Here is a 55,812-nt window from a genome sequence, read left to right on the forward strand (position 1 = left end):
TGGGTATTCGCCTCGCCCACCGTCTTCTGATAGGACTGTGCGTACATTTGGTTGACCTCATCGGAGGACAACATGCTGAACATGTACTGTTTACGCTCAACGCCCACCGCGCCGGCGCTGGTGGTGTTGACCGACTGACAACCGGCGAGTAGCAAGCCTGCGCTGATTACTCCCACAACCAATGTCTTGTTCATCAAAAAAGCTCCCTGAAAACATGTCGCGTATCGTAGGGGCTCAATTGTATCGGCGCCAGAGGGTTGATCAATCCGCCCCGGGGTTGATCAAGAGGCCTGCTCGCGAAAGTCTCGGCAAAAGGCGCCCGGTCAACCCGGCGTCAAGCACTCCGGCCCATTGAGCTTCGGATCATTCACCAGATTCGCCAGCACCCGCTCGCGCAACGCCGCCGGCTCACTGGCCAACAACCCCTGCAATACATGCAACGGCGTCTCAGGATCAAGCCAAGCCGCTTGTCCTACAGCATCGAGAATCAATGGCCGGCGCTGACTCGCCGCAGGCTGCGTAATCACCGCCGTACTCAGCCACACCTGTTCCTGCACGGGATACGCTTCCCAGATCGCCGCAAAGAACAGAGCCGAGCCCTCACCCGGCGTCAGCCAGTACGGGCGCTTGCGCGTGGTGCCGCGCCATTCGTAGAAGCCGTTGGCCGGCAGCAGGCAGCGGCGCTCGCGCAAGGCCTGGCGAAACATCGGCTGCTCGGCCACGGTTTCCGCCCTGGCGTGGGCCGGCGTGCGGGACAGATCGGTCAGCCACGGCGGCGTCAACCCCCAGCGGGCACGGGCCAACGCACGCTGGCCGTCCGGGCCGGCACGCAGCATCAACACCGAATCATTGGGGGAAATATTCCACTGCGCCTGCTGATCGGCGGGAAAACCTGGCAGGGCCGCGAAGGCGGGGTTCCAGCGAAACAGGGCATAACGTCCACACATGGGGCAACACGACTCTGGATAAAACGAACGCCAGCCTAACAGACCAGCGTGCCGGGAAAACTTTCCGGTTCATCCTCCGGCATCGGCAACGCGGCATTGTAGGCCGTGATCAACTCCCGGGCGTATTGGGCCTGATCGTTGTCCACCGACAAGCCAAGTAGTCCAAAAATTGGCAGTTCGCCCGTGCCGCCGAGCAAATCACGCCCCACCAGATGGGCTTCGATACCCTCGCTGGCGAGCATGCTTTGCAGCAACTCGCCTTCCATCAGGTTTTCCGGTTCGTAGATTCGCTGCATCGGGCGCCCCCTTCATTCGTTTTCACTGAAGACTTCGAAATGCCATTCATCTCCGTGAACCTGCAACACAAACTTGATCGGTCGACAGCACACCTGGCAGTCCTCGATATACGTCTGGTCGCCACCGGACAGATCCAGAGAAGTCTCAACCTCCTCACCACAATACGGGCATTCATAAGCTGCGGTTTCCAGCATCGCGGTCTCCCAAGTGACTTGTGCGTATAATCGCCGGTCTATTTGCAGGGCTATTTTTGTCTGGGTGATTTTTCAGACCGTGCCCCGTTGGTTTTCGAACAAAACCTTTACTTACCCTAGCCGTTTCTAACAAGAGAGCATGATGGGCGAATTCGATGCCATCCGACCTTACGACGACAGCGAAGTCCCAGCGGTGCTGGCACGATTGCTCGGCGACAAGGCGTTTCTAGATATCCTCACCCACTTCCGCTTCCCGCGTTTTGCCGGTGCCTTCGGCTGGATGCTCAAACCTCTTATAGCTCATCGGCTGCGCCGTGAGTTCGCCGGCGTGACGTCGGTGGCCACATTGCAGGATAAAGTCGAGCTTTACGTCGACCACACCATCGAACGCGCCACAGACGGTGTGACCTACACCGGCGTCGAACAATTCAAGTCGGGCAGCGCTTACCTGTTCATCGCCAACCACCGTGACATCGTGATGGACCCGGCGTTCGTCAACTATGCGGTGTACCACGCTGGCCTGCCGACGCCGCGCATCGCCATTGGCGATAACCTGCTGCAAAAGCCTTTTGTCAGCGACCTGATGCGCCTGAACAAGAGCTTCATCGTCCACCGTTCGATTTCCGGTCGCCGCGAGAAAATGGCCGCTTATCAACTGCTGTCGGCGTACATCAACCACTCGATCCGCAACGATTGCGCCTCGATCTGGATCGCTCAGGCCGAAGGCCGGGCCAAGGACGGCGACGACCGCACCGAGTCGGCGATCCTCAAGATGTTCCACATGAGCCGTAAAGACGAGCCGTTCGGCGAGGTGATCCGCTCCCTGAACCTCACCCCAGTGTCGATCAGCTATGAATACGACCCCTGCGACCAGGCCAAGGCGCGAGAATTGTTCATTCGTGCAACTACCGGCACTTACACCAAAGTACCGGGCGAGGACGATGCGAGCATCGCCAAGGGCATCACCGGGTACAAGGGCCGAGTCCACGTGAACTTTGCCGCCCCCATCACCGAGCTGTTCGAAGACACCAAACTGTTGGCAATCGAAATGGACCGGCAGATACTCGGCGGCTATCGGCTGTTCCCAGTGCATTACCTGGCGTATGCCCAGTGGGCTGACGCCGACCCGCAGTTGCAGGTGCCGAACGCCGCTGACGTGTTCCCGGCGGACGAACTGGCCAAGGCGCAGCAAGAATGGCAACGCCGCTTGGACGCCTGCCCCACGGAGCATCGTCCGTTCATGGTGTTGCAGTATGCGACGCCGGTGCGTAACCAGTACCGGGTGAAGGCCGGGTTAGCGCTGTAAGCAACAAGGCCTGATACAACAACGGCGCCTTCGGGCGCCGTTTGTGTTTCGCGCGAGCACATCGGCCGATCAGAACCGAGTGCTGACCCACGACACCAGCAAGGCCACGCCCAGGCAGGCGAAACCAAAACGGTAGAAAAAACGGTTCATGCGCAGCGTTGCACCATCGAGCATCAACATCGGTTCATCGATACGTTGGTTCTGACTTCGGGCTTCGATGATGGCCAGCGCGCGCTGTTCTCGGCGACGGGTGGCATGCAGCAACCAACTGCCCGGAAAGGCCACGAGCAAGGCCAGCAGGTTGATCAACTTGGCGGGATGTTGGGTAAACAGCGAAATCAAATGCAACGACATCACGGACCTCGGGCAAAACTGCTGGCAGGCGCCGGATCGACGACCACGGCGCGAATTCTACCGAAAGCCACCTTCCCCGCCCGACTTTCCGACAAATAACGGCCCTCAACCCGATGAAATTAATTTCACGCGTCACCGGATCGTCATCTAAACCCGCCAGTCTGTTGCCCCTCGCCACCCAGACAGAGCTGACTATGCTGCACGCCGAAAACCAAGACCGCCTCTACCTCATCGCCCCTAGCGACGAACAACAAACGTTGGTCGGCAGCCTGGCGTTCAACGTTCAGGACCGTCACTGGTTGGTGTATTGCGCACTGGGAGGGCACCAACATGCGGACTTGCCCGAGACAGACTTGCTGACGGGCGTGAGCGTGCTGGACTTTTACTCGCAAGCCGCCTGACGCCGCGCTCTGCGTGAGCGAGCCTGCTCGTGATGGCGCAGTATCAGCCGAGATCCATGCTGAATGTGCCGGCCTCATCGCACGCAAGTACGGCGCCCGCAGGGTTCAGAGCTGATCGGCGTACACCCGCATAATTTCCAGGATTCGAGTAGGAGGCGGCTTCACAGCCGCCGTCCTCTCACACCACCGTACATACGGTTCCGTATACGGCGGTTCAGGTTATACGGCTAAGCCGGTTTATCGTATCCAGTATCGAGACCAGCCCGAGTCCATCCCACAGTTTCTTCGGCAGCGCCTGATTCATATGTGGCGCTCCCGAGCTCCACCATGGACCTCGACCGTTGAACGCTGATTTGCAGGCACGCGCTTCGCTGAGTCCTAAGCGCATCAAGTTGCGCGCCCTCGTAGAGGGCTGCTTCCATTGACGCCAGATGATGCAGCGAAGTTTATGCCGCACCCAGCCGTCCAGTTCCTCAAGGGGCCGCTTGCTCTGACTCAGCTTGAAGTAGCCAGCCCAACCGCGTAGTACGGGGTTTATCCGCTCGATGACGTTCGCCATCTTGTGGCCCCGCGCTCCGCGCAGCAGGTCTCTGAGTCGGTCGCGTAAACGACCCAGACTCATCGTCGCCACTCTTAGCCTCGGCTGTTGATGCCAGCTCATCCCATAACCCAGATAGTCACAGGCCCAAGGCCGTACCACACGGCTCTTTTCCCGATTCAGCGTCAGTTTCAGACGCAGGTTCAGGAAACGCTCAACACTGGCCATCACTCGCGCCCCAGCACGACGACTGCGCACATAAATGTTCGCATCATCGGCGTAGCGCACGAAGCAATGACCCCGCCGTTCCAGCTCGCGATCGAGTTCGTTGAGCAGGATGTTCGACAGCAACGGCGAGAGCGGGCCGCCTTGCGGCGTCCCTTCCTGCCGTCGACTGGCGATACCGCCTGACATCACGCCGGCCTCGAGGTAACGGCGAATGAGCCTGAGCACACGCTTGTCTTCGATTTGACGCTCTACATAAGCCATCAATACATCGTGGTTGACCCGATCAAAGAACTTCTCAAGATCAAGCTCCACACACCAGCGGTGGCCCGCCGCCACATGGGCACGGGCTGTTTCGATGGCGTGGTGAGCGCTTCTGTTTGGACGAAAGCCGTAGCTGTAGTCCGAGAACAGAGGGTCGAAGATTGGCGTGAGCTGTTGCAGCAGAGCCTGCTGGATCAGGCGATCCATCACATTGGGGATACCCAACTGACGGGTTCCGCCTTTGGGTTTTGGGATTTCGACGGCGCGCACACCTTGCGGGTGATACTCGCCGGCCAGCAGCCGCACCTTGAGGGTCGGCCAATACTGATTCACATAGTCAGCCAATTGGTCGACCGTCATGCCATCGGCACCCGGCGCACCCTTGTTGCTGACCACGCGTTGATACGCACGCTTGAGATTTGCCGGTGCAAGCACCCGCTCCATCAGCGTGTCCGGCTCCGCGCTCGTCCACGCCACAGACGCCGCCGATGCCTGCGCACTGCCAGCCGTCGCCCGCGGATTCTGTCCGGAACTTGGGGTCACAGTTCTCCCTCGGAGAAATTTCTGCTTTTCGACATTCGACGAGACTCTGACGCCTACTGGCGGCATAACCTGTTCAGCCCTTGGTGACGGGGTTATTCGTCACTTACTACGGCCTCGGCTGACTTCTGCACGCTCATCCCGTCGCCTCACGACGCTCGGTAGCACAATGGCAAACGTGCAGATCTCCCAAGGTAATTCGCGCGACCTTCCTGCTTATGCCTGTCGGATCTACGTCGTAGCGTTCCGTGCAAGTATCGGGCTTTGGTAATCATGGCCACCTTACCCCGCTACGCCGCCTCATCCGCTTCCTGTTCGTCAGGCCAGCATTTTGCCTAAGGCTTCCTTCAGATTCGCAGTCACCCGCGACACCCTTGCCTTCGGCTAACACTTCCCCTTGCCGGGTGTGTAGAGGACTTGCACCTCCAAGTCACCAGCGTGGCCACCACAGCCAAACTGGTTGCGCTTGCGCGCAACGCGCCATGCCTGGCGCACCATGAAAAAGCCCAGCCCCTTACAGGGCCGGGCTTTTTTTAAGCTAGCGAAACGTTACTCGCCGAGCATCTGACCCACAGTCGGGTCTTTGAACACACGGGTCAACGCATCACTCAGCACATCACCGACCAGTTTGGTGTTGGTTTCCTGGTTCGGCGCCACGCCAAATCGCTGATCCAGCGACGCACCGTAACGACCGCTGTAACGACGATTGGCATTCTGCACGTCCGAGCGGAACGTCGCGGCAATGGTCGCCTCGGTCACAAACATGCCCTCTTTAGGCGACTGATACTTCAGTTCGGCCAGGGTCACAGTCAATTGCGGCGCATTCATGCCGTTGGACACGGGGGTAAAACCCAGCAGACGCACAGCCGCCTCAGCCTGAGCCTGCAACTTCGGCAGAATCTGCGCGCCCTGCACGGTGATCGCGCTGGTCTCAGGGTACAGACCGCCACGGGTCCCCAGAGTTGGCGATGGACGACCGTCTACCACTCGAACCACGACCTGCTGGCCATGCCCGACCGCTGCAAACTGAGTCGTCAGCTTCGGTTCCGGACTCAGTTGTTGCGGGCTGTGGGCGCAGCCAGCCAGGGTCAAAGCGCTCACAGTGATCAAACCGAACAACAGGCGTTGCAACATGCTCTTCTCTCCAGAATCAGGCACAAGGCCCGCAGTATAACGGCGCGCCACCTTGGGTAACTAGCGTCCTGCAATGATTACCGAAATCTCTGACAAACCCTTCAGCCGCCGGTTCCTGTCATCTATCTGTCACACAACCTAAACACCTACGTCACGCCTCACTGGCAACCTTTAGCGCAGTCACCCCACAGGTCATTCGCCATGCGCTATCTCATCTCGCTGTTTGCTCCACGCCCGCTGCACCGTAGCTTTGCCTTGCTCGACCGCAACGGCCACTGCCAGGCATTCAAGCAGTGCAGCCTGCAACCCATGGGCGATGGCTGGGTCGAAATCGATGAAATTCGCCTCAATTGGCTGCACCAGCCGCTGCCCGCCAGCGCCCGTATCGCCCAGCCCCAGCCACGCGCGCGCACACAGCAACTGTTGACCATCTGACCGAGCGCCTAATAAAAGTCATTAAACACGACCATTTCCCCGCGTTTCTTCGCTACAATCTCCCCCCGATTATAAGGACGTCTCCTGATCGGGCCCCGCTGCATCGTCAATGCGCTTGTATTGACACTCAACACCGCCCACAGAGAGCCGCCCACACAGATCGAGTGAAGCTGGTGCGCTTGCTGTTTCCTGAGCAAAACCCCACTTTTCGCGAATCTGCAGAGCTGTCATTACGCTCGGTTACTGAGCTGTTTGCCCGTTTTGCCTGCCATGTATCCCAAGGCGGCAATCATCTGGGCACAGTGCCAGGCTGGGGCAGCCCTTTTTTGAGGTTCACGTCTTCAAAAGAGCGTGAAAAAACGGGTTTTCACAACTTCACAAGAGTGTGGCGAGCAAATGAATAGTTTTGCGTCTGAACATGCACCATTAGCGTCTGAAACAGCCCAACGACACAGGACCGAGTACGCCTCGAACACCGGAGCCTGAAGCCTGTCCGCTACGGATTTGGTTGCACAAACGGATGTCTCGGCCATAAGTCGAATTGCCAGCCGTGTGCTGAAATGAGTTCATATCACTCATAGGCCCGGCCGGTAGCGTCCGTCGAAGTTGCGAAAAATTGCGAAGATTCGGACATGGTGATCCTGGCCATGGATACCTGGGGCATCACTGACTCGCCCCGGAACGCCTGGCAGCTATGCCGACAATTTGGTGCTGAAGATTTTGGAGACGCGTTAAATGGCGCATAACGAAGCAGTCGACGTAGTACTGGTTGGGGCCGGCATCATGAGTGCCACCCTCGCTGTACTGCTCAAAGAGCTCGACCCCGCGATCAAGCTGGAGGTCGTCGAACTGATGGACTCCGGTGCCGCGGAGAGTTCCAACCCGTGGAACAATGCCGGCACCGGTCACGCAGGGCTGTGTGAGCTCAATTACACACCGCAGGCTACCGACGGCACCGTCGACATCAAGAAAGCCGTACACATCAACACCCAGTTCGAGGTGTCGAAGCAGTTCTGGTCGTACCTGACCAAGAAAAGCACCTTCGGCTCGTGCAAATCGTTTATCAGCCCGGTACCGCACCTGAGCTTCGTGCAGGGCGACCAAGGCGTGTCCTTCCTCAAGTCACGCTTCAACGTGCTGAGCAAACACCACGCTTTCTCGGACATGGAATACACCGAAGACAAGGCGAAAATGGCGGACTGGATGCCATTGATGATGCCTGGCCGGCCGGCCGATGAAGTCATCGCCGCCACTCGAGTGATGAATGGCACCGACGTCAACTTCGGCGCCCTGACCAATCAACTGCTCAAGCACCTGACCAGCGCACCCGATGCCCAGGTCAAGTATTGCAAGCGTGTAACAGGTCTCAAGCGCAACGCCCATGGCTGGACCGTCAGCATCAAGGACGTCAACAACGGTAACACCCGTGAAGTCGACGCCAAATTCGTCTTCCTCGGCGCTGGCGGTGCGGCACTGCCGCTGCTGCAAGCCTCGGGCATCGAAGAAAGCAAAGGCTTCGGCGGCTTCCCGATCAGTGGTCAATGGCTGCGTTGCGACAACCCCGACGTGGTCAAACATCACCAGGCCAAGGTTTACAGCCAGGCAGCGGTCGGTTCGCCGCCGATGTCGGTGCCGCACCTGGACACCCGCGTGGTGGATGGGCAGAAGTCCCTGTTGTTCGGGCCATACGCCGGTTTCACCACCAAGTTCCTCAAGCATGGTTCGTTCATGGACCTGCCGCTGTCGGTTCGCGCCGGCAACATAGGACCGATGCTGGCCGTGGCGAAAAACAACATGGACCTGACCAAGTACCTGGTCAGTGAAGTGATGCAGTCGATGGAACAGCGCCTTGAGTCGCTGCGCCGCTTTTACCCGCAAGCGAAAGCTGAAGACTGGCGCCTGGAAGTGGCCGGACAACGGGTACAGATCATCAAGAAAGATCCGAAAAAGGGCGGCGTTTTGCAGTTTGGCACCGAACTGGTCGCGGCCAAGGACGGTTCTCTTGCCGCACTGCTCGGCGCTTCGCCAGGTGCCTCGGTGACGGTTTCGATCATGCTGGAACTGATCGAAAAATGTTTCCCGGCCAAAGCAGCCGGCGAATGGGCAAGCAAACTGGCAGAAATTTTCCCGGCGAGGGAAAAGACTCTGGAAACTGACGCGGCGCTGTATCGCAAGATCAACGCGCACAACAACGTCGCGCTGGAACTGGTTGCAGCCAGTAACGAGACCGAAAGCTACGCCTGATTCGGTCGTCATAAAAAACGCCCCGCCCTCATTGTGAGTTTCACATTGAGAACGGGGCGTTTTTTTAGCTGGGGATAACCTTAACCGCGAGCCTTGGCAATCAGCTCGATGTACTCGGGCGCGTTCCGCTGATCCTTGATCACCGCGACGAAGTCATTACCGTGTTCATCCTTGCCATCGAGGTCATACCCGGCCTCAACGAAAAACGTCAGGAAGCGTTCGAAGTCATCGACACGCAGACCGCGATAAGCCTTGATCAGTTTGTGCAGCGACGGCGAAGTGGCGTCGACTGGCTCGAAGTCGAGGAACAGCTTGATCTGCGCATCGCCGATCTCGTCACCAATCAGTTGTTTCTTATCTTTACGCATTGCCGACTCCAGCTCGCAGACATTTCACGGGGCAGGCAGTTTACCCCTGCCTTGGCGCCAGGCTCAACGCGCACGCACAGTGCCCGTGTGCAGATCCGCCCAGACATGGCCGTTGGCGTAGCTAAGGAACTGGCAATACACCGTGTCGTTGCGCAGCAAATCAATCACTGCGCGGTACTGGGCCAGTGGGTAGTAAAGCGTCAGGGTTCTACTCGGTTCATCGTAGATTGGCTTTTTCAGGCTTTTGCTTTCGCCATCAAAGTTGACCAGCACTTGATTGATGCTCGCGCCCTTGTTCAAGGACTTGCCCTTGAGCCGGATCAGTAGCGGTGACGTCACCGGAATCGGCTGTTGAGTGGATTGGCGCTGGCTGCCCGCCACCACCGAATACTCGGTGACCTGCAACAGTTGTTGTTGCTCAGGTTCGGCGTTACGCAGGGCCAATTCGTCCGCCGGCAAAAACTGCGCATGCATCGGTGCCGCAGCGGCCGCCTGAGGCAGACTGAGGGCCAGCAACAGGACGGCGCAAGGGTGGATCAAACGGCTCATGACAGTCTCCGAAATCAGCAGCTGACGCTTCGGCCGCAGGCATCACCAAAACAATCAACGAATGGCGCGCAGCACAGGACCAGGATTCAAAGACGAATAACCCAATGTGCTCGTGATAGTGGTGTTTGCTGACATCAGTTAATGCCAGACCACCCTCTCGAGCAGGCTCATACAGGTGCTATGTGGCTGGGAATCACATGCCTTTAACGGCAAAAATCCCGTTGGCGTTACGCCAGTAGCCTTTGTAATCCATGCCGTAGCCGAAGATGTAACGGTCGATGCAAGGCAGACCGACGAAATCGGCTTTAAGGTCTGGACGAGCCTTGCGGTCGTGGTCCTTGTCGATCAGCACGGCGGTATGCACCTTGCGCGCACCGGCGTGTTTGCAGAAATCGATGATCGCGCCAAGGGTGTGACCTTCGTCGAGGATGTCGTCGATGATCAGCACATCACGGTCGATGAACGAGACTTCCGGCTTGGCTTTCCAGAACAGGTCGCCGCCGCTGGTTTCATTGCGATAGCGGGTGGCGTGCAGGTAGGACGCTTCCAGCGGGAAATTCAGATACGTCAGCAGCTTGCCGGAGAAAATCAGCCCGCCGTTCATCACGCAGAACACCACCGGGTTGCTGTCAGCCAGCTGTTCATTGATGTGCGCACCGACGCGGGCGATGGCCGCCTCGACTTCAGCTTCGGTGTACAGGCAGTCAGCCTCTCGCATGATTTGACGGATATGCTCGAGATCAGCGGACATGGCGCTCTCCAAGTGGGTGGCGGATTCGGAAAAGCGGGCAAAGGTACGCATCCCGCACGGCCAGATCAAGCGTTTGTGGACTAACGTACTGTATGTCTATAGGACAACACCCTCGGATAGATTAATCTAGGCCGGTTTTTTTGCCCGCCGCCGGAGCCTTTCCCCATGCCCATCCGTGAGATCCGCCATCCGCTGATCCGTCATAAACTTGGCCTTATGCGCCGCGCCGACATTAGCACGAAGAATTTCCGTGAGCTCGCTCAGGAAGTCGGTGCCCTGCTGACCTATGAAGCCACCAAAGACCTGCCGCTGGAAACCTACGATATCGAAGGTTGGTGCGGCACCGTGTCGGTCGAGAAAATTGCCGGCAAGAAAATCACCGTAGTGCCGATCCTGCGTGCGGGCATCGGCATGCTCGAAGGCGTACTGAGCCTGATACCTGGCGCCAAAGTCAGCGCCGTCGGTGTGGCCCGCAACGAACAAACGTTGCAGGCTCACACCTACCTGGAAAAACTGGTCCCGGAAATCAACGAACGCCTGGCGATGATCATCGACCCGATGCTCGCGACCGGCAGTTCCATGGTTGCCACCATCGACCTGCTGAAGAAAGCTGGCTGCCGTGACATCCGCGCCATGGTGCTGGTGGCGGCGCCCGAAGGCATCGCCGCCGTCGAGAAGGCTCACCCCGACGTGATCATCTACACCGCGTCCATCGACGAAAAACTCAACGAACATGGTTACATCATCCCGGGCCTGGGCGATGCCGGTGACAAAATCTTCGGCACCAAGCAGAAGGACGCTTGAGCATGCAGGATGAGTTCAACGATCCGCTCTGGCGCACCGTGCTGTCGGGCGCGCAGATGCTGTTCGTGGCTTTCGGCGCCTTGGTGTTGATGCCGCTGATTACCGGCCTGGACCCAAACGTGGCGCTGTTCACGGCAGGACTGGGGACGATCCTGTTCCAGATCGTGACCGGGCGTCAGGTGCCGGTGTTCCTGGCGTCGAGCTTTGCGTTCATCACTCCGATCATTCTCGCCAAGGGCCAATTCGGCCTCGCGGCGACCATGGGCGGCGTGATGGCAGCAGGTTTCGTCTACACCTTCCTCGGCCTGACCGTGAAGATCAAAGGCACCGGGTTCATTGACCGTCTGCTGCCACCGGTCGTGATTGGTCCGGTGATCATCTCCATCGGCCTCGCCATGGCGCCGATTGCCGCCAACATGGCAATGGGCAAAGCGGGCGACGGCGCCGAATTGATTCATTACCAGACGGCGATGCTGATCTCGATGCCGGCGTTGCTGACCACGCTGATCGTCGCGGTGTTCGGCAAAGGCATTTTTCGCCTGGTGCCCATCATCTCCGGGGTACTGGTAGGTTTTGCCATGGCGTTCTACTTCGGCGTCGTTGATACCGCGAAGATTGCCGCCGCGCCCTGGTTTGCGATTCCGCACTTCACCGCACCGGAGTTCAACTGGCAGGCGATTCTGTTCATTGTCCCCGTCGCGCTCGCGCCGGCCATCGAACACATTGGTGGCGTGATTGCTGTCGGTAGCGTGACCGGCCGCGATTACCTGAAAAAACCGGGCCTGCACCGCACGCTGTTCGGCGACGGAATTGCCACCACCGCCGCCGGTCTGTTGGGCGGACCGCCCAACACCACCTACGCCGAAGTGACGGGCGCAGTGATGCTGACCAAAAACTACAACCCGAAAATAATGACCTGGGCGGCGATTTTCGCCATCAGCCTGGCATTCGTAGGCAAGTTCGGCGCGCTGTTGCAGAGCATTCCGGTGCCGGTGATGGGCGGCATTCTGTGCCTGCTGTTCGGTTCGATTGCGGCAGTGGGCATGAACACGCTGATTCGCCATAAAATTGACCTCGGCGAGGCGCGCAACCTGGTGATTGTTTCGGTGACACTGGTGTTCGGTATTGGTGGCGTACTGATCGGCACCGGCACCGGCCCAGACGACTTCGGCCTCAAAGGCATCGCGCTGTGCGCGGTGGTAGCGATTGGCTTGAATCTGCTGCTGCCAGGCAATGACAGCTGGAAGCACAAGAAGGCGGATGATTCGCTGTTGTAAGCAGACGCGGAATTGATCCTCGCCTGAAAAATGCCATCGCGGGCAAGCCCGCTCCTACCTTTAATTTCGGACGCTCTCCACGAGTGTGCCCATAGAAGATCAGTGTAGGAGCGCGCGTGCCCGCGACGCTTTGGACGTTACAACGCCAGCGGTGCTCTCTCGCACAAAATGTTCAACGCCTTCGCCCACTGCGGCTCATCGTTGAGGCAAGGCACCAGCACCAACTCCTCGCCACCCGCCTCGCGGAACTGTTCGAGTCCACGATCGCCGATTTCTTCCAGGGTTTCGATGCAATCGGCGACGAACGCCGGGCACATCACCAGGAGCTTCTTCACCCCGCTTTTGGCCAACTCATCGAGGCGTGCTTCGGTGTAGGGTTCGATCCACTTGGCCCGCCCCAGTCGCGACTGAAACGACACCGACCACTTGCCATCCGCCAAGCCCATGCGCTTGGCAAATTCGGACGCGGTGCGCAGGCACTGCGCGCGATAGCACGTCGCCAATACGGCCGGCGAAGCATTCTTGCAGCAATCTTGATTCTTGAAGCAGTGCTGGCCGGTCGGATCGAGCTTGGTCAGGTGCCGCTCCGGTAAACCATGAAAGCTCAGCAACAGGTGATCGTGAGGTTGTTCCAGATACGGCTTGGCGCTGGTCACCAGCGCGTCGAGGTATTCCGGCTGATCGTAGAACGGCTGGAGAATCGAAAACTGCACATCGAGTTTGTTGTCTCGAACCACCCGCTGGGCTTCCTCAATCACCGTGGTCACGGTGCTGTCGGCAAACTGCGGATAAAGCGGCGCCAAGGTGACTTTCTTATGACCTTGAGCAGCCAGACGCAACAGCGTCGATTCAATGGACGGTTCGCCGTAGCGCATCGCCAGCTCCACTGGGCCTTGGGTCCACTGGGCGGTCATGGCCTGTTTCAAGCGCTGGCTGAGGACTACCAGCGGCGAACCCTCCTCCCACCAAATCGATGCGTAGGCGTGCGCAGACTGCTCCGGGCGCTTGAACAGGATGAGCGACACCAGCAAGCGGCGCACCGGCCACGGCACGTCGATTACATAGGGATCCATCAAAAATTGATTGAGGTAACTGCGCACATCGGCCACCGACGTGGAGGCAGGCGAGCCCAGGTTGACCAGAAGCAACGCGTGATCGGTCATGCAAAATCCTATTTCTCAGGGCGGCTGAACAGGTCGTCCAACGCCGCGCGCAAATCAGTGAACTGGAAAGTAAAACCGGCGTCCAGCAAGCGCGCAGGTATCGCTCGCTGACCACCCAGCAACAGCAATGACAACTCGCCCAGACCCACCCTCAACGCAAAGGCCGGCATCGGCATGAACGCCGGACGGTGCATGACATTGCCCAGGGTTTTGGTGAACTCGCGATTACGCACCGGCTTTGGCGCGCAGGCATTATAGGGACCGCCAGCGTTGTCGTGATGCAGAAGAAAATCAATCAGGGCGATTTGATCCTTGATATGAATCCACGGCATCCACTGCCGACCGTTGCCAATCGGCCCACCCAACCCCAGCTTGAACGGCAGCAAAAGCCGCGCTAAAAAACCGCCCTCCGCCGACAACACCAACCCGGTACGCACCAGAATCACGCGAATACCCAACGCCTCGGCGCGCTGTGCGGTTTCTTCCCAGGCAATACACAACTGGCTGGCGAAATCCTCATTGACCGGGGGCGAGTCCTCGTTCAGTTCCCGCTCGCCACCGTCGCCGTACCAGCCAACCGCAGAACCGGAGATCAGCACCCTGGGTTTCTGCTCGCGACTTTCAAGCCAGCTCAGCAGGGTTTCAGTCAGCGTAATGCGACTGCTCCAGAGCAACGCTTTGCGTTTGTGCGTCCACAGCCGATCCGCAATCGGCGCCCCGGCCAGGTTGATAACGGCATCGACGGTGTCTTGGCCAATGTCTTCCAGACGGGTAATACCGCGGATTTGCGCACCGCAGATTTTCCCGACTTTTTGCGCATCACGGCTCCAGACCGTAAGCCGGTGCCCCTGACTCAACCAGTGTCGGCAGAGTTGACGTCCTATCAAACCAGTACCGCCGGTCAGCAATATGTGCATGACATCTTCCTCGCGTGGCGTTTTACCCGGATCACTAGTCTATTTTTAAAACAGGGATCTTTGGCATCGAGCAGGCTCTATTGTTAACAATAGGCCAAGCTGTCAGAACGAGAACGCTAAAAGTTATACCAAAAAACAATATTGTACAGGTTTAAAGCACGGCGTAATCTGTACATAAAGGTAAACGAGGCCCCTATGACTGTACCAATCGCAATCATCGGCACCGGCATTGCCGGACTTTCCGCCGCCCAAGCCCTTACAGAGGCCGGGCATGCCGTTCAACTCTTCGATAAAAGCCGTGGCAGCGGCGGGCGTATGTCGAGCAAACGCAGCGATGCGGGCGCTCTGGACATGGGCGCGCAGTATTTTACTGCACGCGATCGGCGCTTTGTCACCGAGGTCCAACGCTGGCAAGCCAACGGCTGGGTCGCGGAGTGGACGCCGCAGCTCTACACCTTCCAGGGCGGGCAGCTGAATCTATCGCCGGACGAGCAGACACGCTGGGTTGGCACACCACGCATGAGCGCCATCACTCGCGGCCTGCTCGGCGACCTGGAAGCGCACTTCGCCTGCCGCATCACCGAAGTCTATCGCGGTGAAGAGCACTGGCATTTGCAGGACGCCGACGGTTTCACCCACGGCCCTTTCAGCCACGTCGTGATCGCGACTCCGGCGCCTCAAGCAACCGCACTGCTGGCGGCAGCGCCAAAACTTGCCGGGGCCGCCGCCGGGGTAAAAATGGACCCGACCTGGGCCATCGCCCTGGCCTTCGACAAACCATTGGATACGCCCATGGAAGGCTGCTTCGTGCAAGACAGCCCCCTCGACTGGCTGGCCCGCAACCGCAGCAAGCCAGGGCGCGACAATCGACTCGACACGTGGGTGCTACACGCCACCAGCGCCTGGAGTCGCCAACATATCGACCTGCCAAAAGAAGCGGTGATTGAACAGTTGCACGGCGCCTTCGCCGAGCTGCTGCACAGCGCAATGCCGGCGCCCACCTTCAGCCTTGCTCATCGCTGGCTCTACGCTCGCCCGGCCAGCAGCCATGAATGGGGCGCGCTGGCGGACGCCGACCTGGGTTTGTACGTGTGTGGCGACTGGTGCCTGTCCGGGCGTGTAGAAGGCGCTTGGCTCAGTGGCCAGGAAGCCGCTCGCCGCTTACACGAGCACTTACAGTGAATCGCGTTAATCCGGCAAAACTGCTGCTGTCAAAATGGACGGCAGCCCAACCGCAAAACCGTGAAAAGCATTTCCTGGTCACTGAGCTGTTTCGCGATGAGGAAGGCACGGTGCTGGAAGTCGAGTTGCAGGCGGTATTGACCCAACGCACAGAGCGAATGGCCTGGCAAACCTTGAAAAACAGCGACACCTGGTTGTTGGGCTGGAAGTAAACCCAGGGGAAGCACGCGTGTTTTCGCAAAGGATTTAACGCTTCTCGAGAAAAACCTATACAAATACTTTGACTTGTACACCTTTGAATCTATGATAAGCCGTATGTTGTACAGAGCCTAATTTCTGTACAGGTTTAGATTCGAGGTGCCCCGATGCTCGACTCCACCGCGAAACCAAAAATTGCCATCAGCGCTTGCCTGATGGGCGCCGAAGTACGCTTCAACGGCGGTCACAAGGAATCTCGGCTGTGCAGCCGAACGCTCACTGACTACTTCGATTTCGTCCCGGTCTGTCCCGAGGTCGCTATCGGCATGGGGATCCCCCGGGAACCGATTCGTCTGGTAGGCGATGCTGAACACCCCGAGGCCGTCGGCACGGTGAACCGCGAGCTGAACGTCACTCAGCCGCTCACCGAATACGGCCAGAAAATGGCCGTCGAACTGAATGACATCTGCGGCTACATCTTCATGCAGAAATCGCCGTCTTGCGGGCTGCTGCGGGTCAAGGTTTACCACGCCAACGGCGCTCCAGTGGACGGCGGTGGTCGCGGAATCTACGCCCAGGCCTTCTGTGCCGAACACCCTGACCTGCCGGTGGAAGAGGATGGTCGCCTGAATGATCCGGTACTGCGCGAAAACTTTCTCACCCGCGTATTCGCCTACAGCGCCTGGCAGCAATTGCTCAAAGAAGGCCTAACCCGTCGCGGCCTCATCGCGTTTCACTCGCGCTACAAGTACCTACTGATGGCCCATAACCCGGTGCAATACAAAACCCTGGGCGCCCTACTGGGCAACATGGGCCAGACCGACCCAAAAGAGCTCGGCCCACGCTATTTCAGCGAACTGATGGAAGCGTTGAAGAAATGCGCCACCCGCCGCACTCACACCAACGTCCTGCAACACATCAGCGGCTACCTCAAGCAGGCCATCAGCCCTGAAGACAAGCAGGAAGTGCAGCACATCATCGGTCAGTACCGTCACGGCATCGTGCCGTTGGTGGTGCCACTGACCCTGCTCAAACATTACTTTCGCCAACACCCCCATCCTTACATTGCGCAACAGGTTTACCTGCAACCGCACCCGGAAAACCTCAGCCTGCGAAATGCGATCTAAATGAAAACCACACCCGATAACAGTCGCGACGAAGACCTTGGCGTCGACTTTAAAAAGGCGCTGGACGAAGGCTGGCTGCCGATCCGCGAAGTGGCCCGGCAGACGGGTGTAAACGCCGTCACCCTGCGCGCCTGGGAGCGGCGTTACGGGTTGATCGTTCCCCAGCGCACCCCAAAGGGTCATCGGCTGTTCTCGGCCGAACACGTCCAACGCATTTTGACGATCCTCACGTGGCTCAATCGCGGCGTGGCAGTGAGCCAGGTCAAGCAGTTGCTCGATACGCCACAGGCCTTCACCGACTCGGCTGAAAATGACTGGCAACTGCTGCATCACACCTTGCTGCAAGCGGTCACTCAATTGGATGAGCGCACCCTCGACGACACTGTCAACCAGGCCATGGCGCTGTACCCACCGCGCACGTTGTGCGAACAACTGCTGATGCCATTGCTGGCAGAGTTGGAGCAGCGCTGGCAAGGCCAGTTCGGCGCGCAGATGGAACGAGTGTTCTTTTATTCCTGGTTGCGCAGCAAATTCGGCGCACGCATCTACCATAACAACCGTCAGTTACGCACCGCTCCGCTGCTGTTGATCAATCATTCGGATCTGCCCTTAGAGCCGCACCTGTGGCTCACCGCCTGGTTAATCAGCAGCGCCGATTGTCCGGTGGAGGTGTTCGATTGGCCATTGCCGGTCGGCGAACTGGCACTGGCGGTTGATCACCTGCAAGCTCGCGGCGTGCTGCTGTATTCCAGTAAAGCCATGAACCTGGCGCAGTTGCCGAAACTTTTAAGTGGCGTCAGTTGCCCAAAAGTAATAGTCGGACCAACGGTATGCATCCACCACACCGAGTTATCCGTAAGAACCACCGAGATCACTGATTTGTTCCTGGCCGAAGATCCCTTGTCGGCTCATCAGGAGCTGGTTCAGCGCGGGCTCATTTAATGTCGACGACGGAAACCACCATGCAACTGATCTGGCTGCGCAGCGATTTGCGCGTACACGACAACACCGCCCTTTCGGCCGCCGCCGCTCGCGGCCCGTGCGCCGCGGTGTACCTGCTGAGCCCGCAGCAGTGGCTGGAACATGACGACGCGCCGTGCAAGGTGGATTTCTGGCTGCGTAACCTGAACGAGATGAGCCGCACGCTGGGCGAACTGAACATTCCCTTGTTGATCCGCAACGCCCCACGTTGGGATGACGCGCCACAGGTCGTGCTCGATCTGTGCCAACAGTTAAAGGTCGGCGCGGTACACGTTAACGAGGAGTACGGCATTCATGAAACCCGGCGTGACGCGCAAGTGGCGCAGTTACTCGACCGTAGCGACATCGAATTCCATAGCTACCTTGATCAATTGTTTTTCAAGCCAGGCACGTTACTGACCAAAACCGGGACTTACTTCCAGGTCTTCAGCCAGTTCCGCAAAGTGTGCTACGAGCGCCTGCACCGTTCAGTGCCGGGCCTGGTACGCGCCCCTGTTGCTCAGGCACCGTTGCACCTGCCGAGCGATGCCATCGCGACCCGTGTCGAACACTTCGAAACACCTGACGCCACGTTGCAAGCCCTGTGGCCCGCCGGTGAAGCCGAAGCCCAACGTCGCCTCGCAACTTTCGCCGACGCGCAAATCGATTATTACAAAAGCGAGCGCGACTTCCCGGCGAAACCTGGCACCAGCCAGCTCTCGGCTTATCTGGCGGCAGGTGTCATCTCCCCGCGCCAGTGCTTGCACGTCGCCCTGCAAAGTAATCAGGGTGAATTTGAAAGCGGTAACGTCGGCGCCGTGACTTGGATCAATGAGCTGCTGTGGCGCGAGTTCTACAAACATATTTTGGTCGGTTATCCCCGCGTTTCACGACACCGCGCCTTCCGCCCGGAAACCGACGCGGTGGCTTGGCGTGAAGCCCCGGACGAGTTGGCGGCCTGGCAACAGGCGCGCACGGGGCTGCCGATCATCGACGCGGCCATGCGCCAGTTGCTGGAAACCGGCTGGATGCACAACCGCTTGCGCATGGTGGTGGCGATGTTCCTGACCAAGAACCTGCTGATTGATTGGCGTGAAGGCGAGCGCTTTTTCATGCGGCATTTGATCGACGGTGACTTGGCGGCCAACAACGGCGGCTGGCAGTGGAGTTCCTCTACTGGTACCGATTCGGCGCCTTACTTCCGTATTTTCAACCCATTGAGCCAATCGGAACGATTCGACGCCGACGGTGTGTTCATCAAGCACTGGCTGCCGGAGCTGGCAGGGCTGAACAAGAAGGAAGTACACAACCCGGCCACCGTCGGCGGTTTGTTCGGCGTGGCGGACTACCCATCGCCAATCGTCGACCTGGGCAAGTCTCGCCAACGGGCGCTGGCAGCGTTCAAGAACCTGCCTTCGCGGCAAGCAGTGGGGGGTGGCCATGAGTGATTTCCTGCGGCGCTTTGCGCGCCAGTTCGCCGACCTCAACAAGAACAATCTGCAACGCCTCGATCAGTTGTACACGGACGACGTGCAGTTCACCGATCCGCTGCATGAAGTGCAGGGGCTGGCGCATTTGCGCAGCTACTTCACCGAGCTCTACGCCAACGTCAACGACCTGCGTTTCGATTTTCACGGCTTCGACCAGATTGCTGAAGGCGAAGGATATCTGCGCTGGGTGATGAGTTATCGCCATCCACGCCTGGCCGGCGGCCGGTTGATTCGGGTGGACGGCTGCTCGCATTTGCGCTGGCGCGACAAGGTTTATCGTCACCGGGATTACTTCGATGCCGGAGCAATGCTTTATGAACATCTACCCGTGTTGGGCCGCGCGATTGCCTGGCTGAAAAGGAGAATGGGATGAATCTTACACCTGCTCGGCGGTATTGGTTGACCGGCGCCAGTAGCGGCATTGGTGCCGCACTGGCCGAAGAAATACTGAAAACCGGTGCCCACCTGGCCGTCAGTTCGCGCTCGGTGGCGCCGCTCAAGGTTTTGTCACAGCGCTATCCGGGGCAGGTGCTGGTGGTGGCCGGCGACCTGACCAACAGCCAGACCGTGCGTGAAATCGGCGAACAGATTACCGAAGCCTGGGGCTCGCTGGACACCGTGATCCTGAACGCTGGCACCTGTGAATACGTCGATGTGCAGCAGTTCGACGCCTCGATCATTGAACACGTGATCCGCACCAACCTGCTCGCCAGCAGCTACTGCATCGAAGCGGCCCTGCCCTTGTTGCGGGCCGGCACAGCGCCGCATCTGGTAGGGGTTTCCAGTTCGGTAACTTACCTGCCGCTGCCACGCGCCGAAGCTTATGGCGCCTCGAAGGCAGGGCTGCGTTACCTGTTCGAATCTCTGCGCATTGATCTCGCCCCGGAAGGCATCGAAGTCACCGTGGTGAGCCCAGGCTTTGTCGATACACCGCTGACCGCAAAAAACGATTTCCCGATGCCCCTGAGCTGGCCAGTGGAAAAAACCGCACGGCACATTTTCGCCAAGCTCAAAAATCGGCCACTGGAGATCGCCTTTCCGGCGCTGTTCATGGCCATGCTCTGGCCGCTGTCGAAAATGCCCAATCGATGGAAGCTGGCGATCGGCAAGCGAATGCTACGCAGTCCGGCACCGATTAAGGATAAACCGTGAAAATCGCCATTATCGGCAGCGGGATCTCGGGCCTTACCAGCGCCTACCTGCTGAACCGCCAACACGACATCACCTTGTTCGAGGCCGGCGACTGGGTCGGCGGCCACACCCACACCGTGGAAGTGACCGTCGATGGTCAGCGCTACGCCGTGGACACTGGTTTTATCGTGTTCAACGACTGGACCTACCCGAATTTCATTCGCCTGTTAGGTCAGCTCGGGGTGGGTTTCAAACCGACAGAAATGAGTTTCTCGGTGACCGACCCTGACTCTGGTCTTGAGTACAACGGCAACAACCTCAACAGCCTATTCGCCCAGCGTCGCAATTTGCTGTCGCCGGGGTTCTGGGGCATGTTGCGCGACATCCTGCGCTTCAACAAAGAGTCGCAGCGGGACCTGGCAGAACAGCGGATCGCCGCCGACACCACCCTCGATCAATACCTGAAGGCTGGCGGCTACGGGGAGCGCTTCATCCTGCACTACATCGTGCCGATGGGCGCGGCGATCTGGTCAATGTCGATGGCCGACATGCTGGGTTTTCCGTTGCAGTTCTTTGTGCGTTTCTTTAAAAATCATGGCTTGTTGTCCGTCAGCAATCGTCCGCAGTGGTGCGTCATCGAAGGCGGATCGAGTGCATATTTGGCGCCGCTGACCGCCTCTTTTAAAGACAGAATTCGCCTCAATTGCCCGGTATCCCGAGTCGAACGCGACGAGGACGGTGTGGTTGTCCACAGCGCCATCGGCAGCGAGCGCTTCGACAAAGTGGTGTTCGCCTGTCACAGCGATCAAGCGCTCAACCTGCTGGCCGACCCCAGCAGTGCGGAACAGTCGATCCTTGGCGCCCTGCCTTACGCCGACAACGAAGTCGTGTTGCACACCGATATACGCCTGCTGCCGGAGCGGAAACTCGCCTGGGCCAGTTGGAACTATCGCTTGGGTGGACCTGGTCATGCGTTGGCGGCGGTCACCTACGACATGAACATCCTGCAAGGCATCCACAGCGACACCACGTTCTGCGTCAGCCTCAATCAGAGTGCCGGTATCCATCCGCTTAAGGTGCTCGCCAAATACACCTACGCCCACCCGCAATACAGTTTGGCGGCCGTTGCGGCACAGGCTCGCTGGGAAGAGTTGAACGGCGCTCAACATACCTATTACTGCGGCGCCTATTGGGCCAATGGCTTCCATGAAGACGGCGTAGTCAGTGCCTTGCGGGTTGCCCAGTCGTTTGGAGAAACCCTGTGAACAGCGCGCTCTACAGCGGCTGGATCGCCCATCGGCGATTCGCGCCAAAGACTCACCAATTCCGCTACCGGATTGGTTTGTTGTACCTGGACCTCGACGAACAGGATGCCGTACTTGGGCTGTCACCGTTGTCAGGTAACAGCCGCTTCTCACCGTTCTCATTTCGTGAAAACGACTACCTGAAAGCCTTCACCAGCACCGGCATGCGCTTGATCGATGCGGTACGCCAGCAAGTCGCCCTCGCCATCGGCCACGAGCCGAAAGGTTCGATCTGCCTGCTGACACAGGCGCGCAGTTGGGGCCTGTCGTTCAATCCGGTGAGTTTTTTCTACTGCCATGAGGCCGACGGCCAACTGGCGGCGATTCTCTGCGAAGTCACCAACACCCCATGGCGCGAGCGCTATCACTACGTGTTGCCGGCCAAAGCCCCGCAAGATCTGAGCGATTTCCATCAGCACTTTGCCGTGGCGAAGGCGTTTCATGTGTCGCCATTTTTACCACGTGACCTCGAATACCGCATGAGCTTCAGCCCCGCCGCGCAAAGGCTTGGCGTACACATGGCGGACTGGCAGGGCGAGCTGAAACTATTCGACGCAACACTCAGCCTGCAACGTGAACCCCTAGACCGCAGCAGCCTGCATCGCTACCTGCGAAAGTTTCCGTGGATGACCGCGAAAACCTGCCTGGCGATCTATTGGCAGGCCGTGCGCCTGTTGCTCAAACGTATACCGATTTTTGCTCATCAAGCTGCCGATGGCAGCTTTAAAACCGCCATCGTCCCCCCAAAGGATCGCCGCCATGAAATCCTCTAGTGTTACGGCAAAAGCCAATCTGATAAGCGCCAACGGATTGACCGGGTCGCTGCTTCGGCGCGGCGTGCTGCGTCAGTTGGCGCATCTCAAGCATGGGCAACTGGTGGTCATCGAAGACGGCGAACGGCATGTGTTTGGCACGCCTGGCAGTCATCTCACGGGGGAGATCCATATCCTTGATGCCGCCGCCTGGGGCTTGGTCGCCAGCAGCGGCTCAATCGGCGCCGGCGAGGCGTTCATCCATGGTTACTGGAGTTCGCCGGACCTGACCGCGGTGGTCCGCGTGTTTGTGAGCAACCTGGAGGTGCTGGATGCGCTGGAAGGCGGTCTGGCAAAACTCACGCGCCCCTTCGTTCAAGGCCTGCACTGGCTCAACCGCAACACCCGAAAGGGCTCGCAGAAAAATATTGCGGCGCACTACGACCTGGGCAACGACTTGTTCGAACAGTTTCTGGACCCGACCATGATGTATTCGGCGGCGCAATTCCTTAGCCCCGAGGACAGCCTGGAGCAAGCACAACTGAACAAACTGGAACGGATCTGCCAGAAACTTGCGCTGAAACCCAGCGATCACTTGCTGGAAATCGGCACCGGCTGGGGCAGCATGGCGCTCTACGCGGCGCAGCACTATGGCTGCAAAGTCACCACGACCACGCTGTCCAAAGAGCAGTTCGCCTTCACCGCAAAGCGCATCGAAGCCCTCGGCCTACAGGATCAGGTCACGTTGCTGCTGTCGGATTACCGCGACCTCACCGGCCAGTACGACAAACTGGTGTCGATCGAGATGATCGAGGCGGTGGGTCATCGCTTCCTGCCAACGTACTTCAAGCAATGCGCGCATTTGCTCAAAAGCAACGGTTTGATGCTGTTGCAGGCAATCACCATCCGCGAACAGCGTTACGAACAAGCCAAAACCAATGTCGACTTTATCCAGCGCTACATCTTCCCCGGCGGCGCCCTGCCCTGTGTGCAAAAGATGCTGGAAGTTGTCAGCCGCGACACCGACATGAACCTGCTGCACATGGAGGACTTCGGCCTGCACTACGCGCGGACGCTGCGCCTGTGGCATGAGAATTTTCGCCATGCGCACAGTCGCTTGACTGAGTTGGGCTACGACGACTACTTCCTGCGGCTGTGGGAGTTTTACCTGTGCTACTGCGAAGGCGGCTTCCTTGAGCGCACCATCGGTACGGCGCAATTGCTGCTGGCCAAACCTTGCGCAATGCCGGCGCCATTGCTTGGCCGCTTCGATGCTTGAACGTCTGGCCAACGCCGTGCTGTTTCAGCTCGGCTGGTTTGCCTGCGTGGCGGGCGGCGACAGCCTGTGGCTGTTGGTAGCGCTGGCAGCACTGGTGATTCATTTGCTGTGGATAAGTCATTGGGCCGATGAAGGCCGGCTGATTCTCAGCGTAGTGTTGCTCGGCACCACCGTGGACAGCTCATTGCGCTGGCTGGGTGTTTTCGAGTTCGCGGACGTCTCGCCCTTGATTCCGCTGTGGCTTATGTTGCTGTGGGCACTACTGGCAACCACCTTGCGCCACTGCTTGCAGTGGAGCGCCAGCCCTTGGTGGCTGGCCAGCGTACTGGGTGCCGTGGGTGGAGCGGTATCGTATTACGCCGGTGGAAAACTGGCAGGCGTTCAATTCCCCTACGGCCAGGCACCGACGCTGATCGGCATCGCACTGCTCTGGGCCTTGCTGTTTCCGGCCCTCCACTTCATGGCCCAACGGCTGGCGACGGACACCCGAGACTAAACGTCTGTCAGGCCTTTCACACAGCATCGATCCACTGCCTTACACTGCGCGCCATGAAAACCATTCCCCACACGCAAATCGCTGATCCGGCGGTCACGTGCTCGACCTGTTCCGCCTGCTGCTGTCAGCTCGAAGTCATGCTGATCACCGACACGGGCGTGCCCGATCGTTTTATCGATACCGATGACTGGGGCGGGGAAGTCATGCTGCGCCTGGATGACGGCTGGTGCGCCGCGCTGGATCGCAACACGATGATGTGTACCATCTACGAAAAACGACCGCTGATCTGCCGGGAATTCGCCACGGGTTCGCCGGAGTGCATGGAAGAGCGCCAAGGCATCACGTCGGTGTACCGATAAAACCAGCCGATTCAAGCGCACGTGTTGACGGCACTTACGCTTTAGCGAGCAGGCTCACCTCCACAGGAAACTATCGACGCCTGTAGAAGCGAGCGGCTAGCGAATCTTTGAGGATTACAACGGCAGGGTGTAATGCAGCGCGTAGCTTTCTACGCCGCCATTGTTACTGTTGATACCGGCGTTGGAATAGTGCGTCGCGCGAACCCCGATTTCATGCCCACCCGCAAAGCGCAGGCCGAACCCGAGGCGGTCTTCGAACTGAAAGGACTCACCAATGTTGTTGTCTTCAAGCTGAGTCCGGGAGAACAACGACACACCAATCCCTGCCTCGACATACGGTTTGACGTTCTGCCCGGCAAACTCGTAAACAAACACCGGAGAAAACGAGAGGCTGCTGGCGCCCGGCGTCTTGTCACCTTCCCAATAAGTGTAAGCGCCACTCCAGTAACCGGTCACTCGACCGACGTCACTTTGCAGCCAACTCTTGTCCCAATCGAATTGCAGACCCAGCCGGTAAGTCATGGTCGAATCGCTGGTCTGACCGACCCCGAACTCCACGCCTGCCGCTTGCGCAGTCAAGCTTTGCCCAAACAATGCGGCCGCAATCGCAGCCAAGCAGAATAGTTTCTTCATTAGAAACGTCCTTTCCCGAACGATGTAAATGTGGTTTTTTTGTTACTCAACAGACCAGCTATAGAAGTCGACGATTAATCAGAAGTTCAGCCCATTTGAGCCTTATTTCACAATTTTTTTACCTGTCGAAACTTCGTACCAGGCCCTGTGAATTCCACAGTACAGGCAGGACACTTCTGAAATGATCCGGGTCGGCGCTCGTCCAGAACTGGGCAGCCCGAGCTGGCCCCTCGGCAAGCAATTCACGGTCGGCCAACAACCGCTGAAGTTGCCGGGCCACGGCGGCGCCGGTGTCGATCAGGCTGATGTCTGCCGGGATCATCTGTTTGAGCATGGGCTTGAGAAAGGGGTAATGCGTACAACCAAGAATGATCGTGTCGCACCCGGTGGCCAGCAGCGGATCGACATAACTCTTGAGCAGTTGATGCAGGGTCGGACTGTGCAGGTCGCCACCTTCAATCAGCTCCACCAGACCGGGACACGGCTGGGTGATGACTCGCACATCAGTGGCAAAACGGTCCAGCAAGGCCGCAAACTTGGCACTCTGCAAGGTGCCAGTGGTGGCGAGTACACCGACCACGCCGCTGCGAGTAGCGGCGGCGGCCGGTTTGACTGCCGGCTCCATGCCCACGATCGGCCAAAAGGGATAATCGCGGCGTAAATTAGCCACGCCAGCCACCGTGGCGGTGTTGCAGGCCAGCACTAACGCTTTAGCGCCTTCGCGCTGAAAAAACTCGGCGATCACGCTGCAACGATGCTGGATGAATTCCGGGGTTTTCTCGCCATAGGGAATATTCCCGCAATCGGCGACATACAAAAGAGACTCGTGGGGCAGTAGACGCTGGATTTCGGCCAACACCGACAACCCGCCGACACCGGAATCGAACACGCCAATCGGCGCCTCACGCATGGCGTGACCCACAGACGCTGCAACCCGGATCACGCTTGACCCGCAACTCACGAAAGCGTGTACCCAAGGCATCGATCAACAACAGACGACCGACCAGCGGCTCGCCAAACCCGGCCAACAACTTCAAGGCTTCGAGGGCTTGCAGACTGCCCACCAGACCCACCAGCGGACCGAGCACACCCGCCTCGCTGCACGTCAGTTCGGCTTCGCTGCCGTGCCCGTATAAACAGTGATAACAAGGGCTGTGCGCAAGGCGAGGGTCAAACACCGACAGTTGCCCTTCCAGCCGAATCGCCGCGCCGCTGACCAAGGGTTTGCAAGCGGCCACACACGCGGCGTTGACCGCTTCGCGGGTGGCGAAATTGTCGGAGCAGTCCAGCACCAGGTCCACCGCCATTACAGCGGCGGCCAGCGAGTCTTCATCGAGCGCCGTGCGATGGGCGACCAATTGAATCTCGGGGTTGATCGCGCCAAGACGGCGGATCGCCGAATCGACCTTGCTTACGCCTACGCTGTCGGTGTCATGAATGATCTGGCGTTGCAGGTTGGTCACGTCGACAGTGTCGAAGTCCGCCAGGTGCAGCTCACCGACACCCGCGGCGGCGAGGTAAAGCGCGACCGGAGAGCCAAGACCGCCCAGGCCCACGATCAGTACACGGCTGCCCTTGAGCCGTAATTGACCGTCGATGTCTACGTGTTGCAACAGAATTTGCCGGCTATAGCGCAACAATTCCTGATCATTCAGCACGGCAGGCGCCCCAGGCTGATGCGTTCGTGGCCACCGAGGTCGGTGCGGCTGTGGACCTCGTTAAAACCGTGGATCAGCAGCAAATCGCGCACGGCCTCGGCTTGATCGTAACCGTGCTCGAGCATCAGCCAGCCGCCGGCCTCGAGGTAGTCCGGTGCCTGGGCAACGATCAACCGCAAGTCGTCGAGCCCGTCGATGCCAGCCACCAAGGCACTGGCCGGCTCGAAACGCACGTCGCCTTCGACCAGGTGCGGGTCGGCTGAGGCAATGTAGGGCGGGTTGCTAATGATCAGCTGAAAACGCTGACCTTGCAGCGCGCTGAACCAATGACTGCTCAACACCGTGGCGTTATTCAAATGCAGGCGCTGGCGATTTCGCTCCGCCAGCGCCACGGCTTCGAGCACTCGGTCCACGGCAGTGACATTCCAGGCTGCACGTTCGCTGGCGAGTGCCAAGGCAATCGCACCGCTGCCAGTGCCAAGGTCGAGGACCTTGGCCGGTGTGGCGGGCAACAATTGCAGCGCGGTTTCGACCAACAACTCGGTGTCGGGACGCGGGATCAACGTGTGCGGCGCCACTTCCAGGTCGAGTTTCCAGAACCCTTGCTGACCGAGGATGTAAGCCACTGGCTCACCGCCACGGCGCCGCAGCAGGTAGCCGGCAAACGCCAGCGCGGCCTCGCTCGGCACAATGCGCTCGGGCCAGGTGTGCAAAAAACTGCGGGGCTTGCCCAGGGCCGCGGCCAGCAGCAGTTCAGCGTCCAGACGCGCACTCGGCGAGTCAGGTAGCTCGGCAGCCCTTAACAAACTGGCAATGATTGTCATTTACTCACCTATCGCTGCCAATTGATCGGCCTGGAACTCGGCCAGTAACGGTTCAATCACTGCATCGACGCCACCGGCAAGGATTTCGTCGAGTGAATACAGCGTCAGGTTGACCCGGTGGTCGGTGACCCGGCCTTGGGCGAAGTTGTAGGTGCGGATGCGCTCGGAACGATCCCCCGAGCCCACCAGCAACTTACGCTCGCTGGCAATAGCATTCGCCGCGGCGCTGGTTTGCTGATCGTTGAGCTTGGCCGACAGCCATGACATCGCCCGGGCTCGGTTCTTATGCTGAGAACGCTCTTCCTGACACTCGACCACGATGCCGGATGGCAAGTGCGTAATGCGGATCGCCGAGTCGGTCTTGTTGACGTGCTGACCACCGGCACCGGAAGATTTGTAGGTGTCGACGCGCAAATCCGAAGGATTGATCTCGATCGCTTCCTGCTCGTCCGGCTCGGGCAATACCGCCACGGTACACGCCGACGTGTGGATGCGGCCTTGCGATTCAGTGGCCGGGACTCGTTGTACGCGGTGCGCACCGGATTCGAATTTCAGCTTGCCGTAGACGCTGTCACCCTCGACCCGGGCGATAACTTCTTTATAGCCACCATGTTCACCGATGTTTTCCGAGAGAATCTCTACCCGCCAGCCACGCCGCTCGGCGTAACGCGAGTACATGCGGAACAGGTCACCGGAGAAAATTGCCGCCTCATCTCCGCCGGTGCCCGCACGAATTTCGAGGAACACGTTGCGTCCGTCGTTCGGGTCTCTGGGCAGCAGCATGCGTTGCAAGCGGGCTTCGATGTCGATCAGTTGCTCTTTGGCTTCGCGGACTTCTTCCACGGCCATTTCACGCATGTCCGGGTCGCTGTCCTTGAGCAGCGCCTGGGCGCCTTCAAGATCGCCCTGCACTTTAAGCAGCTGTTTATAGGTTTCAACAATGGGCTCGACTTCCGCGTACTCCTTGGAGTAAGTGCGGAATTTGTTCTGGTCGGAAATGACTTCGCCATCACCAAGCAGGGCGGTCAATTCCTCGAAACGGTCCTGGAGGATGTCCAGCTTATTGAGCAGTGACGCTTTCATTGCGGTTTTTTATCCGAGCTATCCGACGAGCCCTCACCGAGGGCAAAGAGTTCCTGGGCCATGGCCAGCGCATCGAGGCGGCCTTCGGCAGTGAGCTTTTTCAATTGCACACTTGGGGCGTGCAGCAATTTATTAGTCAACCCGCGCGCCAATTGCACCAGCACGTCTTCAGCGCTGCTGCCGTTGGCCAGCATGCGCTGAGCTTTATGCAATTCTTCGTCACGCATGCGCTCGCTTTGCTGACGATAAGCCTTGAGCACATCCACAGCCGCCAGCTCGCGCAGGCGAACCATAAAATCGTCGGCACCGATCGAGACCATCTCTTCCGCCGCCTGGGCAGCGCCCTGTCGACTCTTGAGATTTTCAGCGACCACTTCGTGCAAATCGTCGACGCTGTAAAGATAAACGTCGTCCAACTCGCCGACTTCCGGCTCGATATCCCGAGGAACGGCGATATCGACCATGAAAATCGGTTTGTGCTTACGCAGCTTCAGCGCACTTTCCACCGCGCCTTTGCCGAGGATCGGCAACTGACTGGCCGTGGAGCTGATGACGATGTCACTGCGCACCAGTTCAGCCGGGATGTCCGACAGCAACACCGCGTGGGCACCGAACTGTTCGGCCAGGATGCTCGCACGCTCCAGTGTGCGGTTAGCGACCACAATACGCTTCACACCCAGCTCGTGCAGATGACGCGCGACCAGGGTGATGGTCTCACCGGCACCAATCAGCAGCGCCTGGCTGCGTTGCAAATCGCTGAAAATTTGTTTCGCCAGGCTGACCGCAGCAAAGGCCACCGACACCGGGTTTTCCCCAATGGCGGTGTCCGTGCGCACTTGCTTGGCGGCATTGAACGTCGCCTGGAACAGCCGCCCGAGCAACGGACCGATGGTGCCGGCCTCGCGAGCCACGGCGTAGGCCGACTTCATCTGGCCGAGAATTTGCGGTTCGCCGAGCACCAACGAGTCGAGTCCGGACGCCACCCGCATCATGTGACGAACTGCCGCATCATCTTCGTGTACATAAGCACACGAACGCAGCTCTTCGAGGCTTAAATGATGGTAATCAGCCAGCCACCGCAACACGACGTCAGATGAAAGCTGATCCTGTTCTATATACAGCTCACTGCGATTGCAGGTTGAGAGGATCGCGGCTTCGCGGCTGTCAGTGAGGCGACAGAGCTGTTGCAAGGCCTCCACCAGCTGCTCAGGGGTGAAGGCCACGCGCTCGCGGACGTCTACGGAAGCAGTCTTGTGGTTAATACCGAGTGCAAGAAAGGCCATTCAAGGTCGCTGATGGTGACGTGAAGCCGGCAATTGTCCTACTTCGCCACAGACAGAACAACTACTGCTGACTATTGTCCCAATTACCAGCCCCTATCAGGCATCCACTGAGACTCGGTTATGTTTGGCCGAAAGCTTGTGTCATGATGATCCGACCGCAGGTTAGTCGTCCTTCTCCTATATGAATAGATCTTCCGCGTTGCTCCTTGCTTTTGTCTTCCTCAGCGGCTGCCAAGCCATGGCACCCGTTTCGCCGGACGGTACGCCGCCGGTTGAAGGCAGCACTCCCGCCCCTGAAAAGCCCAAGGTTTACAGCTCATTCAGTGAAGAAACCATCTTCAGCCTGTTGAGTGCCGAACTGGCTGGCCAGCGCAATCGTTTCGACATTGCCCTGGACAACTACGTGACCCAGGCCATCAACACTCAGGATCCGGGCATCTCCGAGCGGGCATTCCGTATCGCCGAGTACCTGGGCGCCGATCAGGCAGCCCTGGACACCGCGCTGATCTGGGCAAAAAATGCACCGGACGACCTCGAAGCGCAACGGGCTGCCGCCGTGCAGTTGGCTCGCGCCGGTCGCTATGACGACTCCATGGTCTATATGGAAAAAGTGTTGCAGGGCAAAGGTGACACACACTTTGACTTTCTTGCCTTGTCTGCCGCTGATACCGACCAGGACACCCGCAACGGTTTGATGAAAAGCTTTGACCGCCTGTTGCAACGCCACCCGAAAAACAGCCAGCTGATTTTCGGTAAGGCCTTGCTGATGCAGCAAGACGGCGATGGCAAAGGCGCACTGACGCTGCTGGAAGACAATCCGCCGGACGATGGCGAAATTGCACCGATTTTGTTGCGCGCGCGCCTGCTGCAAGCGCTCAACCGAGGCGGCGAAGCGCTGCCGCTGCTGCAAAAAAACATCAAGAAATACCCGGACGACAAACGCCTGCGCCTGACTTACGCCCGCTTGCTGGTCGAGCAGGACCGTATGGACGATGCCAAGGTCGAGTTTTCCAGCCTGGTGCAGCAATACCCCGAAGACGACGAACTGCGCTACTCCCTGGCACTTGTCTGCCTGGAAGCCAAGGCCTGGGACGAGGCCAAGGGTTACCTGGAAGACCTTATCGCACGCGAAAGCCACGTCGACTCCGCGCACCTGAACCTGGGCCGCATTGCCGAAGAGCGCAACGACCCACAAGGCGCGCTGATCGAATACGCCCAAGTCGGCCCCGGCAATGACTACCTGCCTGCGCAATTGCGCCAGGCCGACATCCTGATGAACAACGGCAAAACCGCTGAAGCCCAAACCAAGCTGGCAGCAGAGCGCGACACGCAACCGGATTATGCGATCCAGCTGTACCTGATCGAATCCGAGACTTTGTCCGCCAACAAACAGGACGACAAGGCGTGGAAAGTCTTGCAACACGCCTTGCAGCAATACCCGGACGATCTGAATCTGCTTTACACGCGGGCCATGCTGGCCGAAAAACGTAATGACCTGGCGCAGATGGAGAAAGACCTGCGACTGATCATCAAGCGCGACCCGGACAATGCGATGGCACTGAACGCCCTTGGCTACACCTTGTCTGACCGGACGACGCGTTACGCCGAAGCGAAGGCCCTGATCGAACACGCGCACCAGCTCAACCCGGAAGACCCAGCGGTACTCGACAGCCTCGGCTGGGTGAATTTCCGCCTGGGCAACCTTGATGAAGCCGAACGCTATCTGCGCCTGGCCCTGGAGCGTTTCCCCGACCAGGAAGTCGCCGCTCACCTGGGCGAAGTCCTGTGGAGCAACGGCAAGCAACGCGAAGCCAAGCAAGTCTGGGGCAAGTTCCTCAAGAACCAGCCCGACAGCCCTACCCTGCGCAGCACCATCAAGCGCCTGACCGGATCAGAGACTCTTTAAGATTATGTTTTTGCGCCACGTTATCGTTTTCAGCTTTATCGCCCTGCTCGCCGGTTGCGCGGGCTTCGGCGCCCGCGAGTCGGTCGAGGGTCACGGCGACCCCGCCCAATGGCGCGTACACAAACAGCAAATGACCAGCCTCGACGGCTGGCAGATCAACGGCAAGATCGGGATTCGCGCGCCGAAAGACTCGGGCAGCGGCACTTTGTTCTGGCTGCAACGACAGGATTACTACGACATTCGCCTCTCCGGCCCTCTCGGTCGCGGCGCAGCACGCCTGACGGGGCGCCCCGGCAAGGTCTCGCTGGAAGTTGCCAATCAGGGTCGCTACGAGGCGCCCACCCCGGAAGCCCTGCTCGAAGAACAGCTCGGCTGGAAGCTGCCAGTGTCCAACCTCGCCTGGTGGGTTCGCGGGCTACCGGCACCGGACAGCAAAAGCCGCCTAAGCCTCGACGCTGACAGCCGACTGGCCAGCCTGGAACAAGATGGATGGCAGGTCGAATACTTGAGCTATGCCGAGCAAAACGGTTACTGGCTGCCCGAGCGAATCAAACTGCATGGAACTGACCTTGACGTCACGCTGGTGATCAAGGAATGGCAACCACGCAAACTGGGGCAGTGAACATGACTGCTCCGCGCTTGACGCTGCCCTCACCTGCCAAACTTAATTTGATGCTGCACATTCTCGGGCGCCGTGAAGACGGTTATCACGAGTTGCAGACTATTTTTCAGTTTCTCGATTACGGCGATGACATCACCTTCGCCGTGCGCGATGACGGTGTCATTCGCTTGCATACCGAATTCGAGGGCGTCCCCCACGACAGCAACCTGATCGTCAAAGCCGCAAAAAGACTTCAGGAGCAATCGGGTTGTTCGCTGGGCATCGATATCTGGATCGAAAAAATCCTGCCCATGGGCGGTGGAATTGGTGGCGGCAGCTCAAACGCCGCCACCACATTGCTCGGCCTCAATCATCTCTGGCAATTGGGATGGGATGAAGACCAACTGGCCGTGCTGGGCCTGACGCTGGGCGCCGACGTCCCGGTTTTCGTGCGTGGGCATGCAGCTTTTGCGGAAGGTGTGGGCGAAAAACTCACCCCTGTAGACCCCGAAGAACCTTGGTATCTGGTACTCGTGCCGCAAGTATCTGTAAGTACAGCAGAAATTTTTTCAGATCCGTTGTTGACACGTAACTCTTCTCCCATTAAAGTGCGCCCCGTTCCCAAGGGAAACAGTCGAAATGACTGCTTACCGGTGGTAGCAAGGCGTTACCCAGATGTACGTAACGCATTGGATTTGTTAGGTAAATTTACCGAAGCAAAACTCACCGGAACTGGAAGTTGTGTGTTTGGGGGCTTCCCAAGCAAAGCTGAAGCTGATAAAGTCTCGGCCCTTCTTACAGAGACCCTTACAGGGTTTGTAGCAAAGGGAAGTAACATTTCGATGTTGCATCGCAAGCTGCAAAGTCTGCTCTAAAAGGAATCGAGTACTGGGTACTCGTTGCAACAAATACAGGGGCGTCGCCAAGCGGTAAGGCAGCAGGTTTTGATCCTGCCATGCGTTGGTTCGAATCCAGCCGCCCCTGCCATTTTCTAATACTCATCCAGGTTACCCTCAGCCTTCAGGTACTGCGCGTGTCCAAGATGATGGTCTTTACGGGGAACGCTAACCCCGATCTGGCTCGGCGTGTTGTACGTCAGCTGCATATCCCTCTCGGTGACATCTCTGTCGGTAAGTTTTCCGACGGCGAAATTACAGCCGAGATCAATGAAAATGTCCGCGGTAAAGACGTTTTCATTATTCAGCCGACTTGCGCTCCGACCAACGATAACCTGATGGAACTGGTAGTGATGGCTGATGCCTTCCGCCGCTCCTCAGCTACTCGTATCACTGCTGTTATTCCTTACTTTGGTTATGCCCGTCAGGATCGCCGTCCGCGTTCCGCACGTGTGGCTATCAGCGCGAAAGTCGTTGCTGACATGCTTACCGTAGTCGGCATCGATCGTGTTCTCACGGTTGATCTGCATGCTGACCAAATTCAGGGTTTCTTCGATATTCCGGTAGATAACATCTACGGCTCCCCAGTATTGGTGGATGACATTGAAGATCAGCGCTTCGAAAACCTGATGATCGTGTCCCCGGACATTGGTGGCGTCGTGCGTGCACGTGCTGTTGCCAAGTCCCTGGGCGTAGATCTCGGGATCATCGACAAACGCCGTGAGAAAGCCAATCACTCTGAAGTGATGCATATCATTGGTGATGTCGAAGGGCGTACCTGCATTCTGGTTGACGACATGGTCGATACCGCCGGCACTCTGTGCCACGCGGCCAAGGCCCTGAAAGAGCATGGCGCTTCCAAGGTTTTCGCTTACTGCACGCACCCTGTGCTGTCCGGTCGAGCGATCGAAAACATCGAAAATTCCATGCTGGACGAACTGGTGGTAACTAACACCATCCCGTTGTCCGCTGCTGCTCAAGCCTGCACACGTATCCGTCAATTGGATATCGCGCCGGTAGTTGCTGAAGCGGTTCGCCGCATCAGCAATGAAGAATCGATCAGCGCGATGTTCCGCTAAGGGCCCTGCCCTTCTCGAACCTCTCGTTGTCGAAAAGCGCCCCGCCCCGGCATTCCTGTCGGGGCGGGGCTTTTTTGCCCATATCGCCTTTAGCGCTGGTCGCAACCGCTGGGGCGAATGTGGTTATTTTGGAGATACAACATGAACGATTTTACCCTGAATGCTGAAGTGCGTTCCGACCTGGGGAAAGGTGCGAGCCGCCGCCTGCGTCGTCTCGCAAGCCTGGTTCCAGCTGTAGTTTACGGTGGCGAGAAAGCCCCTGAATCCATCAGCATGCAAGCTAAAGAAGTTGCCAAACTGCTCGAAAACGACGCGGCTTACAGCCACATCATCGAGCTGAATGTTGGCGGCACCAAGCAAAACGTCATCATCAAAGCTCTGCAGCGTCACCCGGCCAAAGGCCACGTGATGCACGCTGACTTCGTACGCGTTGTAGCTGGCCAGAAACTGACCGCTATCGTGCCTGTACACTTCATCGGCGAAGCTGCTCCGATCAAGAAAGGCGGCGAAATCTCGCACGTTACTTCTGAAATCGAAGTGTCCTGCCTGCCGAAAGACCTGCCTGAATTCATCGAAGTTGACCTGGCTAACGCCGAAGTCGGCTCGATCATTCACCTGTCTGACCTCAAAGCCCCTAAAGGCGTTGAGTTTGTTGCTCTGGCTCACGGTAACGACCTGGCTGTTGCCAACGTTCACGCTCCACGTGTTGCTCCAGAAGCTGAAGAAGGCGCTGCAGAGTAAATTACTCTGTAACGCCGGAGTGACCAGGTAACATCGCGAACTGAAACGTAGCGAGAAAGCGGACGGGAACGCGGAGTTTACATAATGGTAAATGAGCACTTGTCGTCCACTTTTGCCGCACGCTTTGATTGCGGCGATGTTATCCAAAACTCCAAGGAAGGGCCCCTATCGTGACTGCCATTAAACTGATCGTTGGCCTGGGAAATCCAGGCGCTGAATACGAACAGACTCGGCATAACGCAGGGGCCCTTTTTGTTGAGCGCATCGCGAACGCCCAGGGTGTTAACCTTGCGGCCGATCGCAAATATTTCGGCCTGACCGGACGCTATTCGCATCAAGGTCAGGATGTTCGTCTGTTGATTCCCACCACCTACATGAACCGTAGCGGCCAAGCCGTAGCGGCACTTGCCGGATTCTTCCGTATTACGCCTGAAGAAATCCTGGTGGCGCATGACGAACTCGACTTGCCTCCGGGCGTTGCCAAACTCAAGCAGGGCGGCGGCCATGGCGGTCACAACGGGTTGCGCGACATCATTGCGCAACTGGGCAATCAGAATACCTTTCACCGCTTGCGGCTTGGCATTGGCCACCCGGGCGTTGCCAGTATGGTTTCAAATTTCGTCCTGGGTCGTGCGCCACGCGCCGAACAGGAAAAACTCGATGCCAGCATCGACTTTGCCCTCGGCGTGCTGCCGGATATCCTCGCCGGTGAATGGAACCGCGCGATGAAAAACCTGCACAGCCAGAAGGCCTGACTCACTCCTCGGGGAAAACACCATGGGATTCAATTGCGGCATCGTCGGCCTGCCTAACGTCGGCAAGTCCACCCTATTCAACGCCCTGACCAAATCCGGGATCGCGGCCGAGAACTTCCCCTTCTGCACCATCGAGCCGAACACCGGTATCGTGCCAATGCCGGATCCACGTCTGGAAGCCCTGGCAGCCATCGTCAATCCAAAGCGCATCCTGCCGACCACAATGGAGTTCGTCGATATCGCAGGCCTGGTTGCCGGCGCCTCGAAAGGCGAGGGCCTGGGTAACAAGTTCCTCGCCAACATCCGCGAAACCGATGCCATCGCCCACGTGGTCCGCTGCTTCGAAGACGAGAACGTAATTCACGTCTCCAACAGCGTCGACCCGAAACGCGACATTGAGATCATCGACCTCGAACTGATCTTCGCTGACCTCGACAGCTGCGAGAAGCAACTGCAGAAAGTTGCCCGCAACGCCAAGGGCGGCGACAAGGATGCCGTGGTCCAGAAAGGGCTGCTGGAGCAACTCATCGCTCACTTCACCCTCGGCAAGCCTGCGCGCACGCTGATGAAGACCATGCATGCCGACGACAAAGCGGTGATTCGTGGCTTCCACCTGCTGACGACCAAGCCGGTCATGTACATCGCCAACGTCGCTGAAGACGGGTTCGAGAACAACCCGCTGCTGGACGTGGTCAAGGCCATTGCCGAAGAGGAAGGCGCAATCGTGGTTCCGGTCTGCAACAAGATCGAAGCCGAAATCGCTGAGCTGGATGATGGCGAAGAGAAAGACATGTTCCTCGAAGCCCTGGGCCTCGAAGAACCGGGCCTGAACCGCGTGATTCGCGCCGGCTACGAGATGCTGCACCTACAGACTTATTTCACCGCCGGCGTTGAAGAAGTTCGCGCCTGGACCGTCCGCGTCGGTGCTACCGGGCCACAAGCCGCTGGCGTGATCCACACCGACTTTGAAAAAGGCTTCATCCGCGCAGAAGTTATCGCCTATGACGACTTCATCCAGTACAAGGGCGAAGCTGGCAGCAAAGAAGCCGGTAAATGGCGTCTGGAAGGCAAGGATTACATCGTGAAAGACGGCGACGTAATGCACTTCCGTTTCAACGTCTAAACACCCGCACAAGAAAAAGCCGCGTTTTATACGCGGCTTTTTTGCACCTGAAATAATCACCCGCCACATTAGACGGCGGGCGCTCAGGCCTTTTTTGTTCTTGGCAGCAAGATCGCTAATACGCCAAACAACGGCAGGAACGAGCACAGAAAGTACACGTACTCAATCCCTCGAACATCCGCCAGGTGCCCCAGCAGTGCCGCACCAATCCCGCCAAAACCGAACATCAAACCAAAGAACACGCCTGCGATCATCCCGACATTCCCCGGCACCAACTCCTGCGCGTACACCACGATGGCCGAGAACGCCGAAGCCAAGATGAAACCGATGACGACGCTGAGAATACTGGTCCAGAAAAGATCGACGTGCGGCAGGATCAGGGTGAATGGCGCTACGCCGAGGATCGAAAACCAGATCACCGCCTTACGCCCAACCTTGTCGCCAATCGGCCCACCGAAAAAGGTCCCCGCCGCCACCGCCCCCAGAAACAGGAACAAGTGCAACTGCGAGCTTGCCACTGACAGATCAAACTTTTCGATCAGGTAGAAAGTGAAGTAGCTGGTGAAACTGGCCATGTAGAAGTATTTCGAGAACACCAGTAGCCCAAGCACCACCAGCGCACTGATCACCCGGCGCTTCGACAGCCCATGCGTCGCCGCCTGACCTTGCTTGAGCTTGAACAGGCTCAAATGATTGGCGTACCAACGGCTGATCCGATAGAGCACGAACAGCGCAAACACCGCGAACAATCCAAACCACGCTACATGGCCTTGGCCGTAAGGGATGATGATTGCCGCCGCGAGCAATGGGCCGAACGCTGAGCCGGCGTTGCCGCCCACCTGGAAGGTCGACTGCGCCAGACCAAACCGCCCGCCCGAGGCCAGCCGCGCCACGCGGGAGGCCTCCGGGTGAAATGTCGACGAGCCAATGCCGATCAGCCCCGCCGCCAGCAAAATCAGAGGAAAGGTGCCGACTTGGGACATCATTAAAATGCCCACCAACGTGCAGACCGTCCCGGCCGGCAACAACCAGGGTTGGGGATGGCGATCCGTGTAATAACCGACCCACGGCTGCAACAGCGAAGCCGTCAGTTGAAAGGTCAGGGTAATCAGGCCGACCTGGGTGAAGGTCAGACCGTAATTGGCCTTGAGCATCGGGTAGATCGACGGCAGGACCGACTGAATCAGATCGTTGATCATATGCGCCAGCGCTACCGCGCCAATAATGCGCATAACCAGCGGACTGCTTTGAGCTGTCGCGGGGACCGGCGTCGCGCCAGCCGGGGCGTTGCTGAGAGCCATAGAAGTTTCCGTACGACAAATGGATGCACACAGGCAGGGCCGTCAATGTGCCACTTTTCAGTGCGAGAGCGCCATCCCCTTAGGCACCTAACGACCTCAATCTCGAGGGTAGTAGCGTAACGCCATGGTCTGAATCTTGCCTTGTAAATCTCCTTCAACGCGGCCTTCTTACAAAGCAGGCCGAGAATGGGAAGTTTCACCACAAAGTCGGCCTACAGAGCTTACAAAGGTGAACTTTCGAGGCCTTTTAAAAGGGCACACGTCGCGGTCACAACGACCCCGACGCACGCCATTGGTGCGTGGTGTCCACGGGAGTCATGAGGCATGCAGGCATTTTTATCACCGGGGATCGGATTGCTGGGGCGTTTTGGCTTCGCCCGCAAATTTCAGCTGCTGTTTCTGCTGTTTATTCTGCCGCTGGCGGGCAGCCTGTGGATGATAGGTCAAGACTATCGCGACAAACTCAACCTGATTTCCGGCGAGCGTGCCGGCGTTCGACAGTTACTGGCCTTAGATGCGCTCGATAATCTGCTCGCCGCTCAGCGTGACCGTGCCGCGCGCTGGCGCGCCACCGAAACCAATCGCCAACCGACACCGGCGACCCTCGCTGCCATGGCGGCGTTCGACAGTGTTCAGCCCGCGGTCGCCCAAGCCACCTCAGACCTGGGCGCAGCACTGAAAACCGAAGGCGCCGAGGGTGAAACCCTGACCCGTTACCAGGCACTGCAAACGGCCCTCGCCGGCCTCGACTCGAAAAGCCTGAGCAGCGTCGGTTGGTGGCCAGACGGCTACGACCGCTTTACCAACGCGTTGACCGCGCTGCAAGCCTTGCGCGAGCAGATCGCCATGGACAATCGACTGACCCTGGCGCCATGGCTGGAAACCTACCTGTTGACCCAGATCTCAACCCAACACGCACCGGACCTGATCGAACGGGTCGGCCGTCTTGCCGCGGTGGGACAGGCGTCGGTGGTGTCAGGACAATTCACCTTGCAAAGCCGCCTGCAATTGCGCGATTTGCGCGGGCGTATCGGCGATGCGCGCGAGCAACTTGCCAAAACAGCGAGCCTGCTCGAAGCACGCTTGCCCAGTGCCTTGCAAACGTGGGCCGGGCAATACCACGACAGCCTCAAGAACCTCGACGCGGGCCTGAAAGTCCTCGATGACGGCGTATTCGGCGGCAGTATCAATCTCAAGCCGCAAGACTTTGAACGTAGCCTCGACGCTTTGCTCACCGACCTTGCAGCGCTGCGCCAGCAGTCTTTGGTATCGCTGGATCAGCGGCTCGATTACTACCACGGCTCCGCGATCCGTCAGTTAATAGTCGTGGCCACGATCTTTGGTTGCCTGCTGCTGGCTGCCTTGTACTTGTTCGTCTGCTTGCAGGCCTCGATTCGCCGCAGCGCCAGCGGCATCACTGTGCTGGCTGAAGCACTGCGTGATGGCAATCTGAGTTTGCAAGTACCAGTGCAGGGCCGCGACGAACTGGCGGCCATCAGCACCGCCCTTAACGTCGCCGTGGTGCAACTGCGCAACAGCTTGCTGGGGGTCGATCACGAGACCTTGCAACTGAGCAACGCAGTGCGCACGCTTAACGATCACTCCAGCGGCGCCCTCGGCGAAGTCGAGGCTCAGCAAATCCAAATCAGCCAGATCGCCACAGCAGCCACGCAACTGGCCGCCACCTCCCAAGGGGTGGCGCAGAGCTGCGAACAGGCCTCGGGCAGCGCTCAGCACACTCAACGCATTGCAGCCGATAGCAGCCGTGACAGCCAACGCACCACGGCGAGCATTCAACAACTCAATCAGCGCCTCAACGACACGGCCGCCGCGCTGGGCCGGGTCAGTGAGCAAGGACAGCAGATTCAGTTGGTGGTTGACACCATTCGTGGCGTCGCCGAACAAACCAACCTGCTGGCACTCAACGCCGCAATCGAGGCCGCGCGCGCGGGCGAACAAGGTCGCGGCTTTGCCGTGGTCGCGGATGAAGTGCGCAGCCTGTCACAACGCACCCAGTCCTCCACCGCGCAAATCGCCGGCACGGTCGATAGCCTGCGCAATACCGTGAACGAGGCCGTGAGCCTGATGCAGGCCGCCTGCGGCCAGGCGCAGTCCGATGCTGAAGCAGTGACCGGCCTGGGTGAACGACTAGGGGAAATCGCCAGCGCGGTGCAGAGCGTCACCGATACCTTGGCGCAGATCGCCACCGCCGTCGAAGAACAAGCGAGCACGGCCGACGAAGTCAGCAGCAACATCCAGCAAGTCGATCAGGCCGCAGTACGTTTGCTCGAAGGTGCGCGAGCGGTGAACCTGGCAGCGGATACTTTGAGCCAGGGCAGTAAGGCACTGAGTGCCAATACCGGGAGATTTCAGCTCAGTTAAGGAGCGCCCTCCCCCGTATTTGCAGGTCTGGACGATAACCGGTTGAAAGCGTGGAGAAATATTTTAGATTTACGCTTGACGCATTTGGGTTACAGGTGAATAATGCGCGCCACTTGGCTACATAGCTCAGTTGGTTAGAGCATAGCATTCATAATGCTGGGGTCCGGGGTTCAAGTCCCTGTGTAGCCACCAAGTACTAAAAACGGCTTACCGCGAGGTAGGCCGTTTTTTTATGCCTCAAGAAAAGTGCCCCTGTGACGGAGCACTCACGACGCACGCTCAGCTCGCCAACGCTGACAACGCTCGCTCCCAGATTTGCCGGGTACGCAACTCGACCATGGCCCGCCAGTCGGGGTCTGCGGGGTAGAACTGTTCCAGCAGATTGAGTTTGATTTCGCGCCCTACGGCATCAAACGGATCACCGTGAAGGTGCAACCAGTGGTCATCGCGCAGATGACGATGGACCACGGCGCCAGGGTACGTGCCGCACTCGATGACAAACGGCATCAACCTGACCTGCGGCAACGCATTGAGCAGCGCCTGCGAGGTGTAGCCGGTTGCTGTGGCCGCCACGCCGGTTTCACTGGTGGTGTTGGCGCCGGTGTGCAGGGTGTACAGCCACGGACCATAAATGAGCTGCGCATCAGGCAACGCCGGATAAGCCGCTTCGGTGATCGTCAGCAGCATGGGATGACCGTATTCACCTGCACCGGTGTGCAAGTCAAAGCACAGGGCGACATCTGCATGCGACACGTGCTTTTGAATGATCTCGTGCAGGGTGCGATTCGACCAGGCCGGCGCCAGCCCTCCATAGAACAAGCCATCGGGATGACCATGCTGCCCGCCTTCAACAATCGACATCACCGCCGGCCAGCCGTGCTCGCTAATCTGTCGGTCAAGCAATGCGTCGGCGCGATCACGTTCGGGGCCGTGCAACTGGGTGCAGGCATAGAGGTCATGCAACGCTGAGTAGGCCTGGTTGTCCGGCAATGGGCGTTCGAAGTTCAAGTGATTGCGGTTCAAGTCGATGTTGTCTTCATTGACCCGACGTAACCACGCAGTCCCCCACGGGTTGATCAGGTGGATCATGACCACCGCGACACCCGCGGGCAGTGGGCGCTGGGCCAACGCATTCAGCCAAGAAATCTGGCAGCTCGAACCGTAGAAGCCTTCGACCCCATGAGTACCGCTGAGCGCAATCAACAGCCGCTTGGCGCTGGGGTCACCAAGCACCGCGACGTCGGTGCTCAGAGGCTCCCCACATGGACCACTCAGCGGATGCGTGTACTCGGTCAACGTGGCACCGGCAGCGGTGGCCGCGGCCAGGAATTGTTCACGTTGCTCACGGTAACTGAGCTGGGTAGGAAACTCGGTCTGCATAGCAGCCTCTTGTTGATTTTCTGAGCGGTATGTTGCCCTAGACCCTACAGAAGATTCGTCTTCGCATGAAGGGTCAAACCCTTCTTACTGTCATCCCATTTAACCGCATGCGCGTTGCGTCCCTATCTGTCGGCCGATAAAGTCCACAGATCCTTTATCCCACGGACGGAGTACACCGCGTGTTTACAGCCTTGCCCTTGAGCCGCCGTCACCTGTCAGCCCTGTCGCTGATTGCGACCGCCCTAACACTCTGCGCTTGCAACGCGGCGCCTGCTTCGCCGCCGGTATCGAAGCTGCCACTCGCCCCGGAAATCGCCTCGGGTTACCGCACTGATCTGCGTACCCAGCACGCCGCGACACACATGGCAGCGGCAGCCAACCCACTGGCCGCCGAGGCCGGACGAGCAATGCTGCGCCAGGGCGGTTCCGCAATCGATGCCGCGATTGCCATGCAAGCGGTGCTGACACTGGTCGAGCCACAGTCCTCCGGTATCGGCGGCGGTGCGTTGATCGTGTTGTGGGATGGCAAAGCCGTGCGCACCTACGACGGCCGGGAAACGGCGCCGGCCGGGGCCACTGAAAAACTGTTTCTGAACGCTGACGGCACACCGATGCCCTTCCCCCAGGCGCAGATCGGTGGACGATCCGTCGGGACGCCGGGCGTCTTGCGCGCGCTCGAACTGGCCCATCAAGCAAACGGCCGGCTGCCATGGGCGACACTGTTCGAGCCCGCGATCAAACTCGCGGAACACGGCTTCGCCATCTCGCCACGCCTGCATCAATTGATCGCCTCGGACACTTACATCCAGCGCTCGCCTGACATGGCCGCGTACTTTCTCAATGCCGATGGCAGTCCGAAAGCGGTCGGCACCCTGCTGAAAAACCCGGCACTGGCGGCCGTGCTGCAACGCATCGCCACCGAAGGCCCGGATGCGCTATACAAAGGCCCCATCGCCGCTGAAATCGTCGCCAAAGTCCGAGGCCACAAAAACCCTGGCAGCCTGTCGTTGAACGACCTTCAAGGTTACCGGGCCAAGGAACGTACGCCGCTGTGTACCGACTACAAACGCTGGCAAGTCTGCGGCATGCCGCCACCGTCATCCGGCGGGATTGCCGTGGCGCAAATCCTCGGCACGTTACAAGCCCTGGAAACCCAAGACCCACGCTTCGCCCTGGCACCGCTAAAACCGCTCAAGACAACCAAACCGGCAGGCATCGAACCGGCGCCTGAAGCCGTACACCTGATTTGCGAAGCCGAGCGTTTGGCCTACGCCGACCGCGCGCAGTATGTCGCCGACACCGATTTCGTCCAGGTGCCGGTCAACGGTCTGGTGGACCGCGCCTACCTGGCCAGCCGCGCCGCACTGATCAGCGACACCAGCATGGGCGTGGCCAAACCTGGGACCCCAGCGGGAATTCAGGTCGCCTACGCACCGGACCGTTCGCCGCTGCGCATCTCCACCTCGCAAGTGGTGGCGGTCGATGACCGTGGCGGCGCGGTATCGATGACGACCACCGTCGAAGCCGCGTTCGGCTCGCACCTGATGGTCCAGGGTTTTTTGCTCAACAATCAAATGACTGACTTCTCGTTCATCCCCGAAGAGAACGGGCAAAAGGTCGCTAACCGCGTTGAACCCGGCAAGCGCCCGCGCTCGTCCATGGCGCCGACACTGATCTTTGACCGTCAGAGTGGCGAATTCGTCGCCACCGTCGGTTCCCCCGGCGGCTCGCAGATCATCGAATACGTCGCCAAAACCACCATCGGCTTACTCGACTGGAATCTCGACCCGCAAACCGCCATCAACCTGCCCAACTTCGGCAGCCGTAACGGTCCGACCGAACTGGAACAAGGCCAGTTCAGCCCGGCACTGATACAAGCGCTGAAGGACAAGGGGCACGCGGTGAACGAAATCGACATGACCAGCGGCACGCAGGCGATTGTTCGGATCAAGGATGCGCAGGGAAAGGCATCGTTGGCGGGTGGCGCCGATCCACGGCGCGAGGGCGCCGCGCTGGGAAATTGAGTCCTGCGCGTTAATCAGAACGGGCTTACCGCGAGGCAGGCCTTTTTATACTCGGCGAATGGAGGCGCCGGGCGCGCAGCCTTCCTGGATGATCAACGGATCGGGCGTAGAGCCATTCAGGGTTACAGCGAGAGGCCTTGGTGACTGAAGGGTGCCTGATTTACAGTCGACCACGGGCCGCGAATAATTCCGCCCATTTACGGAGGCGACAAGCGCTCCCGTTCCTGCTTGAGGTTTGCCCATGTCCAGCACGATGCGCGCATTGATACTGAACGACTATGCCACCGGTTACTTCACCGACACCCGGATGCCCCGTCCCGAGGCGGGCCCCGGTCAAGTGCTGGTGCGCGTAGTAGCCAGTGGTGTGAACCCGATCGACTACAAGATCCGCACCGGTAATGCGCCCTATGCGATGCCCGATCTGCCGGCGATTATCGGGACCGATCTGGCCGGTGTGGTGGAAGCTCTGGGCCCTGGCGTGACCCGGTTTGCGCTCGGCGACGAAGTGTTCGGCCTGACGGGTGGTGTGCGGGGCCTTCAGGGATCACTGGCTGAATACGCCGCCGTCGATGCGGACCTGCTAGCTCATAAACCGAGCAATATCAGCCTGCGGGAAGCGGCTGCGATGCCGCTGGTGTTTCTGACGGCATGGGAAGGTTTGGTCGATCGCGTCGGCGTCAAAGCCGGTCAACGCGTACTCGTGCATGGCGGTGCCGGAGGAGTGGGCCACGCGGCGGTTCAAATCGCCAAAGCCATGGGCGCCGAGGTCTTCACCACGGTCTCGGCAGGCAAGAAAAACATCGTCGAAAGCTACGGCGCCACGGCCATCGACTACAACGCCAGTCGGGTTGCCGACTACGTCGAGGCCCACACCGCAGGCCAAGGGTTCGATGTGATCTATGACACCGTCGGTGGCGCCAGCCTTGATGCCTCGTTCGAGGCGATTGCACATTACGGCCATATCGCCAGTTGTGCCGCCTTCGCTCAGCACAGCCTGGCGGTGGGTTCACTTCGATGTGCCACCCTGTCCGGCGTCTTTGTGCTACTGCCAATGCTCAGTGGCATTGGCCGGGCGCACCACGGTGACATTCTTAAACAGGCCGCGCAGATGGTTGAGCAAGGGACGTTCAAACCACTGCTCGACGCGCACCGTTATTCACTGGCCGACGCCCATGCCGCTCACGACGCGGTGCAGTCGGGATCAGCGGTGGGCAAAGTGGTGATCGACATCGCTTAAGCAGTGAACAGTGCGATGCCTGGCTAAAAGGGGAAACCTGTGGCGAGTGGTCTCGCCACACGCGACATCACGCAGGCACGCCCAGAATGATGTGTGACGCCTTGATCACTGCTGTAGCGCTAACGCCCGGCGCCAGTCCCAGTTCGGCGACAGCCTCACGGGTAACAATCGAATAGACGTCACTGCCGCCTTCAAGCGTGATGACCACTTCAGCGTTCACCGCACCATCAGTCACGCTGGTGACCTTGCCTTCCAGGCAGTTACGCGCCGAAAGACGAATGTCGCTGGACTCGGTCATCAGCATTACCCAAGGCGCCTTCACCAACGCGACCGCCTCCTTGCCAACCGCCAGGCCAAGGCTCTTGACGCTTTCCATGGTCACGACAGCCACCAGTTCATTGCCTCCCGGCAGTTTCAGCGATACCTCGGCGTTGACGGCGCCTGGCTGAAGTTTGCTGATGGTGCCCTTGAAGACGTTACGTGCGCTGACTTTCATGTTGTTGCCCCTATTGATTTTTTTTGTATACAACTTTGTGCATGATTCGGGATCTCACGCCATTAGGCAACAACACAACTACGCCCTAACCTACTTCCACGCTTCAATTCCGGACGTCAGGACGACACCTCCTCAGCGATTGGCCAGCAGGTGCGCGCCGAACAGCAGGTAGCAACTGGCGGCCAACTGTGCAGTGTTGAAGAAGTTGGGCCCCGGCGTTACCACCGCGACCGTCTACAACACGGCCAACGACACCAAGGTGTGCGGCATACGTCACGTGTGCTTGTTCCATCCTGGAAACCTCCTTGGTGGTCGGTCTTGACGCGGTGCTTACTATTACTCGACCTCGGGCACATGGATCAACAGGTCGCCCGGCTGACAATTCAAGTGCTTGCAAATCGCGTCCAGGGTTGCCAAACGCAACCCCTTGACCTTGCCTTGCTTCAGCAGAGAAAGGTTGGCTTCGGTAATCCCGATAGCGGCCGCAAGGTCTTTGGATTTGACCTTACGCAACGCAAGCATCACGTCCAACTGAATGACAATTGACATAAGAGTCTCAAACGAAGGTGCGGTTTTCAGAGTCCACTTCACTGGCCTGCCACAGGATACGCGCGATGATCGAAATACAGGCAGCCAGGAACAACGCAACAAACGTCGGTGCCGTAATACTTAACGAAACCAACCGCTCACCGACCGGCGCATTGATGGTCACCCAAACGCTGAGCAAAGGCTCGCACAGAAAATCGAGCAGCACCCAGATAGCCACGCCACGCCCTACCTTCCCGAGGTGAAGTGCGGCCTCACGGGAAAAATACTCCCCGCGAGCATAGGTCTGAAACAAGCGACGCAAGTACACCAACCCGAACGCCATCGCCAATAGGGGCACGCTTGATAACACGATACCGCCCAGCGCTTGCCACCAAGGAAACAGCGCTGCCTGGTCGGCCATATCCCCGAGCTGGCGCTCGGTCAGAGCAAAACCCAACCCCCACCCATTTTTCTCAACCAGGGAAGGAACGAGCCAGAGCAAAGCGTTGAGCAGGAGCATCACGGCGATCAGCAACAGAGTGACCACCGCCATACGCTGGCTGAGTTGGGCAAGACGATTGGAAGTCATGGCGTAGCCTTACAGGAATGGGCGGAAGCAAAATCCTAAGCATTTAATTATCGTAAAACAATAATTAATAACTGTAAAACATGTATCTGCAAGCTTCTGAGGACATATCAACCACTCTGACTTACTGTGTCGAACATCGCCCCCAAGGCAATCGAGCATCAACCATGCACAAGCTCTCGCCTCGCATCGACTGGTTTTACCGGGCGCCTGACGTGGGTGGGTTCCAGCGTTTCGAGGCGTTTTTCGCCGGTCATGGCTACGACCTTCACCGCCACGATACTTACGCCATCGGCCGCACCCTGGCCGGGGTCCAGCGTTTTCAGTACCGCGGCGGCTGGCGCCACAGCCTGCCAGGTGGCACGTTGGTGCTGCACCCGGACGAACTCCATGATGGCGAGGCGGGCACTGAGGACGGTTTCAAATACCGCATGCTGTACGTAGAACCGGCGCTGATACAGCAGATGCTCGGCGGCCAGCCACTGCCGTTCATCAAGACGGGTCTGTCCACGGATCCACGTTTGTTGGCCGCCACCGATGTACTGCTGCGAAGTCTGGACGCCCCTCTTGAACCCTTGGAACAACAGGACGCGTTGTTCGACCTGGCACACGCCTTAAGTACCGTGTCCGGTGTGGTCGCCAAACGTCAGCGCTTCGACTATGTCGCTGCCGAGCGCGCACGGGAGTTTATCCACAGCGCTCTGGACCGCACCGTCACCCTTGAGGAACTGGCGCGACACAGCGGGCGGGATCGCTGGAGCCTGTCACGCGATTTCCGTCTGCTGTTCGGCACCAGTCCTTATCGATACCTGACCCTGCGTCGCCTCGACCTGGTCCGCTCGCTGCTGGTCCAGGGGCAGCCGCTGGTCAGCGCTGCGTTGATCGCCGGCTTCACCGATCAGAGCCATATGACCCGCCAATTTCGCAAAGCCTACGGCCTCTCGCCAGCGCGATGGATGAATATGCACCGCCGCTGAACCGCACAATCGTTCAAGAGTTACGCAGAAGCGCTCGCTATCTTGGGTCCGACATCCACCCGCGGAGCGCCCTGATGAACAGCTACAAAAGCCTGAACCTGGTACAGAAAACCAATCTGATTGAGCAACACTGGTCGCCTCGGGTCATCGCCGAAATGAACGACTATCAATTCAAGGTGGTGAAAATGCTGGGGGATTTCATCTGGCACGATCACCAGGAGACCGATGAGACTTTCATCGTCCTTGAAGGACAACTGCGCATCGACTTTCGCGACGGTTACGTCCTGATCTGCGCGGGGGAAATGTATGTGGTAGCCCAAGGCGTCGAGCACAAACCGTTCGCAGAGCAGGAGGTAAAGCTGCTGCTGATCGAACCCAAAGGCGTCGTAAACACCGGTGGTCAAGGGGGCGAGCGCACGGCGCAAAACGACCTGTGGATTTGAGTCCGTTGTGGCAATCGCCCCCCTGTCAGGCCTGAGCCCTGACACAATGATCGCCGTCCCGATGACCTGCCTTAACCGGCAGGCATCCGAAACAGCGCAGTTGCCGGCAGGCCCTATTCGCCCAGAACCTTGCCGTCCACCGGTTCACCGATCGTCAGGAAATGCCCGCCGGCAACATGGTGCAAAGTGCGCAGCGCATCCTGCCCATCGAAATGCCAGCGACCGTCGCCGAATACTCGTTCATCGGCATGAGCGGCAATGACTTCGCCCACAAACAGGTCGTATTGCTGCTGACTATGAGGCTCCGGCAACAGCCGGCACTCCAGCCAGGCGACACACCCTTCCAGCAGCGGCGCGTCAATCAACTCGCCGCTGAAGGTCTGTAAACCATAAGCCTGGAACTTGTCCTGATGTTGCTCCTGCGTCAACGCCAGCCCTGACGTCGAGCCAACGGTCTGCACAATATCGGCTTGCGCGGCGCAGGGCACGTTCAGCACAAACGTGCCGCAGGCTTCCAGGAGTTGCCGGGTCCAGGTGGACTTATCCAGCACCACGGCAATTTTCGGGGGATCAAAATCGAGGGGCATGGCCCAGGCCGCCGCCATGATATTGCGTTGGCCATCGTGGGCCGCGCTGACCAACACAGTCGGTCCGTGATTGAGCAAGCGATAGGCCTTGGACAAAGGAACCGGACGGCGATGAGAAACGGTCATGGGGGTCTGCTCCAGCACAAAATGCCGATTGTAGCGGGATTCAGTTGACGCGCCTTATGTCGCCAACTGGTTAGCAAACTGCCCTACCGCGCTCACCACTTTCTGCGCACCGTCGCGGATCTCGACGATCACCGTGCCGGCCTCTGCCGCCAGCGACAGTCCCTGCTCAGCCTGGAGTTTCCCGTCAGTCATCAGGGCCACGGCGTTGCGCGCCATGTCCTGATTCTGGCGCACCACTACGACAATTTCATCGGTGGCCTGGCTGGTACGCGATGCCAGTTGCCGGACTTCGTCGGCCACCACGGCAAAACCTCGGCCCTGCTCACCGGCCCGGGCGGCTTCAATAGCGGCGTTGAGGGCCAATAGATTGGTTTGTTCAGCAATGCCGCTGATGGTCTTGACGATGGTACCGATCACCAGTGACTGCTCGTTCAGCGCCTCGATGCCTTCGCCGGCAGTTTGCATATGCTTGGCAAGGTCACGCATTACGTCCACCGCCTGAGTCACCACGGCCGTACCGCGCTGAGCGCTGTTATCGGTTTGCAGCGAGGTGCTGTAGGCAATGTTGGCCGCGTCCGCAACGGCCTGCTCCTGGTTAACCTGGTCGGTGATCACTGTGGCGAATTTCACCACTTTGTAGAGTGTGTTGTTGGCATCCAACACGGGGTTGTAAGACGCCTCCAGCCAGACCACACGGCCATGGCTGTCGATACGTTTGAAACGGCCTGCCACAAACTCACCGTTGTTTAGACGGCGCCAGAAGTTCTGATACTCCGCGCTGTTGTATTCATGCGCCTCACAAAACGTGCGGTGATGCTTGCCCTGGATTTGTCCCAGGTTGTAACCCATCGCGTTGAGAAACCGTTCGTTGGCACTCAGCACGTTGCCATTGAGGTCGAACTCGATCACCGCCGTCGAACGCACCAGTGCGCCGATCAGGTTCTCGTGTTCGCGGGAGGCCTCAATGGTGCGAGTCAGGTCGCTGGCGCAAATCGAGAAGTGTCGGATCCGACCGTCCGAAGATCGCACCGGCTGCACAATTGAACGCAGCCAGGCCTCAGCGCCATTACCACGCAGCAAGCGCACGGCACCGGCAAAATGCTCGCCACGGCTCAGTGCGGCTTTGAACCGCTTATGGAATTCGTCCGACTTCACGTGCGCCGGAACGATGTCATCGATCGCACGGCCAATCAGGTCGTTGCTTTTGTAAAACATCTCGCCGAGGAAATTCTGATTGACTGATTGAATTCGCCCATCGGGGTCTAGCGTCAGAAACAGCATCTCGCTTTCCAGGCTTTCCTTGACTTGCTGAAGGCTGGAGAGTTCTTCGCGAAGAGCTGACAGCTCCTGCTTCAAGCGTTTGTTGAACATGGAAAGCACCGATGGGCAAGGTTAGAGAGCGATCTGACGATCTATAGCTAGCCATCGGCCTTCGGGATATTTTCTGAAGCGTGTTTCAGGCGAGTCCAGCAAAAAAGTGACGACGTGTCACAGGACGCTTACCAACACAGCTGGACTCGTTACAAAACCTACCGCTCTGGCACAACCAGATCAGGTATTCTCGGGGCAATTTGCAACAATATATTGCAGCGACACCTGCCCGCTAAGGAGCCCCCTTTTGGATTTATCGACCGCTGCCTGGATGGTTCACGACACCCGCTTAATTGTGTGCTGCCTGCTGGCGATCGCCACGATCATCGTGTTGATCAGCGCCACCAAACTCCCGCCCTTTCTCTCGATTCTGATCGGCACGTTCATCGCCGGCGTCGGCGCCGGTCTGCCGCCCGAAGAGGTCGCCAAAGCCTTCAGCAAAGGAGCCGGAACCATTCTGGGTGAAGCCGGGATCATCATTGCCTTGGGTTCGATGCTCGGCGCCTTGATGGCCGAGTCCGGGGCCGCCGACCGCATCGCTTCGACCTTGCTCGGTCTGGGCAAAGGCAGGTCATTGCCGTGGGTTATGGCAGTGGTGGCGATGGTGATTGGTCTGCCGCTGTTTTTCGAAGTAGGGCTGGTGATGATGGTGCCGATCATCTTCGTCATGGCCCGTCGCTCGGGTCAGCCGTTGCTGAAGATCGCCATTCCAGCTTTGGCCGGGATGACCACGTTGCACGCCTTGATGCCACCGCACCCAGGGCCGCTGATTGCGGTCAGTGCCTTGCACGCCGACCTCGGTCTGACTATGTTGCTGGGGTTCAGTATTGCGATCCCGGCAGTGATTCTCGCGGGCCCGATCTACGGCAACTGGCTGTCCAAACGCATGCACGTCGACGAGCCGGCGGAACTCGGCGCGCTCTTCAGCGCCCCGCCCAAGGCCCCGCGTCAGCCAAGCTTCGGCGTGTCATTGCTGATTATTCTGCTGCCGGTGTTGTTGATGCTTGGCAGCACCTTGGCGAAAGTCGCGATGAGCCCGCAAAACAGTGTCGCCTTGACCCTGAGGTTTCTCGGAGAGCCACTGGTGGCGCTGGGCATTGCCGTAATGGCGGCGGTCATGTGCCTCGGCTGGGCCAACGGCATGTCGCGTGAAGCCGTCGGCGGCACGCTGCGTAAAAGCCTCGCGCCAATTGCCGTGTTGCTGCTGACGATCGGTGCCGGTGGCGGCCTGAAACAGACGCTGCTCGATGCCGGCGTCAGCCAAACCATCAGCAAAGTCGCCGAAGGCGCACACATGCCGTATCTGCTGCTCGCCTGGCTGATCGCCGTTGCGTTACGTCAGGCAACGGGGTCGGCGACGGTCGCGACCACCACCACCGCAGGGATCCTTGCGCCAATGATGGCAGGGCTAGCGGCGACTCAAAGCTCGCTGGCGGCACTGGCGATTGGCGCCGGCTCGGTGTTTTTCTGCCACGTCAACGATGCCGGGTTCTGGATGGTGCGCGAGTACTTCGGCTTGCAACTCAAACAGACGATCTGGGTCTGGTCGATTCTGCAAACCATTGTCTCGGTAGTGGGGTTGGTGGGTACGCTGCTGTGGTGGCATTGGTTGACCTGAACCGCAACGCTCGCACCGTATAACTACAAACAGGGAGCCGCATGGCGGCTTTCGACCGTCGGCATGCGCGCGCCAAAATAGGCCGCGCTGCTGATGCCCACCGCGCCCATCACCGCGCAGAAAATCACACAGATCCAAGGGCTCCACGGCATCAGGCCGATCAATAGCAACGGTGTGATACTGGCCCATGCGGCGTAGGCAATGTTGTAGGTGAACGAGATGCCAGAGACACGAATCCGCGCGGGGAACAAGCTGACCATCACCGACGGCACCGCGCCGACCACGCCGCAACACAAGCCGGCAATCGCGTAGGCCAGGCCGGTCCATTGGCCGCCAATAATCAGGCAGGTGTAGAGCGTGCCGACACCCAGTGGCAGCAGCAGGCTGTAAAGCATGACCGTGCGCCACGCGCCGATACGGTCGACCAGCAACCCGGCGAGCACGCAGCCAATGTTCAGGAACACAATGCCCAAGGCACTGAGGGCGAACGTGTGACTGGCGGTCATGCCGAAGGTTTTCTGCATCATGGTCGGGGTGATCACCACGAACACCACCACCGCCGACGTCAAGACGCAGGTCAGGAGCATGGCCGGCAACATCGCCAGCCGATGTTCACGCAGTACCGTGCGCAGAGGCAATTCAACGGCGGCCTCACGCTGGGCCTGCATGGCCATGAAGACGGGGGTTTCACTGAGCAGGCGCCGCAGCCAGACACCCATCACACCCAATACGCCGCCCAGCAGGAACGGGTAACGCCAAGCGTAATCAAGGATGTCGGCCGGGGTAAACGCCTGCGCCAGAAAGGTCGCGGTCAAGGCGCCAATCAGGTAACCAAACGTCAGCCCCGCTTGCAGGAAACCGAGCGCATAACCGCGCCGCCCGGCCGGCGCGTGCTCGGCAACAAACACCCAGGCGCTGGGGACTTCACCGCCCACCGCCGCCCCCTGGAGAATGCGCAGGGCCAGCAGTAACAGCGGTGCGAAATATCCTATCTGGGCGTAAGTCGGCATGATGCCGATCAGCAGGCACGGCAGCGCCATCATCAGAATGCTCAGGCTGAAGACCTTCTTGCGCCCTAGCCTGTCGGCAAAATGCGCCATCAGAATCCCGCCCAGTGGGCGTGCCAGATAGCCGGTGACGAAAATCCCGAAGCTTTGCAGCAAACGCAACCACTCGGGCATGTCCGGGGGGAAAAACAGCTGGCTAAGGGTGAGGGCGAAAAACACGAAGATGATGAAATCGTAAATTTCCAGCGCCCCGCCAAGGGCCGCGAGGCCCAAGGTCTTGTAATCCGAGCGGGTGAACGGCGCGGGGCTCGTATCGGTGTTAGCAGTCATGAAAAGAACTCTGGCACAGGCAAAAACCAAGGCGCACATGGTCTACGCAAATGCGATGCTGGACAACCCGTTAGACCATAGTCACGGATTCGAAAAACAGCGTCACAAAACCGGGGCGATTGATTTACTGTTGGCGCTTGACCAGACGGGCCTTTGCGGCCCTGAACATGACAATAATCATAAAAATCCGGAGTATCCCCCGTGGCCGCTGATATCGACGATAGCCGCTATGCCCGCTTTGCCCTGCGCTGTTCAAGTTTTGCCGAACGCTGGTTCCCCGACTCCTGGGTATTCGCCGCACTGGCGGTGATTATCGTCGCCGTGGCAACCCTGGCCATGGGCGCCAAACCCACTGACGCAGCGATGGCCTTCGGTGATGGGTTCTGGAGCCTGATCCCGTTCACCATGCAGATGGCCTTTGTGGTGATCGGCGGTTATGTGGTGGCCAGTTCGCCACCGGCGGTGAAGCTGATCGATCGCTTGGCGCGGCTGCCGAAAAACGGTCGTTCAGCCGTGGCGTGGGTAGCGTTGATTTCGATGGTCGCCTCGTTGCTGAACTGGGGACTGTCGCTGGTGTTTGGCGGTTTGCTGGTGCGCGCCCTCGCCCGCCGCGTCGATCTGAAAATGGATTATCGCGCGGCCGGTGCGGCGGCGTATCTGGGCCTTGGGGCGGTGTGGGCGTTGGGGCTCTCCTCGTCCGCCGCGCAGTTGCAAGCCAACCCCGCCAGCCTGCCGCCGTCGATTCTGTCGATCACCGGGGTAATTCCGTTCACTCAAACGATCTTTCTCTGGCAGTCCGGCGTGCTGTTGCTCGCGCTGATCGTGGTCTCGCTGATCATCGCCTACGCCACCGCCCCCGGCCCGAATACCGCACGTGATGCCGAAGCCTGCGGCATTGACCCGAGTTTCAACCTGCCGCCACTGCAACCGCGCACACGACCCGGCGAATGGCTGGAACACAGCCCATTGCTGACGATTCTTCTGGTGCTACTGGCGGCCGGCTGGCTGTTCCATGAGTTCTCGACCAAACCGGCAATCAGTGCGATTTCCGGGCTCAATACCTATAACTTTCTGTTCCTGATGCTCGGCGCCCTGCTGCACTGGCGCCCTCGCAGCTTTCTCGACGCGGTCTCCCGTGCCGTGCCGACCACCACCGGGGTGCTGATCCAGTTTCCACTGTACGGCTCGATTGCTGCGCTCATGACCACCGTCAAAGGCACTGACGCTCAGACGCTGGCCCACCACATCTCGACCTTTTTCGTACAAATCGCGTCACACGACACCTATGCCCTACTGATGGGCGTGTACTCAGCGATCCTCGGCTTCTTCATACCGTCCGGCGGGGGCAAGTGGATCATTGAAGCGCCCTACGTGATGCAAGTGGCCACCGACCTGAAGTACCACTTGGGCTGGGCCGTGCAGATCTACAACGCCGCCGAAGCCCTGCCGAACCTTATCAACCCGTTCTACATGCTGCCGCTGCTGGGCGTACTCGGGTTGAAGGCGCGTGATTTGATCGGGTTTTCGTTTGTGCAGTTGCTGGTGCATACGCCGCTGGTGCTGTTTCTGCTGTGGGCGCTGGGCAAGACCCTGACGTATATGCCGCCGGTCATGCCGTAAAGTGCCAGGCGCTCATTCGCCAGCCAATCAGCGCCTGTTTTGTGCCGAGCGCGTGTGCGCCCTCGGCACAGGTTCTGTATCAACCATACGACTGCGGATCAGGGCCGACCTCGTGTAACCTCCCCGTCACATCGCGCTGCTAGCGTCCCGCCGAAACACACTGCAACAATTTCGTGAAAAAGGAATTGGAATGAACGACGACAAAGACGGAAACGACATCCCCTCCCCCGA

The 55,812-nt window shown here is 58.9% G+C and carries 59 protein-coding genes, 2 tRNA genes and 2 pseudogenes (2 of these 63 cut by a window edge); 35 read left to right on the top strand and 28 right to left on the bottom strand.

Annotated features, from left to right (window positions below):
- The 4 genes from RHM68_RS20755 to RHM68_RS20770 all read right to left on the bottom strand — a co-directional run.
- Nucleotides 1-194, bottom strand: partial view of a M48 family metallopeptidase gene (locus tag RHM68_RS20755; protein WP_322218624.1) — the start only. 625 nt of this gene lie to the left of the window's left edge; only the first 194 of its 819 coding nucleotides appear in the window; the start codon lies at nt 192-194; its stop codon lies off the left edge, out of view.
- A 129-nt stretch (nt 195-323) separates the two neighbouring features.
- Nucleotides 324-947, bottom strand: a complete 624-nt coding sequence (locus tag RHM68_RS20760; protein WP_322218627.1) for an SOS response-associated peptidase — start codon at nt 945-947, stop codon at nt 324-326.
- Between the two features lie 35 nt (nt 948-982).
- Entirely contained in the window at nt 983-1,243 is a 261-nt protein-coding gene (locus RHM68_RS20765; RefSeq protein WP_322218630.1) for a putative signal transducing protein, read from the bottom strand.
- Between the two features lie 12 nt (nt 1,244-1,255).
- Nucleotides 1,256-1,438: a CPXCG motif-containing cysteine-rich protein gene (locus RHM68_RS20770; protein WP_322218633.1), complete on the bottom strand. Its 183-nt coding sequence runs from the start codon at nt 1,436-1,438 to the stop codon at nt 1,256-1,258.
- A gap of 139 nt (nt 1,439-1,577) precedes the next feature.
- Here RHM68_RS20770 and RHM68_RS20775 point away from each other — a divergent pair, with 139 nt between their 5' ends.
- Entirely contained in the window at nt 1,578-2,744 is a 1,167-nt protein-coding gene (locus RHM68_RS20775) for a 1-acyl-sn-glycerol-3-phosphate acyltransferase (protein ID WP_322218635.1), read from the top strand.
- 69 nt (nt 2,745-2,813) lie between these two features.
- On the opposite strand, the gene RHM68_RS20780 is transcribed toward RHM68_RS20775, so the two are convergent.
- Entirely contained in the window at nt 2,814-3,098 is a 285-nt protein-coding gene (locus RHM68_RS20780; RefSeq protein ID WP_322218638.1) for a hypothetical protein, read from the bottom strand.
- 194 nt (nt 3,099-3,292) lie between these two features.
- Between RHM68_RS20780 and RHM68_RS20785 the strand changes: the two genes are divergently transcribed.
- Complete coding sequence (locus RHM68_RS20785) at nt 3,293-3,499, top strand: hypothetical protein (RefSeq protein WP_322218641.1); 207 nt, start codon at nt 3,293-3,295, stop codon at nt 3,497-3,499.
- A gap of 214 nt (nt 3,500-3,713) precedes the next feature.
- On the opposite strand, the gene ltrA is transcribed toward RHM68_RS20785, so the two are convergent.
- Nucleotides 3,714-5,135 (bottom strand): group II intron reverse transcriptase/maturase, encoded by a 1,422-nt coding sequence (gene ltrA / locus RHM68_RS20790; protein WP_322218644.1) that lies wholly within the window; start codon nt 5,133-5,135, stop codon nt 3,714-3,716.
- A gap of 480 nt (nt 5,136-5,615) precedes the next feature.
- Nucleotides 5,616-6,200 (bottom strand): YajG family lipoprotein, encoded by a 585-nt coding sequence (locus RHM68_RS20795; RefSeq protein ID WP_322218646.1) that lies wholly within the window; start codon nt 6,198-6,200, stop codon nt 5,616-5,618.
- Between the two features lie 201 nt (nt 6,201-6,401).
- Between RHM68_RS20795 and RHM68_RS20800 the strand changes: the two genes are divergently transcribed.
- A complete protein-coding gene (locus RHM68_RS20800) occupies nt 6,402-6,635 on the top strand; it encodes a hypothetical protein (RefSeq protein WP_322218649.1) in 234 nt (77 codons plus the stop codon).
- A 735-nt stretch (nt 6,636-7,370) separates the two neighbouring features.
- A complete protein-coding gene (gene mqo, locus RHM68_RS20805; protein WP_322218653.1) occupies nt 7,371-8,879 on the top strand; it encodes a malate dehydrogenase (quinone) in 1,509 nt (502 codons plus the stop codon).
- A gap of 80 nt (nt 8,880-8,959) precedes the next feature.
- On the opposite strand, the gene RHM68_RS20810 is transcribed toward mqo, so the two are convergent.
- The 3 genes from RHM68_RS20810 to RHM68_RS20820 form a co-directional block, all read right to left on the bottom strand.
- On the bottom strand, nt 8,960-9,247 hold the full coding sequence (locus tag RHM68_RS20810; RefSeq protein ID WP_322218656.1) for a PA4642 family protein: 288 nt from the start codon (nt 9,245-9,247) through the stop codon (nt 8,960-8,962).
- Between the two features lie 63 nt (nt 9,248-9,310).
- Entirely contained in the window at nt 9,311-9,796 is a 486-nt protein-coding gene (locus RHM68_RS20815) for a hypothetical protein (protein ID WP_322218659.1), read from the bottom strand.
- Between the two features lie 193 nt (nt 9,797-9,989).
- A complete protein-coding gene (locus RHM68_RS20820) occupies nt 9,990-10,547 on the bottom strand; it encodes a hypoxanthine-guanine phosphoribosyltransferase (protein ID WP_322218662.1) in 558 nt (185 codons plus the stop codon).
- Between the two features lie 165 nt (nt 10,548-10,712).
- On the opposite strand from RHM68_RS20820, the gene upp reads away from it, so the two are divergent.
- Both upp and RHM68_RS20830 read left to right on the top strand, forming a co-directional pair.
- Nucleotides 10,713-11,351 carry a uracil phosphoribosyltransferase gene (upp, locus tag RHM68_RS20825; protein WP_322218665.1) on the top strand — a complete coding sequence of 213 codons (639 nt, stop codon included), beginning with the start codon at nt 10,713-10,715 and terminating at the stop codon, nt 11,349-11,351.
- Between the two features lie 2 nt (nt 11,352-11,353).
- Entirely contained in the window at nt 11,354-12,628 is a 1,275-nt protein-coding gene (locus RHM68_RS20830; protein ID WP_322218668.1) for a uracil-xanthine permease family protein, read from the top strand.
- A 137-nt stretch (nt 12,629-12,765) separates the two neighbouring features.
- Here the strand turns inward: RHM68_RS20830 and hemH are convergent, their stop codons facing one another.
- The gene (gene hemH, locus RHM68_RS20835) at nt 12,766-13,791 is read right to left on the bottom strand and encodes a ferrochelatase (protein ID WP_322218671.1); all 1,026 of its coding nucleotides are present in this window, start codon (nt 13,789-13,791) and stop codon (nt 12,766-12,768) included.
- A gap of 8 nt (nt 13,792-13,799) precedes the next feature.
- Nucleotides 13,800-14,708 carry a TIGR01777 family oxidoreductase gene (locus tag RHM68_RS20840; protein ID WP_322218675.1) on the bottom strand — a complete coding sequence of 303 codons (909 nt, stop codon included), beginning with the start codon at nt 14,706-14,708 and terminating at the stop codon, nt 13,800-13,802.
- Nucleotides 14,709-14,903: 195 nt separating this feature from the next.
- On the opposite strand from RHM68_RS20840, the gene RHM68_RS20845 reads away from it, so the two are divergent.
- The 12 genes from RHM68_RS20845 (at nt 14,904) to RHM68_RS20900 (ending at nt 24,986) form a co-directional block, all read left to right on the top strand.
- A complete protein-coding gene (locus tag RHM68_RS20845) occupies nt 14,904-15,890 on the top strand; it encodes an NAD(P)/FAD-dependent oxidoreductase (protein WP_322218677.1) in 987 nt (328 codons plus the stop codon).
- Nucleotides 15,887-16,102, top strand: coding sequence for a TIGR02450 family Trp-rich protein (locus RHM68_RS20850; protein ID WP_322218679.1), 216 nt, complete (start codon nt 15,887-15,889; stop codon nt 16,100-16,102). Before RHM68_RS20845 ends, RHM68_RS20850 begins: the two co-directional genes overlap by 4 nt.
- Before the next feature lie 153 nt (nt 16,103-16,255).
- A complete protein-coding gene (locus RHM68_RS20855; protein ID WP_322218681.1) occupies nt 16,256-17,215 on the top strand; it encodes a DUF523 and DUF1722 domain-containing protein in 960 nt (319 codons plus the stop codon).
- Nucleotides 17,216-18,157: a MerR family transcriptional regulator gene (locus tag RHM68_RS20860; protein WP_322218683.1), complete on the top strand. Its 942-nt coding sequence runs from the start codon at nt 17,216-17,218 to the stop codon at nt 18,155-18,157.
- Between the two features lie 20 nt (nt 18,158-18,177).
- Nucleotides 18,178-19,623 (top strand): deoxyribodipyrimidine photo-lyase, encoded by a 1,446-nt coding sequence (gene phrB, locus RHM68_RS20865; protein WP_322218686.1) that lies wholly within the window; start codon nt 18,178-18,180, stop codon nt 19,621-19,623.
- Nucleotides 19,616-20,038: a nuclear transport factor 2 family protein gene (locus RHM68_RS20870; RefSeq protein WP_322218689.1), complete on the top strand. Its 423-nt coding sequence runs from the start codon at nt 19,616-19,618 to the stop codon at nt 20,036-20,038. Before phrB ends, RHM68_RS20870 begins: the two co-directional genes overlap by 8 nt.
- On the top strand, nt 20,035-20,817 hold the full coding sequence (locus RHM68_RS20875) for an SDR family NAD(P)-dependent oxidoreductase (RefSeq protein ID WP_322218692.1): 783 nt from the start codon (nt 20,035-20,037) through the stop codon (nt 20,815-20,817). Before RHM68_RS20870 ends, RHM68_RS20875 begins: the two co-directional genes overlap by 4 nt.
- Nucleotides 20,814-22,061 carry an NAD(P)/FAD-dependent oxidoreductase gene (locus RHM68_RS20880; protein ID WP_322218694.1) on the top strand — a complete coding sequence of 416 codons (1,248 nt, stop codon included), beginning with the start codon at nt 20,814-20,816 and terminating at the stop codon, nt 22,059-22,061. The genes RHM68_RS20875 and RHM68_RS20880 overlap by 4 nt, the downstream gene beginning before the upstream one ends.
- A complete protein-coding gene (locus RHM68_RS20885; RefSeq protein ID WP_322218697.1) occupies nt 22,058-22,873 on the top strand; it encodes a DUF1365 domain-containing protein in 816 nt (271 codons plus the stop codon). The genes RHM68_RS20880 and RHM68_RS20885 overlap by 4 nt, the downstream gene beginning before the upstream one ends.
- Nucleotides 22,860-24,131, top strand: a complete 1,272-nt coding sequence (locus RHM68_RS20890; RefSeq protein WP_322218698.1) for a cyclopropane-fatty-acyl-phospholipid synthase family protein — start codon at nt 22,860-22,862, stop codon at nt 24,129-24,131. The genes RHM68_RS20885 and RHM68_RS20890 overlap by 14 nt, the downstream gene beginning before the upstream one ends.
- Nucleotides 24,124-24,627: a DUF2878 domain-containing protein gene (locus RHM68_RS20895; protein WP_322218700.1), complete on the top strand. Its 504-nt coding sequence runs from the start codon at nt 24,124-24,126 to the stop codon at nt 24,625-24,627. The genes RHM68_RS20890 and RHM68_RS20895 overlap by 8 nt, the downstream gene beginning before the upstream one ends.
- A 53-nt stretch (nt 24,628-24,680) precedes the next feature.
- Nucleotides 24,681-24,986, top strand: coding sequence for a YkgJ family cysteine cluster protein (locus tag RHM68_RS20900; protein ID WP_322218703.1), 306 nt, complete (start codon nt 24,681-24,683; stop codon nt 24,984-24,986).
- A 114-nt stretch (nt 24,987-25,100) separates the two neighbouring features.
- Here the strand turns inward: RHM68_RS20900 and RHM68_RS20905 are convergent, their stop codons facing one another.
- From RHM68_RS20905 to hemA, 6 genes are all read right to left on the bottom strand, one after another.
- The gene (locus RHM68_RS20905; protein WP_322218706.1) at nt 25,101-25,619 is read right to left on the bottom strand and encodes an acyloxyacyl hydrolase; all 519 of its coding nucleotides are present in this window, start codon (nt 25,617-25,619) and stop codon (nt 25,101-25,103) included.
- A gap of 118 nt (nt 25,620-25,737) precedes the next feature.
- The gene (gene murI / locus RHM68_RS20910) at nt 25,738-26,529 is read right to left on the bottom strand and encodes a glutamate racemase (protein ID WP_322218708.1); all 792 of its coding nucleotides are present in this window, start codon (nt 26,527-26,529) and stop codon (nt 25,738-25,740) included.
- Nucleotides 26,522-27,277: a molybdopterin-synthase adenylyltransferase MoeB gene (locus RHM68_RS20915; RefSeq protein WP_322218711.1), complete on the bottom strand. Its 756-nt coding sequence runs from the start codon at nt 27,275-27,277 to the stop codon at nt 26,522-26,524. Before RHM68_RS20915 ends, murI begins: the two co-directional genes overlap by 8 nt.
- On the bottom strand, nt 27,271-28,101 hold the full coding sequence (gene prmC / locus RHM68_RS20920; RefSeq protein ID WP_322218714.1) for a peptide chain release factor N(5)-glutamine methyltransferase: 831 nt from the start codon (nt 28,099-28,101) through the stop codon (nt 27,271-27,273). The genes RHM68_RS20915 and prmC overlap by 7 nt, the downstream gene beginning before the upstream one ends.
- Nucleotides 28,102-29,184, bottom strand: a complete 1,083-nt coding sequence (gene prfA / locus RHM68_RS20925) for a peptide chain release factor 1 (protein ID WP_322218716.1) — start codon at nt 29,182-29,184, stop codon at nt 28,102-28,104.
- Nucleotides 29,181-30,467: a glutamyl-tRNA reductase gene (gene hemA / locus RHM68_RS20930; protein ID WP_322218718.1), complete on the bottom strand. Its 1,287-nt coding sequence runs from the start codon at nt 30,465-30,467 to the stop codon at nt 29,181-29,183. Before hemA ends, prfA begins: the two co-directional genes overlap by 4 nt.
- Before the next feature lie 181 nt (nt 30,468-30,648).
- On the opposite strand from hemA, the gene RHM68_RS20935 reads away from it, so the two are divergent.
- The 8 genes from RHM68_RS20935 (at nt 30,649) to ychF (ending at nt 37,568) form a co-directional block, all read left to right on the top strand.
- Nucleotides 30,649-32,373 carry a tetratricopeptide repeat protein gene (locus RHM68_RS20935; RefSeq protein ID WP_322218722.1) on the top strand — a complete coding sequence of 575 codons (1,725 nt, stop codon included), beginning with the start codon at nt 30,649-30,651 and terminating at the stop codon, nt 32,371-32,373.
- Between the two features lie 4 nt (nt 32,374-32,377).
- The gene (gene lolB, locus RHM68_RS20940; RefSeq protein ID WP_322218723.1) at nt 32,378-32,995 is read left to right on the top strand and encodes a lipoprotein insertase outer membrane protein LolB; all 618 of its coding nucleotides are present in this window, start codon (nt 32,378-32,380) and stop codon (nt 32,993-32,995) included.
- Between the two features lie 2 nt (nt 32,996-32,997).
- Nucleotides 32,998-33,849 (top strand): 4-(cytidine 5'-diphospho)-2-C-methyl-D-erythritol kinase, encoded by an 852-nt coding sequence (gene ispE / locus RHM68_RS20945; RefSeq protein ID WP_322223895.1) that lies wholly within the window; start codon nt 32,998-33,000, stop codon nt 33,847-33,849.
- A gap of 37 nt (nt 33,850-33,886) precedes the next feature.
- Nucleotides 33,887-33,961 (top strand) — tRNA-Gln (locus tag RHM68_RS20950).
- A gap of 46 nt (nt 33,962-34,007) precedes the next feature.
- The gene (locus RHM68_RS20955; RefSeq protein WP_003439794.1) at nt 34,008-34,949 is read left to right on the top strand and encodes a ribose-phosphate pyrophosphokinase; all 942 of its coding nucleotides are present in this window, start codon (nt 34,008-34,010) and stop codon (nt 34,947-34,949) included.
- A 141-nt stretch (nt 34,950-35,090) separates the two neighbouring features.
- Entirely contained in the window at nt 35,091-35,690 is a 600-nt protein-coding gene (locus RHM68_RS20960) for a 50S ribosomal protein L25/general stress protein Ctc (protein WP_322218724.1), read from the top strand.
- A gap of 170 nt (nt 35,691-35,860) precedes the next feature.
- A complete protein-coding gene (gene pth, locus RHM68_RS20965; RefSeq protein WP_150747831.1) occupies nt 35,861-36,445 on the top strand; it encodes an aminoacyl-tRNA hydrolase in 585 nt (194 codons plus the stop codon).
- Nucleotides 36,446-36,467: 22 nt separating this feature from the next.
- Nucleotides 36,468-37,568 carry a redox-regulated ATPase YchF gene (gene ychF / locus RHM68_RS20970; protein ID WP_322218726.1) on the top strand — a complete coding sequence of 367 codons (1,101 nt, stop codon included), beginning with the start codon at nt 36,468-36,470 and terminating at the stop codon, nt 37,566-37,568.
- 83 nt (nt 37,569-37,651) lie between these two features.
- Here the strand turns inward: ychF and RHM68_RS20975 are convergent, their stop codons facing one another.
- Nucleotides 37,652-38,869: an MFS transporter gene (locus tag RHM68_RS20975; protein WP_322218728.1), complete on the bottom strand. Its 1,218-nt coding sequence runs from the start codon at nt 38,867-38,869 to the stop codon at nt 37,652-37,654.
- Nucleotides 38,870-39,715: 846 nt separating this feature from the next.
- Between RHM68_RS20975 and RHM68_RS20980 the strand changes: the two genes are divergently transcribed.
- On the top strand, nt 39,716-41,251 hold the full coding sequence (locus tag RHM68_RS20980) for a methyl-accepting chemotaxis protein (RefSeq protein ID WP_416195252.1): 1,536 nt from the start codon (nt 39,716-39,718) through the stop codon (nt 41,249-41,251).
- Between the two features lie 115 nt (nt 41,252-41,366).
- Nucleotides 41,367-41,443, top strand: a tRNA-Met gene (locus tag RHM68_RS20985).
- 87 nt (nt 41,444-41,530) lie between these two features.
- Here RHM68_RS20985 and RHM68_RS20990 read toward each other — a convergent pair.
- The gene (locus RHM68_RS20990) at nt 41,531-42,631 is read right to left on the bottom strand and encodes a DUF2817 domain-containing protein (RefSeq protein WP_322218733.1); all 1,101 of its coding nucleotides are present in this window, start codon (nt 42,629-42,631) and stop codon (nt 41,531-41,533) included.
- A gap of 179 nt (nt 42,632-42,810) precedes the next feature.
- On the opposite strand from RHM68_RS20990, the gene ggt reads away from it, so the two are divergent.
- Both ggt and RHM68_RS21000 read left to right on the top strand, forming a co-directional pair.
- Complete coding sequence (gene ggt / locus RHM68_RS20995; RefSeq protein WP_322218735.1) at nt 42,811-44,655, top strand: gamma-glutamyltransferase; 1,845 nt, start codon at nt 42,811-42,813, stop codon at nt 44,653-44,655.
- Between the two features lie 241 nt (nt 44,656-44,896).
- Nucleotides 44,897-45,892 carry a zinc-dependent alcohol dehydrogenase family protein gene (locus tag RHM68_RS21000; RefSeq protein WP_322218738.1) on the top strand — a complete coding sequence of 332 codons (996 nt, stop codon included), beginning with the start codon at nt 44,897-44,899 and terminating at the stop codon, nt 45,890-45,892.
- A 67-nt stretch (nt 45,893-45,959) separates the two neighbouring features.
- Here RHM68_RS21000 and RHM68_RS21005 read toward each other — a convergent pair whose 3' ends face one another.
- From RHM68_RS21005 to RHM68_RS21020, 4 genes and pseudogenes are all read right to left on the bottom strand, one after another.
- A complete protein-coding gene (locus tag RHM68_RS21005) occupies nt 45,960-46,388 on the bottom strand; it encodes a TOBE domain-containing protein (RefSeq protein ID WP_322218742.1) in 429 nt (142 codons plus the stop codon).
- A 171-nt stretch (nt 46,389-46,559) separates the two neighbouring features.
- Nucleotides 46,560-46,680, bottom strand: a pseudogene (locus RHM68_RS21010) (lysine transporter LysE); the annotation flags it as partial.
- Nucleotides 46,681-46,724: 44 nt separating this feature from the next.
- Entirely contained in the window at nt 46,725-46,937 is a 213-nt protein-coding gene (locus RHM68_RS21015; protein ID WP_214378693.1) for a helix-turn-helix domain-containing protein, read from the bottom strand.
- A 7-nt stretch (nt 46,938-46,944) separates the two neighbouring features.
- The gene (locus RHM68_RS21020) at nt 46,945-47,505 is read right to left on the bottom strand and encodes a DUF2975 domain-containing protein (protein WP_322218747.1); all 561 of its coding nucleotides are present in this window, start codon (nt 47,503-47,505) and stop codon (nt 46,945-46,947) included.
- A 164-nt stretch (nt 47,506-47,669) separates the two neighbouring features.
- On the opposite strand from RHM68_RS21020, the gene RHM68_RS21025 reads away from it, so the two are divergent.
- Together RHM68_RS21025 and RHM68_RS21030 are read left to right on the top strand one after the other, a co-directional pair.
- Complete coding sequence (locus RHM68_RS21025; protein ID WP_322218750.1) at nt 47,670-48,479, top strand: AraC family transcriptional regulator; 810 nt, start codon at nt 47,670-47,672, stop codon at nt 48,477-48,479.
- A gap of 74 nt (nt 48,480-48,553) precedes the next feature.
- Complete coding sequence (locus tag RHM68_RS21030; protein ID WP_322218752.1) at nt 48,554-48,922, top strand: cupin domain-containing protein; 369 nt, start codon at nt 48,554-48,556, stop codon at nt 48,920-48,922.
- A 113-nt stretch (nt 48,923-49,035) separates the two neighbouring features.
- On the opposite strand, the gene RHM68_RS21035 is transcribed toward RHM68_RS21030, so the two are convergent.
- From RHM68_RS21035 to RHM68_RS26835, 3 genes and pseudogenes are all read right to left on the bottom strand, one after another.
- Nucleotides 49,036-49,635 (bottom strand): flavin reductase family protein, encoded by a 600-nt coding sequence (locus RHM68_RS21035; protein ID WP_322218755.1) that lies wholly within the window; start codon nt 49,633-49,635, stop codon nt 49,036-49,038.
- 54 nt (nt 49,636-49,689) lie between these two features.
- The gene (locus RHM68_RS26830; protein ID WP_416195253.1) at nt 49,690-50,121 is read right to left on the bottom strand and encodes a methyl-accepting chemotaxis protein; all 432 of its coding nucleotides are present in this window, start codon (nt 50,119-50,121) and stop codon (nt 49,690-49,692) included.
- Between the two features lie 108 nt (nt 50,122-50,229).
- Nucleotides 50,230-51,006, bottom strand: a pseudogene (locus RHM68_RS26835) (PAS domain-containing protein); the annotation flags it as partial.
- A 247-nt stretch (nt 51,007-51,253) separates the two neighbouring features.
- Here RHM68_RS26835 and RHM68_RS21045 point away from each other — a divergent pair.
- Nucleotides 51,254-52,624, top strand: coding sequence for a gluconate:H+ symporter (locus RHM68_RS21045; protein ID WP_322218761.1), 1,371 nt, complete (start codon nt 51,254-51,256; stop codon nt 52,622-52,624).
- A 23-nt stretch (nt 52,625-52,647) separates the two neighbouring features.
- Here the strand turns inward: RHM68_RS21045 and RHM68_RS21050 are convergent, their stop codons facing one another.
- Nucleotides 52,648-53,961, bottom strand: a complete 1,314-nt coding sequence (locus RHM68_RS21050) for an MFS transporter (protein ID WP_322218764.1) — start codon at nt 53,959-53,961, stop codon at nt 52,648-52,650.
- A gap of 201 nt (nt 53,962-54,162) precedes the next feature.
- Here RHM68_RS21050 and RHM68_RS21055 point away from each other — a divergent pair, with 201 nt between their 5' ends.
- Nucleotides 54,163-55,581, top strand: a complete 1,419-nt coding sequence (locus RHM68_RS21055; protein WP_322218766.1) for a short-chain fatty acid transporter — start codon at nt 54,163-54,165, stop codon at nt 55,579-55,581.
- Between the two features lie 190 nt (nt 55,582-55,771).
- Nucleotides 55,772-55,812, top strand: partial view of an acid phosphatase gene (locus RHM68_RS21060; protein ID WP_322218767.1) — the beginning only. It continues 1,657 nt past the right edge of the window; only the first 41 of its 1,698 coding nucleotides appear in the window; the start codon lies at nt 55,772-55,774; the stop codon falls past the right edge of the window.

This window comes from Pseudomonas sp. DC1.2, from assembly GCF_034351645.1.
In the GTDB taxonomy this organism is placed as follows: Bacteria; Pseudomonadota; Gammaproteobacteria; order Pseudomonadales; family Pseudomonadaceae; genus Aquipseudomonas.

Coding starts and splice junctions, on each gene's coding strand:
- phrB (WP_322218686.1), top strand. CDS start 18,178: ATGCAACTGATCTGGCTGCGCAGCGATTTGCGCGTACACGACAACACC.
- RHM68_RS20810 (WP_322218656.1), bottom strand. CDS start 9,247: ATGCGTAAAGATAAGAAACAACTGATTGGTGACGAGATCGGCGATGCG.
- RHM68_RS20845 (WP_322218677.1), top strand. CDS start 14,904: ATGACTGTACCAATCGCAATCATCGGCACCGGCATTGCCGGACTTTCC.
- RHM68_RS20975 (WP_322218728.1), bottom strand. CDS start 38,869: ATGGCTCTCAGCAACGCCCCGGCTGGCGCGACGCCGGTCCCCGCGACA.
- RHM68_RS20870 (WP_322218689.1), top strand. CDS start 19,616: ATGAGTGATTTCCTGCGGCGCTTTGCGCGCCAGTTCGCCGACCTCAAC.
- murI (WP_322218708.1), bottom strand. CDS start 26,529: ATGCGTGAGGCGCCGATTGGCGTGTTCGATTCCGGTGTCGGCGGGTTG.
- RHM68_RS20990 (WP_322218733.1), bottom strand. CDS start 42,631: ATGCAGACCGAGTTTCCTACCCAGCTCAGTTACCGTGAGCAACGTGAA.
- RHM68_RS20900 (WP_322218703.1), top strand. CDS start 24,681: ATGAAAACCATTCCCCACACGCAAATCGCTGATCCGGCGGTCACGTGC.
- RHM68_RS20840 (WP_322218675.1), bottom strand. CDS start 14,708: ATGCACATATTGCTGACCGGCGGTACTGGTTTGATAGGACGTCAACTC.
- RHM68_RS20830 (WP_322218668.1), top strand. CDS start 11,354: ATGCAGGATGAGTTCAACGATCCGCTCTGGCGCACCGTGCTGTCGGGC.
- RHM68_RS20980 (WP_416195252.1), top strand. CDS start 39,716: ATGGACAATCGACTGACCCTGGCGCCATGGCTGGAAACCTACCTGTTG.
- RHM68_RS21020 (WP_322218747.1), bottom strand. CDS start 47,505: ATGACTTCCAATCGTCTTGCCCAACTCAGCCAGCGTATGGCGGTGGTC.
- RHM68_RS20890 (WP_322218698.1), top strand. CDS start 22,860: ATGAAATCCTCTAGTGTTACGGCAAAAGCCAATCTGATAAGCGCCAAC.
- RHM68_RS21030 (WP_322218752.1), top strand. CDS start 48,554: ATGAACAGCTACAAAAGCCTGAACCTGGTACAGAAAACCAATCTGATT.
- lolB (WP_322218723.1), top strand. CDS start 32,378: ATGTTTTTGCGCCACGTTATCGTTTTCAGCTTTATCGCCCTGCTCGCC.
- ychF (WP_322218726.1), top strand. CDS start 36,468: ATGGGATTCAATTGCGGCATCGTCGGCCTGCCTAACGTCGGCAAGTCC.
- RHM68_RS20765 (WP_322218630.1), bottom strand. CDS start 1,243: ATGCAGCGAATCTACGAACCGGAAAACCTGATGGAAGGCGAGTTGCTG.
- RHM68_RS20860 (WP_322218683.1), top strand. CDS start 17,216: ATGAAAACCACACCCGATAACAGTCGCGACGAAGACCTTGGCGTCGAC.
- RHM68_RS26830 (WP_416195253.1), bottom strand. CDS start 50,121: ATGCGTGACCTTGCCAAGCATATGCAAACTGCCGGCGAAGGCATCGAG.
- prmC (WP_322218714.1), bottom strand. CDS start 28,101: ATGACAATCATTGCCAGTTTGTTAAGGGCTGCCGAGCTACCTGACTCG.
- RHM68_RS20760 (WP_322218627.1), bottom strand. CDS start 947: ATGTGTGGACGTTATGCCCTGTTTCGCTGGAACCCCGCCTTCGCGGCC.
- RHM68_RS20820 (WP_322218662.1), bottom strand. CDS start 10,547: ATGTCCGCTGATCTCGAGCATATCCGTCAAATCATGCGAGAGGCTGAC.
- RHM68_RS21035 (WP_322218755.1), bottom strand. CDS start 49,635: ATGACCGTTTCTCATCGCCGTCCGGTTCCTTTGTCCAAGGCCTATCGC.
- RHM68_RS20855 (WP_322218681.1), top strand. CDS start 16,256: ATGCTCGACTCCACCGCGAAACCAAAAATTGCCATCAGCGCTTGCCTG.
- RHM68_RS21050 (WP_322218764.1), bottom strand. CDS start 53,961: ATGACTGCTAACACCGATACGAGCCCCGCGCCGTTCACCCGCTCGGAT.
- mqo (WP_322218653.1), top strand. CDS start 7,371: ATGGCGCATAACGAAGCAGTCGACGTAGTACTGGTTGGGGCCGGCATC.
- upp (WP_322218665.1), top strand. CDS start 10,713: ATGCCCATCCGTGAGATCCGCCATCCGCTGATCCGTCATAAACTTGGC.
- RHM68_RS21025 (WP_322218750.1), top strand. CDS start 47,670: ATGCACAAGCTCTCGCCTCGCATCGACTGGTTTTACCGGGCGCCTGAC.
- RHM68_RS20780 (WP_322218638.1), bottom strand. CDS start 3,098: ATGTCGTTGCATTTGATTTCGCTGTTTACCCAACATCCCGCCAAGTTG.
- RHM68_RS20960 (WP_322218724.1), top strand. CDS start 35,091: ATGAACGATTTTACCCTGAATGCTGAAGTGCGTTCCGACCTGGGGAAA.
- RHM68_RS20800 (WP_322218649.1), top strand. CDS start 6,402: ATGCGCTATCTCATCTCGCTGTTTGCTCCACGCCCGCTGCACCGTAGC.
- RHM68_RS21000 (WP_322218738.1), top strand. CDS start 44,897: ATGTCCAGCACGATGCGCGCATTGATACTGAACGACTATGCCACCGGT.
- RHM68_RS20875 (WP_322218692.1), top strand. CDS start 20,035: ATGAATCTTACACCTGCTCGGCGGTATTGGTTGACCGGCGCCAGTAGC.
- RHM68_RS20770 (WP_322218633.1), bottom strand. CDS start 1,438: ATGCTGGAAACCGCAGCTTATGAATGCCCGTATTGTGGTGAGGAGGTT.
- hemH (WP_322218671.1), bottom strand. CDS start 13,791: ATGACCGATCACGCGTTGCTTCTGGTCAACCTGGGCTCGCCTGCCTCC.
- RHM68_RS21005 (WP_322218742.1), bottom strand. CDS start 46,388: ATGAAAGTCAGCGCACGTAACGTCTTCAAGGGCACCATCAGCAAACTT.
- RHM68_RS20895 (WP_322218700.1), top strand. CDS start 24,124: ATGCTTGAACGTCTGGCCAACGCCGTGCTGTTTCAGCTCGGCTGGTTT.
- ltrA (WP_322218644.1), bottom strand. CDS start 5,135: ATGCCGCCAGTAGGCGTCAGAGTCTCGTCGAATGTCGAAAAGCAGAAA.
- RHM68_RS21015 (WP_214378693.1), bottom strand. CDS start 46,937: ATGTCAATTGTCATTCAGTTGGACGTGATGCTTGCGTTGCGTAAGGTC.
- RHM68_RS20785 (WP_322218641.1), top strand. CDS start 3,293: ATGCTGCACGCCGAAAACCAAGACCGCCTCTACCTCATCGCCCCTAGC.
- RHM68_RS20935 (WP_322218722.1), top strand. CDS start 30,649: ATGAATAGATCTTCCGCGTTGCTCCTTGCTTTTGTCTTCCTCAGCGGC.
- RHM68_RS20775 (WP_322218635.1), top strand. CDS start 1,578: ATGATGGGCGAATTCGATGCCATCCGACCTTACGACGACAGCGAAGTC.
- ispE (WP_322223895.1), top strand. CDS start 32,998: ATGACTGCTCCGCGCTTGACGCTGCCCTCACCTGCCAAACTTAATTTG.
- RHM68_RS20795 (WP_322218646.1), bottom strand. CDS start 6,200: ATGTTGCAACGCCTGTTGTTCGGTTTGATCACTGTGAGCGCTTTGACC.
- prfA (WP_322218716.1), bottom strand. CDS start 29,184: ATGAAAGCGTCACTGCTCAATAAGCTGGACATCCTCCAGGACCGTTTC.
- hemA (WP_322218718.1), bottom strand. CDS start 30,467: ATGGCCTTTCTTGCACTCGGTATTAACCACAAGACTGCTTCCGTAGAC.
- RHM68_RS20905 (WP_322218706.1), bottom strand. CDS start 25,619: ATGAAGAAACTATTCTGCTTGGCTGCGATTGCGGCCGCATTGTTTGGG.
- RHM68_RS20815 (WP_322218659.1), bottom strand. CDS start 9,796: ATGAGCCGTTTGATCCACCCTTGCGCCGTCCTGTTGCTGGCCCTCAGT.